General features: G+C 71.5%; 53 protein-coding genes and 1 pseudogene (1 of these 54 cut by a window edge). 23 read left to right on the plus strand and 31 right to left on the minus strand.

From position 1 onward, the window contains the following. Positions 1-8 precede the first annotated feature (8 nt). Both ICC28_RS28580 and ICC28_RS28585 read left to right on the plus strand, forming a co-directional pair. Complete coding sequence (locus tag ICC28_RS28580; protein WP_188291620.1) at positions 9-1,145, plus strand: acyl-CoA dehydrogenase family protein; 1,137 nt, start codon at positions 9-11, stop codon at positions 1,143-1,145. Beyond that, positions 1,145-2,086, plus strand: a complete 942-nt coding sequence (locus ICC28_RS28585; protein WP_188291621.1) for an acyl-CoA dehydrogenase family protein — start codon at positions 1,145-1,147, stop codon at positions 2,084-2,086. The genes ICC28_RS28580 and ICC28_RS28585 overlap by 1 nt, the downstream gene beginning before the upstream one ends. Before the next feature lie 12 nt (positions 2,087-2,098). Here ICC28_RS28585 and ICC28_RS28590 read toward each other — a convergent pair whose 3' ends face one another. After that, positions 2,099-2,824 (minus strand): vWA domain-containing protein, encoded by a 726-nt coding sequence (locus tag ICC28_RS28590; RefSeq protein WP_188291622.1) that lies wholly within the window; start codon positions 2,822-2,824, stop codon positions 2,099-2,101. A 143-nt stretch (positions 2,825-2,967) separates the two neighbouring features. Between ICC28_RS28590 and ICC28_RS28595 the strand changes: the two genes are divergently transcribed. Both ICC28_RS28595 and ICC28_RS28600 read left to right on the plus strand, forming a co-directional pair. Continuing rightward, on the plus strand, positions 2,968-3,213 hold the full coding sequence (locus ICC28_RS28595; protein WP_188291623.1) for a hypothetical protein: 246 nt from the start codon (positions 2,968-2,970) through the stop codon (positions 3,211-3,213). Then, complete coding sequence (locus ICC28_RS28600; protein WP_317454115.1) at positions 3,210-4,115, plus strand: chitosanase; 906 nt, start codon at positions 3,210-3,212, stop codon at positions 4,113-4,115. The genes ICC28_RS28595 and ICC28_RS28600 overlap by 4 nt, the downstream gene beginning before the upstream one ends. Before the next feature lie 23 nt (positions 4,116-4,138). Here the strand turns inward: ICC28_RS28600 and ICC28_RS28605 are convergent, their stop codons facing one another. After that, the gene (locus ICC28_RS28605) at positions 4,139-5,188 is read right to left on the minus strand and encodes a glycoside hydrolase family 113 (protein WP_188291624.1); all 1,050 of its coding nucleotides are present in this window, start codon (positions 5,186-5,188) and stop codon (positions 4,139-4,141) included. 7 nt (positions 5,189-5,195) lie between these two features. Further along, entirely contained in the window at positions 5,196-7,001 is a 1,806-nt protein-coding gene (locus ICC28_RS28610; protein ID WP_223189719.1) for a polysaccharide deacetylase family protein, read from the minus strand. Positions 7,002-7,509: 508 nt separating this feature from the next. On the opposite strand from ICC28_RS28610, the gene ICC28_RS28615 reads away from it, so the two are divergent. The 3 genes from ICC28_RS28615 to ICC28_RS28625 all read left to right on the plus strand — a co-directional run bounded on the left by ICC28_RS28615 (position 7,510) and on the right by ICC28_RS28625 (position 10,703). Further along, the gene (locus ICC28_RS28615) at positions 7,510-8,754 is read left to right on the plus strand and encodes a glycosyltransferase (RefSeq protein WP_188291626.1); all 1,245 of its coding nucleotides are present in this window, start codon (positions 7,510-7,512) and stop codon (positions 8,752-8,754) included. Between the two features lie 81 nt (positions 8,755-8,835). After that, a complete protein-coding gene (gene wecB / locus ICC28_RS28620; protein ID WP_188291627.1) occupies positions 8,836-9,999 on the plus strand; it encodes a non-hydrolyzing UDP-N-acetylglucosamine 2-epimerase in 1,164 nt (387 codons plus the stop codon). Next, entirely contained in the window at positions 9,996-10,703 is a 708-nt protein-coding gene (locus ICC28_RS28625) for a family 16 glycoside hydrolase (RefSeq protein ID WP_223189721.1), read from the plus strand. Before wecB ends, ICC28_RS28625 begins: the two co-directional genes overlap by 4 nt. A gap of 94 nt (positions 10,704-10,797) precedes the next feature. On the opposite strand, the gene ICC28_RS28630 is transcribed toward ICC28_RS28625, so the two are convergent. The 3 genes from ICC28_RS28630 to ICC28_RS28640 form a co-directional block, all read right to left on the minus strand. Beyond that, a complete protein-coding gene (locus ICC28_RS28630) occupies positions 10,798-12,261 on the minus strand; it encodes a glutamate synthase subunit beta (RefSeq protein WP_188291628.1) in 1,464 nt (487 codons plus the stop codon). After that, positions 12,254-16,855 carry a glutamate synthase large subunit gene (gltB, locus tag ICC28_RS28635; protein WP_188291629.1) on the minus strand — a complete coding sequence of 1,534 codons (4,602 nt, stop codon included), beginning with the start codon at positions 16,853-16,855 and terminating at the stop codon, positions 12,254-12,256. The genes ICC28_RS28630 and gltB overlap by 8 nt, the downstream gene beginning before the upstream one ends. Before the next feature lie 382 nt (positions 16,856-17,237). Then, on the minus strand, positions 17,238-17,969 hold the full coding sequence (locus tag ICC28_RS28640; RefSeq protein WP_188291630.1) for a VIT1/CCC1 transporter family protein: 732 nt from the start codon (positions 17,967-17,969) through the stop codon (positions 17,238-17,240). 269 nt (positions 17,970-18,238) lie between these two features. Between ICC28_RS28640 and ICC28_RS28645 the strand changes: the two genes are divergently transcribed. From ICC28_RS28645 to ICC28_RS28675, 7 genes are all read left to right on the plus strand, one after another. After that, complete coding sequence (locus tag ICC28_RS28645; RefSeq protein WP_188291631.1) at positions 18,239-19,279, plus strand: ADP-ribosylglycohydrolase family protein; 1,041 nt, start codon at positions 18,239-18,241, stop codon at positions 19,277-19,279. 200 nt (positions 19,280-19,479) lie between these two features. Continuing rightward, on the plus strand, positions 19,480-20,628 hold the full coding sequence (locus tag ICC28_RS28655; protein ID WP_188291632.1) for an ADP-ribosylglycohydrolase family protein: 1,149 nt from the start codon (positions 19,480-19,482) through the stop codon (positions 20,626-20,628). Between the two features lie 8 nt (positions 20,629-20,636). After that, complete coding sequence (locus tag ICC28_RS28660) at positions 20,637-21,812, plus strand: ADP-ribosylglycohydrolase family protein (RefSeq protein ID WP_188291633.1); 1,176 nt, start codon at positions 20,637-20,639, stop codon at positions 21,810-21,812. Next, on the plus strand, positions 21,800-23,239 hold the full coding sequence (locus ICC28_RS28665; RefSeq protein WP_188291634.1) for an ADP-ribosylglycohydrolase family protein: 1,440 nt from the start codon (positions 21,800-21,802) through the stop codon (positions 23,237-23,239). The genes ICC28_RS28660 and ICC28_RS28665 overlap by 13 nt, the downstream gene beginning before the upstream one ends. Next, positions 23,236-23,367 (plus strand): hypothetical protein, encoded by a 132-nt coding sequence (locus ICC28_RS41155; protein WP_262928504.1) that lies wholly within the window; start codon positions 23,236-23,238, stop codon positions 23,365-23,367. Before ICC28_RS28665 ends, ICC28_RS41155 begins: the two co-directional genes overlap by 4 nt. Next, positions 23,364-24,554: a CaiB/BaiF CoA transferase family protein gene (locus ICC28_RS28670; RefSeq protein ID WP_188291635.1), complete on the plus strand. Its 1,191-nt coding sequence runs from the start codon at positions 23,364-23,366 to the stop codon at positions 24,552-24,554. Before ICC28_RS41155 ends, ICC28_RS28670 begins: the two co-directional genes overlap by 4 nt. Beyond that, positions 24,551-25,432, plus strand: coding sequence for an HpcH/HpaI aldolase/citrate lyase family protein (locus tag ICC28_RS28675; RefSeq protein ID WP_188291636.1), 882 nt, complete (start codon positions 24,551-24,553; stop codon positions 25,430-25,432). The genes ICC28_RS28670 and ICC28_RS28675 overlap by 4 nt, the downstream gene beginning before the upstream one ends. 58 nt (positions 25,433-25,490) lie before the next feature. Here ICC28_RS28675 and lgt read toward each other — a convergent pair whose 3' ends face one another. The 11 genes from lgt to hisI form a co-directional block, all read right to left on the minus strand. Continuing rightward, the gene (gene lgt / locus ICC28_RS28680; protein ID WP_188291637.1) at positions 25,491-26,474 is read right to left on the minus strand and encodes a prolipoprotein diacylglyceryl transferase; all 984 of its coding nucleotides are present in this window, start codon (positions 26,472-26,474) and stop codon (positions 25,491-25,493) included. An 82-nt stretch (positions 26,475-26,556) separates the two neighbouring features. After that, positions 26,557-27,333: a DsbA family protein gene (locus ICC28_RS28685; RefSeq protein WP_188291638.1), complete on the minus strand. Its 777-nt coding sequence runs from the start codon at positions 27,331-27,333 to the stop codon at positions 26,557-26,559. 108 nt (positions 27,334-27,441) lie between these two features. After that, complete coding sequence (trpA, locus tag ICC28_RS28690; RefSeq protein ID WP_188291639.1) at positions 27,442-28,260, minus strand: tryptophan synthase subunit alpha; 819 nt, start codon at positions 28,258-28,260, stop codon at positions 27,442-27,444. After that, positions 28,257-29,540: a tryptophan synthase subunit beta gene (gene trpB, locus ICC28_RS28695; protein WP_188291640.1), complete on the minus strand. Its 1,284-nt coding sequence runs from the start codon at positions 29,538-29,540 to the stop codon at positions 28,257-28,259. The genes trpA and trpB overlap by 4 nt, the downstream gene beginning before the upstream one ends. 59 nt (positions 29,541-29,599) lie before the next feature. Continuing rightward, positions 29,600-29,818, minus strand: coding sequence for a tryptophan biosynthesis modulator TrpM (gene trpM, locus ICC28_RS41590; protein ID WP_188291641.1), 219 nt, complete (start codon positions 29,816-29,818; stop codon positions 29,600-29,602). A 22-nt stretch (positions 29,819-29,840) separates the two neighbouring features. Continuing rightward, the gene (gene trpC / locus ICC28_RS28705; RefSeq protein WP_188291642.1) at positions 29,841-30,650 is read right to left on the minus strand and encodes an indole-3-glycerol phosphate synthase TrpC; all 810 of its coding nucleotides are present in this window, start codon (positions 30,648-30,650) and stop codon (positions 29,841-29,843) included. 132 nt (positions 30,651-30,782) lie between these two features. Continuing rightward, positions 30,783-31,223: a DUF2752 domain-containing protein gene (locus ICC28_RS28710; RefSeq protein ID WP_188291643.1), complete on the minus strand. Its 441-nt coding sequence runs from the start codon at positions 31,221-31,223 to the stop codon at positions 30,783-30,785. Positions 31,224-31,294: 71 nt separating this feature from the next. Further along, entirely contained in the window at positions 31,295-31,543 is a 249-nt protein-coding gene (locus tag ICC28_RS28715) for an HGxxPAAW family protein (protein ID WP_188291644.1), read from the minus strand. A 104-nt stretch (positions 31,544-31,647) separates the two neighbouring features. Further along, positions 31,648-32,286: a TIGR02234 family membrane protein gene (locus ICC28_RS28720; protein ID WP_188291645.1), complete on the minus strand. Its 639-nt coding sequence runs from the start codon at positions 32,284-32,286 to the stop codon at positions 31,648-31,650. A gap of 52 nt (positions 32,287-32,338) precedes the next feature. Further along, a complete protein-coding gene (locus ICC28_RS28725; protein WP_188291646.1) occupies positions 32,339-33,841 on the minus strand; it encodes an anthranilate synthase component I in 1,503 nt (500 codons plus the stop codon). A gap of 11 nt (positions 33,842-33,852) precedes the next feature. Beyond that, positions 33,853-34,254 (minus strand): phosphoribosyl-AMP cyclohydrolase, encoded by a 402-nt coding sequence (hisI, locus tag ICC28_RS28730; protein ID WP_188291647.1) that lies wholly within the window; start codon positions 34,252-34,254, stop codon positions 33,853-33,855. Positions 34,255-34,328: 74 nt separating this feature from the next. Here hisI and ICC28_RS28735 point away from each other — a divergent pair, with 74 nt between their 5' ends. After that, the gene (locus ICC28_RS28735) at positions 34,329-34,964 is read left to right on the plus strand and encodes a TIGR03085 family metal-binding protein (RefSeq protein WP_188291648.1); all 636 of its coding nucleotides are present in this window, start codon (positions 34,329-34,331) and stop codon (positions 34,962-34,964) included. A 4-nt stretch (positions 34,965-34,968) separates the two neighbouring features. On the opposite strand, the pseudogene ICC28_RS40800 reads toward ICC28_RS28735, so the two are convergent. The 9 genes and pseudogenes from ICC28_RS40800 to hisD form a co-directional block, all read right to left on the minus strand. After that, a pseudogene (locus tag ICC28_RS40800) lies at positions 34,969-35,141 on the minus strand (MFS transporter); the annotation flags it as partial. Between the two features lie 44 nt (positions 35,142-35,185). Beyond that, positions 35,186-35,941, minus strand: a complete 756-nt coding sequence (gene hisF, locus ICC28_RS28740; RefSeq protein WP_188291649.1) for an imidazole glycerol phosphate synthase subunit HisF — start codon at positions 35,939-35,941, stop codon at positions 35,186-35,188. Next, the gene (locus ICC28_RS28745) at positions 35,938-36,408 is read right to left on the minus strand and encodes a RidA family protein (protein ID WP_188291650.1); all 471 of its coding nucleotides are present in this window, start codon (positions 36,406-36,408) and stop codon (positions 35,938-35,940) included. The genes hisF and ICC28_RS28745 overlap by 4 nt, the downstream gene beginning before the upstream one ends. Next, positions 36,405-37,133, minus strand: coding sequence for a bifunctional 1-(5-phosphoribosyl)-5-((5-phosphoribosylamino)methylideneamino)imidazole-4-carboxamide isomerase/phosphoribosylanthranilate isomerase PriA (gene priA, locus ICC28_RS28750; protein ID WP_188291651.1), 729 nt, complete (start codon positions 37,131-37,133; stop codon positions 36,405-36,407). The genes ICC28_RS28745 and priA overlap by 4 nt, the downstream gene beginning before the upstream one ends. After that, complete coding sequence (hisH, locus tag ICC28_RS28755; RefSeq protein ID WP_223189722.1) at positions 37,133-37,786, minus strand: imidazole glycerol phosphate synthase subunit HisH; 654 nt, start codon at positions 37,784-37,786, stop codon at positions 37,133-37,135. The genes priA and hisH overlap by 1 nt, the downstream gene beginning before the upstream one ends. Further along, positions 37,783-37,947: a hypothetical protein gene (locus ICC28_RS28760; protein ID WP_188291653.1), complete on the minus strand. Its 165-nt coding sequence runs from the start codon at positions 37,945-37,947 to the stop codon at positions 37,783-37,785. Before ICC28_RS28760 ends, hisH begins: the two co-directional genes overlap by 4 nt. Then, positions 37,944-38,537, minus strand: a complete 594-nt coding sequence (gene hisB, locus ICC28_RS28765) for an imidazoleglycerol-phosphate dehydratase HisB (RefSeq protein WP_188291654.1) — start codon at positions 38,535-38,537, stop codon at positions 37,944-37,946. Before hisB ends, ICC28_RS28760 begins: the two co-directional genes overlap by 4 nt. Next, a complete protein-coding gene (locus ICC28_RS28770; RefSeq protein ID WP_188291655.1) occupies positions 38,534-39,640 on the minus strand; it encodes a histidinol-phosphate transaminase in 1,107 nt (368 codons plus the stop codon). The genes hisB and ICC28_RS28770 overlap by 4 nt, the downstream gene beginning before the upstream one ends. Beyond that, positions 39,637-40,962 (minus strand): histidinol dehydrogenase, encoded by a 1,326-nt coding sequence (hisD, locus tag ICC28_RS28775; RefSeq protein WP_188291656.1) that lies wholly within the window; start codon positions 40,960-40,962, stop codon positions 39,637-39,639. The genes ICC28_RS28770 and hisD overlap by 4 nt, the downstream gene beginning before the upstream one ends. Positions 40,963-41,122: 160 nt before the next feature. On the opposite strand from hisD, the gene ICC28_RS28780 reads away from it, so the two are divergent. The 4 genes from ICC28_RS28780 (at position 41,123) to ybaK (ending at position 45,117) form a co-directional block, all read left to right on the plus strand. Further along, the gene (locus ICC28_RS28780) at positions 41,123-42,700 is read left to right on the plus strand and encodes an oxidoreductase (protein ID WP_188291657.1); all 1,578 of its coding nucleotides are present in this window, start codon (positions 41,123-41,125) and stop codon (positions 42,698-42,700) included. Between the two features lie 145 nt (positions 42,701-42,845). Continuing rightward, positions 42,846-43,850: a hypothetical protein gene (locus tag ICC28_RS28785; RefSeq protein ID WP_188291658.1), complete on the plus strand. Its 1,005-nt coding sequence runs from the start codon at positions 42,846-42,848 to the stop codon at positions 43,848-43,850. A gap of 11 nt (positions 43,851-43,861) precedes the next feature. Further along, positions 43,862-44,602, plus strand: coding sequence for an LON peptidase substrate-binding domain-containing protein (locus tag ICC28_RS28790; RefSeq protein ID WP_188291659.1), 741 nt, complete (start codon positions 43,862-43,864; stop codon positions 44,600-44,602). A 14-nt stretch (positions 44,603-44,616) separates the two neighbouring features. After that, complete coding sequence (gene ybaK / locus ICC28_RS28795; protein WP_188291660.1) at positions 44,617-45,117, plus strand: Cys-tRNA(Pro) deacylase; 501 nt, start codon at positions 44,617-44,619, stop codon at positions 45,115-45,117. Between the two features lie 632 nt (positions 45,118-45,749). On the opposite strand, the gene ICC28_RS28800 is transcribed toward ybaK, so the two are convergent. The 4 genes from ICC28_RS28800 to ICC28_RS28815 all read right to left on the minus strand — a co-directional run bounded on the left by ICC28_RS28800 (position 45,750) and on the right by ICC28_RS28815 (position 49,735). Further along, positions 45,750-46,496 carry an AAA family ATPase gene (locus ICC28_RS28800; protein ID WP_188291661.1) on the minus strand — a complete coding sequence of 249 codons (747 nt, stop codon included), beginning with the start codon at positions 46,494-46,496 and terminating at the stop codon, positions 45,750-45,752. 34 nt (positions 46,497-46,530) lie between these two features. Then, positions 46,531-47,355 (minus strand): ABC transporter permease, encoded by an 825-nt coding sequence (locus tag ICC28_RS28805; protein ID WP_188291662.1) that lies wholly within the window; start codon positions 47,353-47,355, stop codon positions 46,531-46,533. An 85-nt stretch (positions 47,356-47,440) separates the two neighbouring features. After that, positions 47,441-48,415 (minus strand): ABC transporter ATP-binding protein, encoded by a 975-nt coding sequence (locus ICC28_RS28810; protein WP_188291733.1) that lies wholly within the window; start codon positions 48,413-48,415, stop codon positions 47,441-47,443. Between the two features lie 105 nt (positions 48,416-48,520). Further along, positions 48,521-49,735, minus strand: coding sequence for an NYN domain-containing protein (locus ICC28_RS28815; RefSeq protein ID WP_188291663.1), 1,215 nt, complete (start codon positions 49,733-49,735; stop codon positions 48,521-48,523). A 224-nt stretch (positions 49,736-49,959) separates the two neighbouring features. Between ICC28_RS28815 and ICC28_RS28820 the strand changes: the two genes are divergently transcribed. Continuing rightward, positions 49,960-50,124 (plus strand): hypothetical protein, encoded by a 165-nt coding sequence (locus ICC28_RS28820; RefSeq protein WP_188291664.1) that lies wholly within the window; start codon positions 49,960-49,962, stop codon positions 50,122-50,124. Between the two features lie 87 nt (positions 50,125-50,211). On the opposite strand, the gene dnaE is transcribed toward ICC28_RS28820, so the two are convergent. After that, the gene (gene dnaE / locus ICC28_RS28825; RefSeq protein WP_188291665.1) at positions 50,212-53,751 is read right to left on the minus strand and encodes a DNA polymerase III subunit alpha; all 3,540 of its coding nucleotides are present in this window, start codon (positions 53,749-53,751) and stop codon (positions 50,212-50,214) included. Positions 53,752-53,923: 172 nt separating this feature from the next. Here dnaE and ICC28_RS28830 point away from each other — a divergent pair, with 172 nt between their 5' ends. The 3 genes from ICC28_RS28830 to ICC28_RS28840 form a co-directional block, all read left to right on the plus strand. After that, positions 53,924-55,273 (plus strand): DUF2252 domain-containing protein, encoded by a 1,350-nt coding sequence (locus tag ICC28_RS28830; protein WP_188291666.1) that lies wholly within the window; start codon positions 53,924-53,926, stop codon positions 55,271-55,273. Positions 55,274-55,341: 68 nt separating this feature from the next. Next, positions 55,342-56,046 (plus strand): hypothetical protein, encoded by a 705-nt coding sequence (locus ICC28_RS28835; protein WP_188291667.1) that lies wholly within the window; start codon positions 55,342-55,344, stop codon positions 56,044-56,046. A gap of 70 nt (positions 56,047-56,116) precedes the next feature. Next, a protein-coding gene (locus ICC28_RS28840) for a thioredoxin domain-containing protein (RefSeq protein WP_188291668.1) crosses the window boundary here: on the plus strand, positions 56,117-56,715 show its 5' portion. 241 nt of this gene lie beyond the right edge of the window; only the first 599 of its 840 coding nucleotides appear in the window; its start codon is at positions 56,117-56,119; its stop codon lies beyond the right edge, outside the window.

The following is a 56,715-nucleotide window of genomic DNA, read 5'->3' on the forward strand; positions in this document are numbered from 1 at the left end:
GGCGGTCGATGGATCTCACCCTCACGCCGGAGGAGACGGCGTTCCGCGCCGAGGCCCGCGCCTGGCTGCGCGCGCATGTGCCGTCCGCCGCGCTGCCTTCCCTGGAGACCGAGGAGGGCTTCGCGGCGCACCGCGCGTGGGAGGCCGAACTGGCCGCCGCGCGCTGGTCGGTGGTGAACTGGCCGGCGGCGTACGGCGGCCGGGACGCCACGCTCGTGCAGTGGCTGCTGTTCGAGGAGGAGTACTACGCGGCGGGGGCGCCGGGCCGGGTGGGGCAGAACGGCATCAGCCTGCTGGCGCCGACGCTGTTCGACTTCGGCACCGAGGAGCAGCGGGCCCGGGTGCTGCCGGCGATGGCCACCGGCGAGACGGTCTGGGCGCAGGCCTGGTCGGAGCCGGAGGCGGGTTCGGACCTGGCCGCCCTGCGCTCCAGGGCGGTGCGCACGCACGGCGGTTGGCTGCTGAGCGGCCAGAAGACCTGGTCGTCCCGGGCCGCCTTCGCCGACCGCGCGTTCGGCCTGTTCCGCAGCGATCCCGAGGCCGGGCGCCACCGGGGCCTGACGTACCTGATGTTCGATCTGCGCGCGCCGGGTGTCACGGTCCGCCCGATCCGCAGGCTGGACGGGAAACCGGCCTTCGCCGAGCTGTTCCTGGACGAGGTGTTCGTCCCGGACGAGGACGTGATCGGCGAGCCCGGCCAGGGCTGGCGGATCGCGATGTCGGCGGCCGGGAACGAACGGGGGCTGATGCTCCGCTCCCCCGGCCGCTACCTGGCCGCGGCGGACCGGCTGGCCGACCTGTGGCGGGCGCAGGGGAGCCCGGCGTCGGCGCGGGACCGGGTCGCCGACGCGCTGGTCGGGGCCCGCGCCTACCAGCTCTACGCCTACGCGGCCGCCTCCCGCCTCCTCGACGGCGAGACCGTCGGCCCCGAGTCCAGCCCGAACAAGGTGTTCTGGTCCGAGTACGACATCGCGCTGCACGAGACGGCGCTCGATCTCCTCGGGCCGGAGGGCGAACTGGCGGACACGGACTGGGCCGAGCGGTACGTGTTCGCCCTGGCGGGCCCCGTCTACGCCGGTACGAACGAGATCCAGCGGGACATCATCGCCGAGCGGCTGCTGGGGCTGCCGAAGGGACGCCGGTGATGCGGTTCCTCCTCGACCCCGAGCAGCGGGCGTTCACCGACTCGCTCGGCGCCATGCTCACGGCCGCGGACACCCCGTCGGTCGTACGGGACTGGAGCCGCGGCGACCATGCGAGCGGGCGCGCGCTGTGGGCCCGTATCGCCGAGGCGGGTGTGTTCGCCCTCGCCGTCCCGGAGGCGTACGACGGGGTCGGTCTGCGGCCCGTGGAACTCGCGCTCGCCTTCGTGGAGTTGGGGCGGCATGCGGTGCCCGGCCCGCTCGTCGAGAACGTCGCGGCCGCGGTCCTGCTCGGCGGGTGCGGGCTCGTCAAGCCGCTCGCCTCGGGAGAGACCCTGGCGACCGTGGCCCCCGACGGCCGGTACGCCCTCGACGGCGACGCGGCCGGTGTCCGCCTCGCCCTCACCCCCCAGGGCCTGTTCCTCTCCCCCGGCCACGGTCCCGTGCGCCCGTCCCTCGACCCCGCCCGCCGGCTCACGGCGCTGGAGCCGGGTGGTGAACTCCTCACCCGGGAACCGCCGGTCGACGACGCGCTCGCCCTCGCCCGCCTCACCACGGCCGCCCAGGCCCTCGGTGTCGGCCTCGCCCTGCTCGACCGGACCGTCGCCCATGTCCGCAGGCGCACCCAGTTCGGTGTCCCCGTCGGTTCGTTCCAGGCCGTCAAGCACCGGCTCGCCGACGCGCGCATCGCCCTGGACTTCGCCCGCCCCCTGGTCCTGGGCGCCGCGCTGACCATGGCGGCCCCCGACATCGCCGCCGCCAAGCTCACGGCCTGCGAGGCGGCCCACACCACCGCCCGCACGGCCCTCCAGCTCCACGGCGCGATCGGCTACACCGCCGAGTACGACCTCTCGCTCTGGCTGACCAAAGCCCGCGCACTGCGCACCGCCTGGGGCACCCCGGACGAGTGCCGCGCCACGGTCCTCGACGGCGACCGGCGCTGACGCGGGAGCGGTTCAGGCGCGCGGGACGATCCCCAGCGCCCGCGCCTCCACCAGCCACTTCGGGAACTCGCCGACGAGCCGGTCGTACAGCTCGGCGTCGGACACCTTCCGCGGATCCGAACCGGCGTGGAAGAACCCGGCGTTGTCGACGACCCGCTTGTCCGGCACGGAGAGCTCGTCGAGCTTGCGCAGATAGTCGAACTGCTTGCTGGAAGGGTCGCCGAACCCGATGAACTGCCAGAACAGCGGCAGCCGTGCCGCCTTGCACAGGTACCGCTCCGCGGCGAGCTTGTTGATCGGCCCGCCGTCGGTCTGGAAGACGACGAGGGCGGGTTCGCGGGAGCCGCTGTCGAGGTAGTGGTCGATGACGGCGTCCATGGCGAGGTGGTAGCTGGTCCTGCCCATGTGCCCGAGCCCGGCCACGATCCGCTCGATGCGCCCCTGGTGATCGGCGAGGGCGATGTCGGTCTCGGCGTCGATGTCGGTGGAGAAGAACACCACCGGCACCCGGCCGTCGTCGTCGAGGTGCGCGGAGAGCCCGAGCACCCGGTCCGCGAGGGCCTGCACACTGCCGTCCTTGTAGTACGGCTTCATCGACCCGGAGTAGTCGATCACCAGGTAGACCGCGGCCCGCAGTCCGTCCAGCCCGTTCTTCGCGAGCGAGACGCCCGCGCTCTTGTACAGACTGACCAGCGCGGGCGCGGTCTCCTCCACCTTGCTCAGACTGATGGCGGCCATCCGTTCTCCCCCTCGACTCCCCGGACCGAATGCCGAGATTACGCCACCCTGGACCCACGTCTCCCGGCATCCACAGGTCTCCGCTATTTTGTTCGCCGCCGTCCCCACCGGCTCACCGTCCGTCCCACGCCCGAGGAGCCGGCTTGGAATCCGAGTACGCGGTCCGTGCCGCAGGCCCGCGCGACCGCCGGCGGCCGGATCCCGGCGACGCCAGTGGCGACGTACGCGGGCTGCTGACCGGCGGGGCGGCCGCGCTGGTGTTCGCGTACGCTCCCCGGGGGCCGCGACGCGGTCCGGTCCAGGCGGCCGCGTACGCGGACGCGCTGGTGGTGCTGGTGGTGGCGGCCGTCGTGAAGGTCGGCGAGCTGACGAGTGGAGGGGTCCTGTGAGACGCGGCGGAGTACTGATGTTCGCGGCCGTGCCGGTCGCGATCACGGCGGGAGCCTTCTTCCTGATGCCGACCGACTCGGCCGAGAGCCCGGCCGGGCCGTCCGTGTCGGCCGCCCAGCAGGCCCGCGAGGAGGCCAAGGAACGGGCCGAGACGGAGCGGGCCGAGGACGAGAAGACGCTCGCGAGCCTTCCGCCGGGCCTGGCCGACCCCGCCAAGAAGGACCTCGCCCTCAAGATCACGGCCACGGCCGAGCTGTCCAGCCTGGACTGGCGCCTGGGCTACGCCAGCATCAAGGACAACGGCAACGGCTGCGGCTACACGGCCGGCACCGGCGGCTTCTGCACCGGCACCCACGACCTGCTGGCCCTGGTCGAGCGGTACACGAAGGCCCACCCGGACAACGGCCTGGCCCGCTATCTGCCCGCCCTGCGCGAGGTCGACGGCACCGACTCCCACGAGGGCCTGGACCCGGGCTTCACCGCCGCCTGGAAGGCGGAGGCGGAGAAACCGGCCTTCCGCAAGGCCCAGGACAAGGAGCGCGACCGGGTCTACTTCAACCCCGCGGTCCGCCTCGCCAAGCTGGACGGCCTGGGCACGCTGGGCCAGTTCGTCTACTACGACGCGATGGTCTTCCACGGTCCCGACCCGAGCCCGAACGGCTTCTACGGGCTGCGCGAACGCGTCCTGAACGAGGCGAAGCTGCCCTCCCGGGGCGGCTCGGAGAAGGCGTACCTCGACATCTTCCTCGACCTCCGCAAGAAGGCGATGAAGGCGAAGCAGCCGGACGCCGACACCAGCCGCATCGACACGGCCCAGCGGCCGTGGCTGTACAACGGCAACCTCGACCTGAGCACACCGCTGAGCTGGCGGATGTACGGGGAGCCGTACCACCTGCCGTAGCCCCGGCCCGGGCCCTGCCGGAACTAGGAAGCCCCCCACTTCTCGCGCAGCACCTCCTCCGCGGGCTTGCCGTGCGGGGTGTAGGCCAGGCGGGCCGGCGTCTCGCCGCTGTCCGGCCAGTCGTCCCACATCCACCAGCAGACGCCGGCCCACCAGTCCCGGCCCGTGAAGGTCTCCAGCAGCGCCCGGTAGGCGGCGGCCTGTTCGTCCTGGCCGGGCCGGGAGCTGACGGTCCAGGAGTACGGTGCTGTCGTCGCCCCGCGCTGGCTGACGTAGCCCGCCTCGGTGAACAGGATCGGCCGGTCCTTGCGGCGGGAGAAGTCGGCGAGCTCCTCGCCGATCGGCCGCCAGGCGCGGCGCAGCGCGTCGGCGTCCCGCGTGGGGCGGTCGGACAGCGGCCAGTAGGCGTCGATGCCGATGAGGTCGAGCTGGGGCCAGAAGCCGATGTTCCGGTACTCGTCGTAGTTGGCGGCGTAGGTGAGCGGGCCGTCGTAGCGGTCGCGGACGGCCTCGATGATCCCGGCCCACTCGGCGGTGCGGCGGGAGACGCCGGCCAGCTCGGTGCCCACGGCGAACTGCTCGGCGCCGGTGCGCGCGGCGAGGTCGGCGTAGTGGGTGATGAAGGTGCGGTAGGCGGTGAACCAGGCGGCGCGGTCGCGCGGGCGGATGTCGGCGCGGTCGCCGTCGCCGGGCAGGTCGACATGCGGTTTGATCATCACCTTCAGGCCCGTGGCGTGGGCCCGGTCCACGATCCGGCGCAGTCCGGCGTCGCTCGCGGTCTCCTCGGTGGGCCGCATGACCGAGTCGCCGGTCCGCTGTTGGTACCAGGTCGGGGTGAAGGTGACCCAGCGCGCCCCGGTGGCCCGGATGTCCCGCAGATAGCGGTCGGCGGCGGGGCTGTCGTAGTCGGTGCGGGACCACGCGGGCAGGGTGATGCCGCGCATCACGGGTGGCGGCTCGGTCGTCCGGGTGTTCTCGATCTTCTGGTTCCCCTTGTCCCGCTCGCTCGACGTCGTGCAGGCGCCGACGGCGAGGAGGACCGCCGCCAGGACGGCGGCGGTCCTCCCCCTCACTTCCTCCTCACAGGCTTGCGGGGCTGACGAAGGTGTAGCCCAGGGCCTTGATGCCCTCGACCGTCTCGCGCAGCGGCTGGACCGGGAAGTACGGGTGGTAGAAGAAGCTGGCGAAGCCGTCCCGTACCGCGAGGTTGGCCTTGGCCGAGGCGATCAGATCGGCCGGCAGCCGTGGCGGGTGGTTGTTGAATTCCTCCGGCTCGTAATTCCCGATGTTTTCCGGAATCACCTTCGTCCCGTACACATCACGCACCACGTAGGGGAAGAACTGTCCGATGAAACGGTTCGGGTCCGACGGGACTCCGCTGAGAGTTCCGGCGAAATACAACGACCGTTCGAGGCGGGCCGAGAAATTAGAACTGAAGACCCGGTAATCGGTGGCGGAACCCGCGTAGTGCGGGGTGGTCCACAGGTGCGGCCTCGGCAGCCCCGCCGCCGCGAACTCGGCGAGAGCGCTGTCGACCCGTCCCTGCGCCCAGGCGGTGGAGTCCTCCGCGACCGGACCGTCGTAGATCACGCTGTCGTTGGCGTCCACGTGCGCCCGGTAGAACTCGAAGTCGTCGCCGCTGACGCCGTTGTACGGGTTGGCCGCGTTGCCGTACTGGTGCGTGTAGCCGTGGTTCATCAGCACCGCGCCCCTGGCCAGCATGTACTTCAGGGTGTTGACCAGCTGAGGCCGCTGCGAGAGCCGGATCGTCTCCGGGACGCCGTTGTTGTAGGCGCCGTTGGGGTCGGTGTAGACCGGGATCACGTTGATGCCGTAGGGGATCCGCTGCGCGTACAGGTAGTCGGCGATGGCCCGCAGCTCGGCCGGTTCGGACTTGGGGCTGATGTCCTCCAGCCGGACGACCGCCCGGTGCCGCTCGGCCGTGTCCGGCGCGAGGGCGTCGAAGAGCAGGTCCTCGAAGACGATGACCCGGTCGCTCTCGGAGACGTAGGCGAAGGGGATCTCACCGATGTAGGTGAGGTTGGACGAGCGGACCGCCCATCCGAAGGTGTTCCCGTTGGAGGTGTCGAGCCCCTCCGCGAGCCGGGTGACCGGCGGATACCCGGTGCCCGTCAGGACGTTGGGGCGCAGCACGCCGCCGTCCTGCCCGGCCGGGATCTTCCGGGTGAGCGTCTGGCCCTTGTACGTCACCTGTGTGACGGTACCGATCGAACCGCCGTCCTCGTAGTACGACGACGTCGGGTCCCAGCCGTACTTCGTGGCGAACTGGGTCACCCCGACGGCGTTGGCCATGTTCCAGATGTTGGCGCCGATCCAGGTCACGGGCTTGGTGGTGGCCATCGCGTCCTGGTAGAAGGCGGCCGGGACCGCGTCCGGGATGTCGCAGCAGTAGTAGGTCGACCCGATGTAGATCGTGGCCGTGTACTGCTCGACGGCGCCCGCGGTGTACTGCGAGACGGGCTTCGCCGTCACCGTGCCGAAGTGCCCGGCGAGGTTGGCGGCGGCCATGGCGTACAGCTCGCCGAGGTGCCCGTAAGGGCCGGCGGTGTCGTAGAGGACGAGGGTGGCGGGCTCGGCCGCGGGGCCGACCGCGGCCGGGGCGAGCAGTTCCGCCTGGCGGGTGACGGCGGAGGCGAGCGAGGTCACCGTCGTGCTCGCCGGGGTGACGGCCGCGGACGTGCGGGCGCGTACCCGGTCGTGGCGTGCCCGGTCCGCCTTGAGCTGGGCCTTCGCCCAGGCCTTGAGGTCGACGCGGTTGAGTCCGGACCGGGTGCCGGTGGACTCGCCCCCGTGCCGGTCGGGTTTTCCGGCGGCCTGGGCGCCGGCGGCCAGGAAGGAGCCGCTGAGCAGCGCGGCTACGAGCAACAGCAGGACGGAAAGCCTGGAGATTCTGGTTCTGCGCGGTCGGATCACTGGTCTCACGATCATTCCCCCCACCCCGCCGTTTTTCGGCCGGGGCGTTTTCCGACAAGAAGGCACCGATTGTTCTCGGCGATCAAGAAGGGTGTCAATGGGCCGAAGGGTGAATTCCTGCGGGGCCGGTGGACCCCTGCGGCGATCGCCCATCCCCCTTTTTTCGAATCCTCTTCTTGCGCGGCCCGGCGGTCTGCTACGTTCACCTTCGCGCGATGGGGACGCGCTGCAAAATATGGGGGGACAATGTACGGACGACCCGCTCTGGGGGCACTGCTGCCCCTCGCCGGGGCCATGGCCGCACCGGAAGCGATACCGGGTCTACCTTTGGCCAAAGCGTTGCAGGCAACGGCGGGAGCGGGATTCCTGCTCTACTGCCTGATCGCCTGCCTGATACTCGCCGCCCGGACCAGACTGCGCAGACAAGCCAGAAAAGCGCAGGTCAGCGCCGGGAGCATCCATGATCACTGACCTTCTCCTGTGGGCGAGCGTCTGCCTGATCGTGCTGGCCGGCTGTTACAACACGAGCCTGTTTCTCCTCTCCCGGCGCAGAATTCGCCGTACCCGCACGGAGCGGAGAGAACGTTTCTATGTATTTCTCCTCGCGTGCCTCAACGAGGAGAAAGTGCTTTCCGAATCCCTGGCGCGCATCACCTCTCTGCCCGCCGGGAATTTCATGGCGCTGGTCATCGACGACGCCTCCGACGACCGCACCTCCGAGATCGCGCTGGCCGCGGACCCCGACCGGGTCCGGCTGCACCGGCGCACGCTGCCCGACGCACGCCGGGGCAAAGGGGCCGCGCTCAACGACGGAGTGCGCCACCTCAGACGGTCCGGGCTGCTCGCCGGTCACCACCCCGACGACGTGATCGTCTGCGTGGTGGACGCCGACGGCCGCCTCGACCCGCATGTCGTGCAGTCGGTCGACCCCTACTTCGACGATCCCCGTACGGGCGCCGTTCAGGTCTGCGTCCGTATGTACAACCGGGGTCAGGGGCTGCTGGCCCGGATGCAGGACATGGAGTTCGTCGTCTACGGCGACGTGTTCCAGAGCGCCCGCCGCTTCATCGGCAGCGTGGGCATGGGCGGCAACGGGCAGTTCATGCGGCTGTCCGCGCTCGACACCCTCGACGGGGAGGGGCCGTGGAGCGACAGCCTCACCGAGGACCTCGACCTCGGCGTGCGGCTGATCGCCAAGGGCTGGACCAACCAGCACTGCACCACCGCCTCCGTCTCCCAGCAGGCCGTGCTCAGTCTGCGCCGGCTGGTCCGGCAGCGGTCCCGCTGGTTCCAGGGGCATCTGCAGTCGGCCGGCCTCGTCCCGCTCATCCTGCGGGACGTGCCCACCCGTCCGGCGCTGGACCTCCTCTACCACCTGTCCAGCCCGGTGCTGATCCTGCTCACCTCCCTGCTGCCGATGTCCTTCCTGGTCGCCGTGGGCGCCACCACCGTGGCCTCGGTCCAGGGTGGCGAGGTGCTGGTGTCGCCCCTGTGGCTGCTCGGCCCGTATCTGCTCTCGTTCACCGCCGCCTACGCGTACGGCTTCGTGTACGCCAAGCGGGAGCGCGATCTCGGACTGGTGCGCTCGGTGCTGCTCGCCCATGTCTTCGTGTTCTACGGCTACATCTGGTTCGCCGCCGGCTGGTGGGGCTTCTGGCGGATGCTCACCGGCAAGCGGACCTGGCTGAAGACCGCGCGCACCTGATCTCTCCTCCCACCCCGCCACTGCCGTCTCTCACTCTGCGCGCGGCCTCACGCGACCGCGTGCGCCCAAGGGGGGCTTTCCATGTCCACATCTCCGTCAGCCGTGCCGGTACGCGCCATGCTGGTACTCGGTACCCGGCCGGAAGCGATCAAACTGGCCCCGGTGGCCCGCGCGATGGCCGCCGTCAGCCAGTTCGAACCGGTCGTCGTCACCACCGGGCAGCACCGCGAGATGCTCCACCAGATGCTCGGACTCCTCGGCGTCGACGCCCGGATCTCCCTGGACGTGATGCGCAGCCGCCAGCAGTTGTCCGACCTGACCGCCCGGCTGGTCGGCGAGCTGGGCGAGGTGATGCGGCTGGAGCGGCCGGACCTGGTGGTGGTGCAGGGGGACACCACGACCGCGCTGGCCGGCGCCCTGGCCGCCTTCTACGAGAAGATCCCGGTCGCCCATGTCGAGGCCGGACTGCGCACCGGTGTCATGGACAACCCGTTCCCGGAGGAGCTCAACCGCAGCCTGATCGGCCGGATGGCCCGCTGGCACTTCGCCCCGACCCCGCGCGCCGCACGCCATCTGACCGACGAGGGAGTGCCGAAGGAACAGGTCTTCGTCACCGGCAACACGGTGATCGACAACCTGCTGTGGGTGCTGGCCGAGGGCGCCGGCACCTCCGCCTTCCGCACCCCGGCCAAACGGATCCTGGTCACCCTGCACCGCCGGGAGAACCAGGGCGAACGGATGCGCGGCATGGGGCGGGCGCTGCGCCGGCTCGCCGGGCGCGGGGACGTGGAGATCCTGCTGCCGCTGCACAAGAGCCCGGCCGTACGGGAGGTGCTGCTGCCCGAACTCGACGGCCACGAGGGCATCGCGCTGGTGGAGCCGCTCGGCTACCTGGACTTCGCGGCCACGCTCGCCGAGTGCGACCTGGTGCTCACCGACTCCGGCGGCATCCAGGAGGAGGCCCCGAGCCTGAGCAAGCCCGCGCTGGTGCTGCGCACGACCACCGAGCGCCCGGAGGCGGTGGAGGCGGGTGCCGCCCGGCTGATCGGCACCGACCCGGAGGCCATCGTGGACGCCGCCGCGGAACTCCTGGACGACGCGGAGCGGTACCGGCGGATGGCGGGCGCGGGCAACCCGTTCGGCGACGGCCGGGCCGCGGGCCGCGTACTGGCCCAGCTGGCCGAGGACTTCGCGGCGGATGTTCCTGTCGGTGCGACCGCCGTGGGGCCATACTCGACCGCATGACGCCGTCACCCCTGCGCACGCGCCTCGCGTCGGTTCCGCGGGGGCGCAGGCGACGACTGCTCACCACCGCCGCACTGGCTCTGGCGTTGACGACCGTCCTGACCGTCACGCTGAACCAGTGCGGCGCGCAGGACGACCACTCCCCGCCCGCCACCGCCGCCTGGCGCGACGGCTCCACGCACGGCCGCTGGTACTCGGTGTTCAACGGCCACGGCCTCAACACGGGCGACGACGACACGCTCACCCTGTCCCCGAAGCCCGCGGAGGATCCGGGGACCACGCATGCCGGCCTGGTGGTGAGTACGGCGTCGTACGGGGACGTCCGCTTCGAGGCACGGATGCGGACGGTCGAGCAGTTGCGCGAGCCCGCCCCCAACCCCTGGGAGGTGCCGTGGCTGGTGTGGGCCTACACCGACCCCGAGCACTTCTACTACGTCACCCTCAAGCCCAACGGCTGGGAACTCGGCAAACGCGACCCGGCCTACCCGGGCGGCCAGCGCTTCCTCGCCACCGGCCACGAGACGTACGAGGTCGGCAACTGGCACAGCGTCCGGGTGGCCCAGCGCGGCGCCGAACTCACCGTCGAGGTCGACGGCAAGCAGCTGGTGAAGTTCACCGACACCGAGTACCCGTACCTCCAGGGCCGGGTGGGGGCGTACACGGAGGACGCGACGGTGGAGTTCGAGGGGCTGAAGGTCGAGTGAATGCGGCGGCGCCTGCCCATGTCCGGTCGGGGACGGGGCAGGCGCCGTCTGTGTTCCGTACGCCTTTGTACGGGACGTCTTTTCAGGTGTGCCGTCAGACCGTCAGCGCGCGGTCCGTCGGGCGGATCGGCGCCGGCAGGTCGCTGGCGCCGGTCAGGAAGCGGTCCACGCCGCGCGCGGCCGAGCGGCCCTCGGCGATCGCCCACACGATCAGCGACTGGCCACGACCGGCGTCACCGGCGACGAACACTCCGGGCACGTTGGTCTGGAAGTCGGCGTCGCGGGCGATGTTACCCCGCTCGTCGAGGTCCAGACCAAACTGCTCGACCAGGCCGTTCTCCCGGTCGGTACCGGTGAAGCCCATGGCGAGGGTGACCAGCTGGGCGGGGATCTTGCGTTCCGTGCCCGGCTTCTGGGTCAGCCTGCCCTCGACGAACTCGACCTCGACCAGGTGCAGCCACTGGACGTTGCCGTCCTCGTCGCCCTCGAAGTGGGTGGTGGAGACGGAGTAGATCCGCTCGCCGCCCTCCTCGTGGGCCGAGGTGACCTTGTAGAGCATCGGGAAGGTCGGCCACGGCTGGGAGACCGGGTTCCGCTCGTCGCCCGGGCGGGGCATGATCTCCAGCTGCGTCACCGAGGCCGCGCCCTGGCGGTGGGCGGTGCCCACGCAGTCCGCGCCGGTGTCGCCGCCGCCGATGACGACGACGTGCTTGCCCTCGGCGGTGATGGGGGGCGCCACGAAGTCGCCCTCCTGCACCTTGTTGGCCAGGGGCAGGTACTCCATCGCCTGGTGGATGCCCTTGAGCTCGCGCCCGGGAACGGGCAGATCACGGGCGGTCGTGGCACCGACGGCCAGGACCACGGCGTCGTACCGCTTCTTCAGGTCGGTCGACTTCAGGTCGCGGCCGATCTCGATCCCGGTACGGAAGCGGGTGCCCTCCGCGCGCATCTGCTCGATACGGCGGTTGATGTGCCGCTTCTCCATCTTGAACTCGGGGATGCCGTAGCGGAGGAGGCCGCCGATACGGTCCGCGCGCTCGTAGACGGCGACTGTGTGGCCCGCCCGGGTCAGCTGCTGGGCGGCGGCGAGGCCGGCCGGGCCGGAGCCGACGACCGCGACCGTCTTGCCGGACAGGCGCTCGGGGATCTGCGGCGCGACGTCACCGGTCTCCCACGCCTTGTCGATGATCGAGACCTCGACGTTCTTGATGGTGACGGCCGGCTGGTTGATGCCGAGCACACACGCCGACTCGCACGGAGCCGGGCACAGGCGGCCGGTGAACTCCGGGAAGTTGTTGGTGGCGTGCAGGCGCTCCTGCGCGGCCGACCAGTCCTCGCGGTAGGCGTAGTCGTTCCACTCGGGGATCAGGTTCCCCAGCGGGCAGCCGTTGTGGCAGAAGGGGATGCCGCAGTCCATGCACCGGCTGGCCTGCTTGCTGATGATCGGCAGCAGCGAGCCGGGGACGTAGACCTCGTTCCAGTCCTTCGTGCGCTCCTCGACGGGGCGGGACTTGGCGACCTCGCGGCCGTGGTTGAGAAAGCCCTTGGGATCAGCCATTGGTCGCCGCCTCCATCATCTTCTCGGTGATCTCGGTCTCGGAGAGACCGGCTCGCTCGGCGGCGTCCTTGGCGGCGAGCACTGCCTTGTAGGTGCTGGGGATGATCTTGCTGAAGCGTTCGACCGACGCGTCCCAGTCGACGAGCAGCTTCTCGGCGACCGTGGAGCCGGTCTCCTCAGCGTGGCGGCGCACCACGTCGTGCAGCCACTGCCTGTCGTCCTCGGACAGGGCCTCGATCGCGTCGAGGTTGCCGACGTTGACGTTGTCCCGGTCGAGGTCGATGACGTAGGCGACACCGCCGGACATGCCGGCCGCGAAGTTGCGGCCCGTCTCGCCGAGCACCACCGCGTGACCGCCGGTCATGTACTCGCAGCCGTGGTCGCCCACGCCCTCGGAGACGACCAGCGCGCCGGAGTTGCGGACGCAGAACCGCTCGCCGGTCCGGCCGCGCAGGAACAGCTCGCCGCCGGTCGCGCCGTAGGCGATGGTGTTGCCCGCGATGGTGGAGAACTCGGCGAGGTGGTCGGCGCCCCGGTCGGGACGGACGATCACCCGGCCGCCGGAGAGGCCCTTGCCGACGTAGTCGTTGGCGTCGCCCTCCAGGCGCAGCGTGACACCGCGCGGCAGGAAGGCGCCGAAGGACTGGCCGGCCGAACCCGTGAAGGTGATGTCGATGGTGTCGTCGGGCAGGCCCGCGCCACCGAACTTCTTCGTCACCTCGTGGCCGAGCATGGTGCCGACCGTGCGGTTGATGTTGCGGATGGCGACCTGGGCGCGCACCGGCTGGGCGTCGGTGGCGGAGTCCGCGGACAGGGCGTCGGCGGCGAGCTTGATGAGCTCGTTGTCGAGCGCCTTCTCCAGGCCGTGGTCCTGCGCGATCAGGTGGTGGCGGACCGCGCCCTCGGGCAGCTCGGGCACGTGGAACAGCGGCTCCAGGTCCAGGCCCTGCGCCTTCCAGTGGTCCACGGCACGCTCGACGTCCAGCGCCTCGGCGTGGCCGACGGCCTCCTCGATGGAGCGGAAGCCCAGCTCGGCGAGGATCTCGCGGACCTCTTCGGCGATGAACCGGAAGAAGTTCACGACGTACTCGGCCTTGCCGGTGAACCGGTCGCGCAGCGTCGGGTTCTGGGTGGCGATGCCGACCGGGCAGGTGTCCAGGTGGCAGACGCGCATCATGACGCAGCCGGAGACGACGAGCGGCGCGGTCGCGAAGCCGAACTCCTCGGCGCCGAGCAGCGCGGCGATGACGACGTCACGGCCGGTCTTGAGCTGGCCGTCGGTCTGCACGACGATGCGGTCGCGCAGGCCGTTGAGCAGCAGGGTCTGCTGGGTCTCGGCGAGACCGAGCTCCCAGGGACCGCCGGCGTGCTTCAGCGACGTCAGCGGCGAGGCGCCCGTACCGCCGTCGTGACCGGAGATCAGGACCACGTCCGCGTGCGCCTTCGACACACCCGCCGCGACCGTGCCGACGCCGACCTCGGAGACCAGCTTGACGTGAATCCGCGCCTGCGGGTTCGCGTTCTTCAGGTCGTGGATCAGCTGGGCCAGGTCCTCGATGGAGTAGATGTCGTGGTGCGGCGGCGGGGAGATGAGGCCCACGCCGGGCGTCGAGTGACGCGTCTTGGCGACCCACGGGTAGACCTTGTGGCCGGGCAGCTGGCCGCCCTCGCCGGGCTTGGCACCCTGGGCCATCTTGATCTGGATGTCGTCGGCGTTGACCAGGTACTCGGACGTGACACCGAAGCGGCCGGAGGCCACCTGCTTGATGCTGGACCGGCGCGCCGGGTCGTACAGGCGCTCCGGGTCCTCGCCGCCCTCACCGGTGTTGGACTTGCCGCCCAGCTGGTTCATGGCGATGGCGAGGGTCTCGTGCGCCTCCTTGGAGATGGAGCCGTACGACATGGCGCCGGTGGAGAAGCGCTTGACGATCTCGGAGACGGGCTCGACCTCGTCGATGGAGATCGGCTGCCGGTCGGACTTGAAGCCGAACAGGCCGCGCAGCGTCATCAGGCGCTCGGACTGCTCGTTCACGCGGTCCGTGTACTTCTTGAAGATGTCGTAGCGGCCCGCGCGCGTGGAGTGCTGGAGGCGGAAGACCGTCTCCGGGTCGAACAGGTGCGGCTCGCCCTCGCGGCGCCACTGGTACTCGCCGCCGATCTCCAGCGCGCGGTGGGCCGGCGCGATGCCGCTGGCCGGGTAGGCCTTGGCGTGGCGGGCGGCGACCTCCTTGGCGATGACGTCGATGCCGACGCCGCCGATCTTGGTGGCGGTGCCGTTGAAGTACTTCTCCACGAAGGCCTGGTCGAGACCGACGGCCTCGAAGACCTGGGCGCCGCGGTAGGAGGCGACGGTGGAGATGCCCATCTTGGACATGACCTTCAGTACGCCCTTGCCGAGGGCGTAGATCAGGTTGCGGATGGCCTGCTCGGGCTCCATGCCGTTGAGGAAGGTGCCCGCGCGCAGCAGGTCCTCGACGGACTCCATCGCCAGGTACGGGTTGACGGCGGCGGCGCCGTAGCCGATGAGGAGGGCGACGTGGTGGACCTCGCGGACGTCACCGGCCTCGACCAGCAGGCCCACCTGGGTGCGCTGCTTGGTGCGGATGAGGTGGTGGTGGACGGCCGCGGTGAGCAGCAGCGAGGGGATCGGCGCGTGCTCGGCGTCGGAGTGGCGGTCCGACAGGACGATCAGGCGGGCGCCGTTCTCGATGGCGGCGTCGGCCTCGGCGCAGATCTCCTCGATGCGCGCGGCGAGGGCGTCACCGCCGCCGTGCACCCGGTACAGGCCGGAGAGGGTGGCGGCCTTGAAGCCGGGCATGTCGCCGTCGGCGTTGATGTGGATGAGCTTGGCCAGCTCGTCGTTGTCGATCACCGGGAAGGGCAGCACGACGGTACGGCAGGAGGCGGCCGTCGGCTCCAGCAGGTTGCCCTGGGGGCCGAGCGAGGAGCGCAGGGAGGTGACCAGCTCCTCGCGGATCGCGTCCAGCGGCGGGTTGGTGACCTGCGCGAACAGTTGGGTGAAGTAGTCGAAGAGCAGGCGCGGACGCTCGCTCAGCGCGGCGATCGGCGAGTCGGTGCCCATCGAACCGATCGGCTCGGCCGCGGCCTTGGCCATCGGCGCCAGGATGACGCGCAGCTCCTCCTCGGTGTAACCGAAGGTCTGCTGGCGGCGGGTGACGGAGGCGTGGGTGTGCACGATGTGCTCGCGCTCGGGCAGGTCGCCGAGCTCGATCTCACCGGCCTCCAGCCACTCCGCGTACGGCTTCTCCGCGGCGAGCTCGGCCTTGATCTCGTCGTCCTCGATGATGCGGTGCTCGACGGTGTCGACGAGGAACATCCGGCCGGGCTGCAGGCGGCCCTTGCGGACGACCTTGGCGGGGTCGATGTCGAGGACGCCGACCTCGGAACCGAGGACGACCAGGCCGTCGTCGGTGACCCAGTAGCGGCCGGGGCGCAGGCCGTTGCGGTCGAGGACCGCGCCGACCTGCTTGCCGTCGGTGAAGGTGACGCAGGCCGGGCCGTCCCAGGGCTCCATCATCGTGGAGTGGAACTGGTAGAAGGCACGGCGGGCCGGCTCCATGGAGTCGTGGTTCTCCCACGCCTCCGGGATCATCATCAGCACGGAGTGCGGCAGCGAACGGCCGCCCAGGTGCAGGAGTTCGAGCACCTCGTCGAAGGAGGCCGAGTCGGAGGCGTCCGGCGTGCAGATGGGGAAGATCCGGTCGAGCTGCTGCTCTCCGAAGAGGTCGGAGACGAGCTGCGACTCGCGGGCGACCATCCAGTTGCGGTTGCCCTTGACGGTGTTGATCTCACCGTTGTGCGCGACGAACCGGTACGGGTGCGCGAGCGGCCACGACGGGAAGGTGTTGGTGGAGAACCGGGAGTGCACGAGCGCGATCGCGGAGGCGAAGCGGCGGTCGGACAGGTCCGGGAAGAAGGGCTCCAGCTGGCCGGTGGTCAGCATGCCCTTGTAGACGATCGTCCGCGCGGACAGCGACGGGAAGTAGACGCCGGCCTCGCGCTCGGCGCGCTTGCGCAGCACGAACGCCTTGCGGTCGAGGGCGATGTCCGTAGCAGGCACTGCCGCGCCGTCGCTGACGAAGATCTGCCGGAAGGCGGGCATGGTGGACCGGGCGGTGGCGCCGAGTAGTTCGGGCGCGACGGGAACCTCGCGCCAGCCCAGGACGGTCAGCCCTTCCTCACCGGCGATCGTCTCGATCTGTGAGACGGTCTCGGCGGCGGAGTCCTCGGGCAGGAAGGCCATGCCGACGGCGTAGGCACCGGCCTCGGGCAGCTCGAACCCGGCGACCTCACGGAAGAAGGCGTCCGGGACCTGGGACAGGATGCCCGCGCCGTCACCCGAGTCGGGCTCGGAGCCGGTGGCACCCCGGTGCTCCAGGTTGCGCAGAACCGTGAGCGCCTGCTCGACCAGCGCATGGCTCGCCTCGCCGGTGAGGGTGGCCACGAAGCCGACGCCACAGGCGTCGCGCTCGTTGCGGGGGTCGTACATACCCTGCGCAGCAGGGCGAGCATCCATGAAGGACCACTTCTGGCCATTCGTGGAGTGCTGGGACGGCTGGCGCGGCGTACGCATCGGCTCTCCCGTCGTCGTCAGTGGCATGTGGCAAGTGCCGAGGGACGACGTTGGCCCTCTGCGTGAGATCTGCGGTGAGATCAAAATTTCGTGCAGGTTACATGATGGAGCGGTTCTCGGGAACCGGATACTCCGTTCCAACATGTGGACGCCACGCCGGGGCGACAAGGGGTCTCGCGCACGTGGCTTGAAGTGTGCGGGACCGAACAGGACAGATCGATGCCCATCGGCCCGAGGGGCGGTGCGGGCGTCTTCGCCCACCCCGCGAGTGCGCCGCAGGCGTCATTGCCCACAGCGCTTACGGCTCATGCCCGGTGGTTAAGCATTCGAAACCAGCGAGTAACGGCTACTTATGCGGCCCAACGCATAAGTTCCAGTCGAGCTATCCTACGGCCGTTCCGAACAGGCTGCCCAGGGCGTACGTCACACCGGCCGCGGCACCACCCAGGGCGAGCTGCCGCAGGCCGCTGTACCACCAGGTGCGCGCGGTCACCTTGGCCACGACGGCACCGCAGCCGAACAGCCCGAGGAGGGCCAGCAGCACGGCCGGCCACAGCGAGGTCGCACCGAGCAGATACGGCAGTACGGGGAGCAGGGCGCCCAGCGCGAAGGAGCCGAAGGACGACACGGCGGCGACCGTCGGAGAGGGCAGGTCGCCCGGGTCGATCCCCAGCTCCTCGCGGGCGTGGATCTCCAGGGCCTGTTCGGGATCGCGGGACAACTGCCGGGCGACTTCCCGGGCCAGCTCCTCGTCAACACCACGCGCCCGGTAGAGGGCGGCCAGCTCCTCCTCCTCGTCCTGCGGGTGCTTGCGCAGCTCCCGCCGCTCCACGTCCAGCTCGGCCTCGACGAGCTCGCGCTGCGAGGCCACGGAGGTGTACTCGCCGGCGGCCATGGAGAAGGCGCCGGCGGCCAGTCCGGCGAGGCCGGTCAGCACGACGGTCTGATGGCTGACCGAACCGCCCGCGACACCGGTCATCAGGGCGAGGTTGGAGACCAGTCCGTCCATCGCCCCGAAGACCGCCGGGCGCAGCCAGCCACCGTTCACATCCCGGTGGGTGTGATTGTCACGGTGCGCCTCGTGCAGCGTCGCCTCGGTCTCGATGATGGCCACGACGATCCCCTTTACAACTTAGGAAAGGCTAAGTTTAGACAGATTCCATTCTTCGACAACCGGAAATCTACGCCACTCGTTCCGTGATCGCCAGCAAGGAAAGGCTGCGCTAACCTGCACCTTTACCCTCACGCGCTCATTCGAAGCAGGGTCCGCACAGATGTCGACCGGGTGACACTGTGTTCGCCGAGGCTCTCCCCTCCCCCTCCCGTGGGACACATCCGCAAAGGGTTCCGCGCCCTGGGAGCCCCCCACAGGAGAGGCCGCGTATGGCATCGATCGCCTGTATTCCCCCGGTCCCGGCGCCGGGGAACGCCGCCGAACTCCGCGACCGGGCGCGCGGCGCGCTGCTCGGCCTGGCCGTGGGAGACGCCCTCGGGGCCCCCGCCGAGAACATGAAGCCCTCGCAGATCCGGGCCCGCTGGGGCCGTATCACGGGCTACGTCAGCGACACCCCCGCCGGCACGGACGACACGGAGTACGCGATCTTCTCCGGCCTCCTCCTCGCCCGCCACGGCTCGGCCCTCACCCCGGCCCATGTGGAGGCGGCCTGGCACGAGTGGATCGCCGACCGCGACGAAGGCCCCTTCCGCGGCGCCGGCTTCAGCGAACGCGGCACGCTGGAGAACCTCCGCCGGGGCCTGGCCGCCCCCATCTCCGCCCAGCACCGCCACGCCTGGAGCGACGGCCTGGCCATGCGGGCGGCCCCCTTCGGCGTCTTCGCCACCGGCCGCCCCGCCGAGGCCGCCCGCCTGGTCGCCATCGACGGCTCGGTCAGCCACGACGGCGAGGGCATCTACGGCGGCCAGGCGGTGGCCGCGGGCGTGGCGGCGGCGATGGCGGGAGCGCCCACGCTCGCGGTGGTCGCCTCCGCCCTCGCCGTCATCCCCGACGACTCCTGGACGGCCCGCTCCCTGCGCCGGGCGGTCGCGGTCGCCCACCGGGGCGAACGCGCCGTCCGCTCCGCCGTCGTCATCGGCGGCTACCCCTGGACCGACCTCGCCCCCGAGGCCGTGGCCCTCGCCTTCGGCGCCTACGCGGCCGCCGACGGCGACTTCGTCCCGGCCGTACTGACAGCCGTCAACATGGGCCGCGACGCCGACACCACGGCAGCGGTGGCGGGTGCGCTGGCGGGAGCGACCCGGGGCGCGTCCACCATCCCGGCGGAATGGGCGCAGGCAATCGGCCCGGCACAGGGAAGTTGCCTGCCGGCGATGCGCGGCCACCACGTACTGGACGTGGCGGACCTGCTGACACCGGGGGACTACGTCCTGGCAGCGGACGGAGACGGCACGGAGGCCGGCCAGTGACCCTGGAGAACGCAGGCCCGCACCCCTCAGCCCGTCCGGCGCTTGAGGACGAGGCCGTCCAGGCCGAACGGGGGTCCAACCGCCCCATGCCCCTCAACCACTCAGCCCGTCCGGCGCTTGAGGACGAGGCCGTCCAGGCCGATGGGGGTCCAGGGGGCGGAGCCCCTTGGGCGGGGTCGAAGGGGCAGCGCCCCTTCAGGATGGGACGGGCAGGGGCGGCGGGGGCGAAGAACCACCCCCGCCGCACCGAAGGCCTCCTGCTCGGCCTGGCCGCAGGCGACGCCGCCGGCTGGCCCGCCGCCCGCCACAGAGCCGCCCGCATGCCGGACTGGACCCGCCGCCTCACCCGCGAACTCGACACCTTCGCCGAACAGAACGCCACCACCACCCTCCCCGTCCCCATCGCCCTCAACCAGCCCCCCGAACCCCTCCGCCTGGGCCCCTCCGACGACGCCGAATGGGCGGCCTTCACCGCCGAATCCCTCCTCCGCGCCGGCGACGACACCGCCCTCGCCGACCTCAGCCGCGAACGCCGCACCAGAGCCGCCCTCGACCTCACCTGGACCGCCCTCGCCGGCGAAATCGCCGCCGCCGCCGACCGCGCCCCGGAGGTCGAATCCGCCGTACTCCCCCTCCGCGCCCGCATCTCCGTCCGCGCGGGCCTCGGCAACCTCGCCACCGGCCTGCGCCCGCCCGCCACCGGCCACGACAACCCCCACTACTTCGACGACGCCGCCTGCGTACGGGCCTGCGTCCTCGCCGTCGCCCACCCCGGCCACCCCGAACTCGCCGCCGACCTCGCCGAGTTCGACGCCCGCTACACCCAGGACGGCGACGGAGTCCACGGCGCCCGTGCCATGGCCGCCGCCCTCGCCCTCGCCCTGACCGGCGCGGACGTCGACGCCTGCGTCACCGCCGCCCTCGCCGAACTCCCGCCCGGCACGGAGATCGGCCGCAACGCCCGCCACGCCCTCACCCTCGCCCAGGCCGCCGACAGCGCCTTCGCCCTCGTCCCCCACCTGGAACACCAGATCGTCGACCACGTCTACAGCTACGGCATCGCCGCCGCCGAGACCGTCCCCGTCGCCCTCGCCCTCGCCACCGCCGCCCGCGGCCGGATCGCCGAAGCCGTACCGGCCGCGGCCTGCCTCTCCCGCGTCGCCGACTCCGCCCCGGCCCTCGCTGGCGCCCTGACCGGCGCGCTGGGCGGCGGCGCGTCGATCCCGTCCTCCTGGCGCGACGCCTGCCGCGTCCTGTCCGGCTGCGCCCTGCCCCGGCTCACCGGCACGGACCTGGTCGAACTCGCCGGACTCCTCGAAGCCACGCAACCGGCGCGATCAGGAGGATGATTCGCCCCATGACGGCCAAAACCACCGAAAACCAAGGGACGAGCCTGGACGAACGGATCACCGGAGCCCTCGTCGGAGCCGCCGTCGGCGATGCGCTCGGCGGCCCGGTGGAGGGCTACTCCCCCGAGCAGATCCTCGAACGCCACGGCGGCCGCGTCCACGGCATCGTCGGCCCCTGGAACGGCGACGCCTGGCGCACCGCCCGCCCCATCGCGCCGTACCACAAGGGTGACGGCCACGTCACCGACGACACCCTGCTGACCCACGCCCTGGTCCGGGTCTACGCGACGGTCCGCGATCACCTGGACGCGTACGCGATCGCCGACCACCTGGTCCCGGACCTGATGACGAACCCGCGCTGGATCCCGGAACTGGAGGCGGAGGCCCTCCCCCTGCAACGGATCTTCCTCGCCGAGAAATGGCTCGTCACCCGCCTCCACTACGGCCATGTCGACCCCCGCGAGGCCGGCACCGGCAACATCGTCAACTGCGGTGCCGCGATGTACATGGCCCCGGTCGGCCTGGTCAACGCGGCCGACCCGCGCGGCGCCTACACCGAGGCCCTCGACATCGCGGGCGCCCACCAGTCGTCGTACGGCCGTGAGGCAGCGGGCGTCTTCGCGGCGGCGGTGGCGGCGGCGACCACCCCCGGCGCGACCCCGGACTCGATCGTCTCGACGTGCCTGGGCCTGGCGAAGGACGGCACCCGGGCGGCGATCGAGCGGGTCTGCGAAGTGGCGTCCCGGCACACGGAGTTCGAGTCGGCGCTGGCTCCCGTGCGGCAGGCGGTCGCCCCCTACGACACCGTGGGCCCGGACTACCGTTCCCCCTCCCTCGGCGCCCGCCGCCCCTCCCGCCTGCACGCGATCGAGGAACTCCCCGTCGCGCTCGGGATGCTGCTGGTCGCGTCCGGCGACTACCGCCACGCGGTGCTGGGCTCGGTCAACTACGGCCGTGACTGCGACTCCATCGCCACCATGGCCGGCGCCCTGGCAGGCGCCCTCGGCTCCCCCGTCCCCGAGGACTGGTCGAAACAGGTCGCCGAGGCCAGCCGCCTGGACCTCTGGGCACCACCCCGCACCCTCACCGAGGTCACCCACGAGATCTTCGAACGGGACGTCCAGCGCCGCCGCACCCGCGAACAGGCCTTCACCACCCTCGGAGGCCCGGCGTGCTCCGACTGACCTGGGTCCAGCCAGAGGACCTGATCGGCCACGAACTCCACCAGGCAGCCCAGGACGGCCGAGAACCCTCGGCCGTCGCAACCCGCTGGAAGGCGGCGGGCGGCCAGGACGCCCCCCTCCGAGCAGGCGCCTCCCCGAAACCGGCGTCGCGCTACCTGCGCCGGCTGGCAGCGGACCTCCTGGACGAACTCGCCGACCTGCCGAGCAAGTTGACGGATCAGGAACCGACCGACCTCACCACGATCAAGGCCTCCTGCCCATCCTGGCCCACACCGCTCAGCCCGCGGGCATGCGTGCCGCCCGGGGCGGCTCCCGTCCCGCCGAGAGGCGGCACCCCGCAAGCTCGGGCAAGCGCACCGGCCCCCACGCCACCCCCCACCCCCGCCCGCTACGAAGCCGCCTGGCTGGGCAGAGCCGTGGGCTGCCTCCTCGGCAAACCCGTCGAGAAGCTCCCCCTGGACGCCATCCGCGGCCTCGCCCGGTCAACCGGCAACTGGCCGCTCACCACGTACTTCACCGCACACGGCGTCCCCGAAGCCCTCCTCGCCGCCCACCCCTGGAACCGCCGCTCGGCCACCACCAGCCTCGCCGAGAACATCGACGGCATGCCCGAGGACGACGACCTCAACTACCCCCTCCTCAACCTGCTCCTCCTCCAACGCCACGGCCGCACCTTCACCACCCAGGACGTGGCGGCACTCTGGCTCGACGAACTCCCCGCCGGCCGCACCTTCACCGCCGAACGCATCGCCTACCGCAACCTCCTCCTCGGCCTGGACCCCCCGCACACGGCCCGCCACCGCAACCCCTTCCGCGAATGGATCGGCGCCCTGATCCGCGCGGACGTGCACGGCTGGACCAACCCCGGCGACCCGGCCGCCGCGGCGGAACAGGCCCACCGGGACGCCACCCTCACCCACACCGCCAACGGCGTCTACGCGGCCATGTTCACGGCCGCCACCATCGCGACCGCCGCGACCGGCACGTACGACATCCACGCCTGCCTGCGCACCGGCCTCACGGTGGTGCCCCCGGCCTCCCGCCTCGCCGCGGCGGTCACCCACGCCATCCAACTGGCCCGGGAACACGAGGACTTCGACACGGTCGTGGACCACCTGCACGCCACCCACCCCCACCACTGGGTCCACGCGATCCCCAACACCGCCCTGATCACCGCCGCCCTCACCCACGCGAACGGCGACTTCACCGGCTCCATCTGCCGTGCGGTGAGCGGCGGTTGGGACACCGACTCCAACGGCGCCACCGTCGGCAGCATCGCCGCCCTGCTCGCCGGCACCCCGTCCGCACTCCCCGACCGCTGGACGGCCCCCCTGAAGAACCGTCTGTCCACCTCCGTCGGCGACTTCGACGGCATCGGCTTCGACACCCTGGCCCACCTCACCCACCGGGAGGCAGTCCGCCCATGACCCACATCGCCGTACTCGGCAGCACGCACACGGACCTCGCCGCCTCCGCCGGAAGGGCCGCGCAGCGGACCGGGGCGCCGGACTCGCTGCCGTACCGCTCCGGGACCGTCGCACGGTACGCCTCATGACCGCCGCACCCCTCAGCGGCCTGCGGGTCCTCGACTGCGCCACCCTCTTCGCCGGTCCGCTCGCCGCAACCCTGCTCGGCGACTTCGGCGCGGAGGTCATCAAGATCGAGCATCCGACGCGGCCGGACCCGTCCCGCGGCCACGGCCCGTCGAAGGACGGGATCGGCCTGTGGTGGAAGCACCTCGGCCGCAACAAGCGCACGATCACCCTGGACCTCTCGACCCCGGGCGGCCGCGCCACGCTGCTGCGCCTCGCCGCCACCGCGGACGTGGTCATCGAGAACTTCCGCCCCGGCACCCTGGAGAAGTGGGACCTCGGCTGGCCGGAGCTGTCCGCCGTCAACCCCCGTCTGGTGCTGACCCGGGTCACCGGCTTCGGCCAGTTCGGTCCCAGCGCCCACCGCCCCGGCTTCGGCACCCTCGCCGAGGCGATGAGCGGCTTCGCCGCGCTCACCGGCGAGCCGGACGCCCCGCCGACGCTCCCGCCGTTCGGCCTCGCCGACTCCGTCGCGGGCCTGGCGACGGGGTACGCCGTGCTCACGGCCCTCGCCGCCCGCGAGCGCACCGGCCGGGGCCAGGTCGTCGACCTCTCCCTCATCGAGCCGATGCTGTCGCTCCTCGGCCCCCAGCCCACCTGGTACGACCAACTCGGCTACGTCCAGCGGCGCACCGGCAACCGCTCCGCGAACAACGCCCCGCGCAACCTCTACCGCACGGCCGACGGAAGCTGGGTCGCCGTCTCCACCTCGGCCCAGTCGGTGGCGGAACGCGTCATGCGCCTGGTGGGCAGGCCGGACCTGATCGACGAGCCGTGGTTCGCCACGGGCGCCGACCGGGCCCGCCACGCCGACGTGCTGGACGAGGCGGTCGGCGGCTGGATCGCCGAACGCCCCCGGGACGAGGTCCTCGCGGCCTTCGAGAAGGCGGAGGCCGCCATCGCGCCGGTCCAGGACGTACGGGAGGTGATGACGGACCCGCAGTACCGGGCCCTCGACACCATCACCACGGTCGACGACCCGGATCTGGGCCCGCTGCGCATGCAGAACGTCCTCTTCCGGCTCTCCGCCACCCCGGGCGCGATCCGCTGGGCGGGCCGCCCGCACGGCGCCGACACGGACGAGGTCCTCACCGAGCTGGGCCTGACCCCGGCCGAACTGACCGCCCTGCGCGCCGAGGGAGCCGTATGACGACCCCCCTGACCTGGCTCTACGTCCCCGGCGACCGCCCGCATGTGGTGACCAGGGCGCTGGCGGCCGGCGCCGACGTCGTGGTGATCGACCTGGAGGACGCGGTCGCCGCCGACCGCAAGGAGTACGCCCGCGCCGCCACCGCCGAACGCCTCGCCGAGCCGCAGCCCCTCCCGGTGCACGTGCGCGTGAACGCCCTGGACGGTCCCCTGGCGGCGGCGGACCTCCGGGCGCTCGCCGCCCTCCCCGGCGTCGCGGGCCTGCGCCTGCCGAAGGTAACGTCCGCCGACCAGATCCGCCGGGTCGCCGCCGCCACCTCCCACCCGCTGTACGCCCTGCTGGAAACCGCCCTCGGCATCGAGCACGCCCACGCGATCGCCCGCGCCCACCCCGCCCTGCACGGCATCGCCCTCGGCGAGGCGGACCTACGGGCCGATCTGGGCGTACGGGAGGACGCGGGCCTGGACTGGTGCCGCTCGCGCGTGGTCGTCGCCGCGCGGGCGGCCGGTCTGCCCTCCCCACCCCAGTCGGTCCACCCCGACACCCGCGACCTCGACGGCCTCGCCGCGTCCTGCGCCCACGGCCGCGCCCTGGGCTTCGTCGGCCGGGCCGCCATCCACCCCCGCCAGCTCCCGGTCATCGAACGCGCCTACCTCCCCACGCGGGAGGAACTGGAACAGGCGGAGACGATCGTCAAGGCGGCCTCGACCGACGAGTCCGCCCAGGCCCTCCCGGACGGCACCTTCATCGACGCGGCGGTGGTGGCGGCGGCCCACAGAACCCTGTCCCTGGCCCGCCGCCCCTCTCTTTCCTCCGCCACGGCGAGCACCCGCGCGGCGTGTCCCGGCGGTGCCGAACTCGACGACACCCTTCGCTGACACACGAGGGGGGCGCCCCGGAATCCCGGGGCGCCCCCCTCGTCGTACGTCCGACCGGTCAGCTCTTCTTGGCCGACCCGGCCTCGTCGTTGGCCTCGTCCTTCACTTCGGCGGATTCGGCCTCGTCACCGACGGCCTCGGCCTTGTCCTTGCCCTCGGCCTTGTCATCGCCTTCGGCCTTGTCGTCGCCGTCCGCCTTCTCGTCCTCTTCGGCCGAGCCGTCGGAGACACCCGGCTCGACCACGGCCTCCCGCCCCGGACGCTTCTTCGCCGACAGCGCGATGTAGAGCACCGCGAGCAGGAACACGAACAGCGAGGTCCAGTTGTTCAGCCGCAGACCGAGGATGTGGTGGGCCTCGTCGACCCGCATGTACTCGATCCAGAAGCGACCGGCGCAGTAGGCCGCGACGTACAGCGCGAACGCCCGCCCGTGGCCGAGCTTGAACCTGCGGTCGGCCCAGATGACGAGCACCGCGACGCCGATGCACCACAGCGACTCGTACAGGAACGTCGGGTGGTAGGTGCTCGGGACCCGGCCGTCCGAGGAGGACGTGATCTCCACGGCCCACGGCAGGTCCGTGGCCTTGCCGTACAGCTCCTGGTTGAACCAGTTGCCCCAGCGGCCGATGCCCTGCGCGAGGGCGATGCCGGGGGCGACGGCGTCGGCGTACGCGGGCATCGGGATGCCGCGGCGCCGGCAGCCGATCCAGGCGCCCAGCGCACCGAGCGCGATGGCGCCCCAGATGCCGAGGCCGCCCTCCCAGATCTTGAAGGCGTCCACCCAGTCACGGCCCTCGCTGAAGTACAGCTCGTAGTCCGTGATCACGTGGTAGAGCCGGCCGCCGACGAGGCCGAAGGGAACGGCCCAGACCGCGATGTCGGCCACCGTGCCGGCCCGCCCGCCCCGGGCGATCCAGCGCTTGTTGCCGAGCCAGACGGCAACGAAGACGCCGATGATGATGCAGAACGCGTAGCCGCGCAGCGGGACGGGGCCGAGGTACAGCACTCCGCGCGACGGGCTGGGAATGTAGGCAAGTTCCATGGCAGGGTCGACGCTACCGTGCCGCGCCGGGCGCGCGGCGGGCGCCCCGGCTACGGCTCCATAACGGGCCGGTGAGAATCTCTCACCCCTTGGCCGCCTCCTGCACCTGCTGCTTCAGCTTCGCGGGGGTCATCGACTGGTCCTGGTAGATGTTCTCGCCGTTGAGCAGGACGGTCGGCGTGCCGGTGAAACCGCCGTTGCGGAAGGCGTCGTTGGACTTGGCGACCCAGCTGTTGTGCGTGCCCTCCTCGACGCAGGTGCGGAACGCGGGCGTGTCCAGGCCGTCGACCTTGGCCGCCAGCTCGAACAGCTTGGCGTTCTTGGCGAAGGCGTCGTCGGTCTCCGGCGGCTGGTTCTGGTACAGCACGTCGTGGTAGTCGGCGAACTTCCCGGCGTCCTGGGCGCAGGCCGCGGCGTTGGCGGCGTTGCGGGAGCCGGTGCTGCCCATGTTGCCGTCGATGATCGTGGCCAGGTGGTACTCCACTCTCAGCTGACCGGCGTCCGTCAGCTCGTGGATCGTCGAGCGATAGGCGTCCTCGAAGGACTTGCAGGCGGGGCAGCGGAAGTCCTCCCAGACGACGAGCGTGGACTTGGCGTTCTCCTCGCCGACGGGCAGCGCGAGGCCGTCCTCGCCCTGCGCCCCCGAGGGGGCCACGACCGGGCCCGCGGAGTCGCTGCCGTCGTCCTTGCCGGCGTTGGCGGCGACGACCCCGATCACCGCCGCGAGCCCCAGCACGCAGACGACGCTCGCGCCCACGATCAGCGCGCGCCGGCGCTTCTCCGCGGCCTTCTGCTTCTCGCGCTCTTCCGCCAGCCGCTCCCGGGCGGTGCGCTTTCCCTCACGGTTCTTCTCGCTCACACCCCGGAAACGAACCGGGGAGGCGCCCGGCGCCTCCCCGATCCCAGGTCCACCCGTTCGAGTGACCGCTTCCGTGGCGTCGTCCCGATTACGGCGGGACGGGCGCCGTCATGCCGTGCCGCGTACGCCCTTCGCGAGGTCCCCGGCGAGCGCGCGGACGGCCTCGACACCGGCGGCGTCGTCCGGCGCGTCCAGCATCCGCTTGACGAAGGCCGAGCCGACGATCACCCCGTCGGCGAAGCCCGCGACCTCGGCGGCCTGTTCGGCGTTGGAGACGCCGAGGCCGACGCAGACCGGCAGCTCGGTGCCGGTGGCCCGGGTGCGCTCGACCAGGTCCTGCGCCTGCGCGCCCACCGAGGCGCGGGTGCCGGTGACGCCCATCAGCGAGGCGGCGTAGACGAAGCCGCTGCCCGCCGCGGTGATCTGCGCGAGGCGTGCGTCCTTGCTGCTGGGCGCGACGACGAAGACCGTGGCGAGCCCGTGCTTGTCCGCGTGCTCCCGCCACAGCGCCGACTCCTGCACGGGCAGGTCGGGCAGGATGCAGCCGGCGCCACCGGCTTCGGCCAGCTCGGCGGTGAAGCGCTCGACGCCGTAGCGGTCGATGGGGTTCCAGTACGTCATCACGAGCACCGGCTTGCCGGTGGCCTCGTGGGCCTCCCGGACCGTCCGCATGACGTCCGCGATCCTGACTCCGCCGCGCAGGGCGATGTCGTCGGCGGTCTGGATGACGGGGCCGTCGAGGACCGGGTCGCTGTGCGGCAGCCCGACCTCGACGATGTCGGCTCCGCCGTCGAACGCGGCCTTGATCGCCTCGATGCCGCCGTCCACGGTCGGGAATCCGGCCGGGAGGTAGGCGATGAGGGCCGAGCGGCCTTCCGCCTTGGCGGCGGCGAGGGTCTCGGACAGCAGCTGGATGTTCCCGCTCACTTGGCGTCCCCCTCGATCTCGGCGGTGCCGGAGGCGTTCTCGGCGACCTCGGCGTCGGTGTCGTACAGGCCGAAGTAGCGGGCGGCCGTGTCCATGTCCTTGTCGCCGCGGCCGGACAGGTTGACGACGATCAGTCCGTCCTTGCCCAGTTCCTTGCCGACCTCCAGGGCGCCGGCCAGCGCGTGCGCGCTCTCGATGGCCGGGATGATCCCCTCGGTGCGCGACAGCAGGCGCAGGGCCTGCATGGCGGCGTCGTCGGTGACCGCGCGGTACTCGCCGCGGCCGCTGTCCTTGAGGTAGGAGTGCTCCGGGCCGATGCCCGGGTAGTCCAGACCGGCCGAGATCGAGTACGGCTCGGTGATCTGGCCCTCGTCGTCCTGGAGGACGTAGGAGCGGGAGCCGTGCAGGATGCCGGGCTCGCCCGCGGTCAGGGTCGCCGCGTGCTCGCCGGTCTCGACGCCGTGGCCCGCGGGCTCGCAGCCGATGAGGCGTACGTCGGTGTCCGGGATGAAGGCGTGGAAGAGGCCGATGGCGTTGGAGCCGCCGCCGACGCAGGCGACGGCGGCGTCGGGGAGGCGGCCGGCGCGTTCCAGGATCTGGCGGCGCGCCTCGACGCCGATGACGCGGTGGAAGTCGCGGACCATCGCGGGGAACGGGTGCGGTCCGGCGACCGTGCCGAAGAGGTAGTGCGTGTGGTCGACGTTGGCGACCCAGTCGCGGAAGGCCTCGTTGATCGCGTCCTTCAGCGTGCGGCTGCCGGACTTCACGGCGATGACCTCGGCGCCGAGCATGCGCATCCGGGCCACGTTGAGGGCCTGGCGCCGGGTGTCGATCTCGCCCATGTAGATCGTGCAGTCGAGGCCGAACAGGGCGCAGGCGGTCGCCGTGGCCACGCCGTGCTGGCCGGCGCCGGTCTCGGCGATGACGCGGGTCTTGCCCATGCGCTTGGTGAGCAGGGCCTGGCCGAGCACGTTGTTGATCTTGTGTGAGCCGGTGTGGTTGAGGTCCTCGCGCTTGAGGAACACCCGGGCGCCGCCGGCGTGTTCGGCGAACCTCGGTACCTCGGTGAGGGAACTGGGCCGGCCGGTGTAGTTGACCAGCAGGTCGTCGAGTTCGCGGGCGAACTCGGGGTCGTGCTTGGCCTTGTCGTACTCGACGGCGACCTCGTCCACGGCGGCGACGAGGGCCTCCGGGATGAACTTGCCGCCGAAGGCCCCGAAGTAGCCTTCGGGGCTGGGGACTTGACCCTCCGGGTCGGGGATGAAGAACTCGCTGGGCATGCGGATACCTCACGGTGAGTGTGTGTTGGACGCACTAATCGCCGTGGGGGCGGGGATGGTCAGGCGGCTGCGGGCCCGATGTGGCTGGTCGCGCAGTTCCCCGCGCCCCTCACGGGGCGCTCAAGCCATCGCATGCCATTTACCTGGCCCGGCTCGTCACCGATGACGTACCGCACCCGGCGGCCGTGCACCCTGCGCGCGGGCGCACGGCAGCCGCGGGGGCGGCAGCCGCGCGCGAGGCGGGCGTGCCGGTCCACGGTCGTCGCAGTGAGAGTCATCGGGGCCAACCCTACCGGGTGATCATCCGCGGCCGTGTCGCAAGGCCGGGTGCTCGCCCGCCGCCACCAGGTCGGCGACGGCCGACTTGGGGTCGCGGCCGGTGACCAGGGACTCGCCGACCAGGACCGCGTCGGCGCCGGCGTTGGCGTAGGCGATGAGGTCGTGCGGGCCGCGGACGCCGGACTCGGCGACCTTGACGATCCCGGCGGGGATCTCGGGTGCGACGCGCTCGAACGTCCCGCGGTCGACCTCCAGCGTCTTGAGGTTGCGCGCGTTGACGCCGATGACCTTGGCGCCCGCGTCCACGGCGCGCTCCACCTCGTCCTCGTCGTGCACCTCGACGAGGGGCGTGAGGCCGATGGACACCGCGCGCTCGATCAGCGACTCCAGGGCCGGCTGGTCGAGGGCCGCCACGATGAGCAGCGCGAGGTCGGCGCCGTACGCCCGGGCCTCCCACAGCTGGTACGAGGTGACGATGAAGTCCTTGCGGAGCACGGGGATGTCCACGCGTGCGCGGACCGCCTCCAGGTCGGCCAGCGAGCCGCCGAAGCGGCGCTGCTCGGTCAGTACGGAGATGACGGCCGCGCCGCCCGCCTCGTAGTCCGCGGCGAGGCCCGCCGGGTCGGCGATCGCGGCCAGGGCGCCCTTGGAGGGGCTGGACCGCTTGACCTCGCAGATGACCTTGACGCCGTCGCCCTTCAGCGCGGCGACCCCGTCCTTGGCCGCGGGAGCCTTGGCCGCGCGCTCCTTGAGCTCGTCGAGGCTGACGCGCGCCTGCCGCTCCGCGAGGTCGGCACGGACTCCGTCGATGATCTCGTCGAGCACACTCACGCGAGCGGCCCCCTTCCAGACGGTTGACTTCTTGCGGACAAAACCGATGGTCACTGCGATGGTATCCGCAGGAGGGCGTAGGCCTCACATCCGGTTGACGCCAGTCTCTCTACCTGGACGTTCGCCCGTTGATCAAGGATGCAGCCAGTCACCGAACGGCAGGTTCCGGACAACGGTGAAGACCAGCAGCAATGTGCCGGCCGCCCACAGGTGCACGGGCCCGAGGTCGAGCCGCAGTGGCCGGCCGCGCGCCGCCCGGACCACCCAGACGGTCCACAGCACGGCGAACCCCGCATAGCCCAGTACGGCCATCGCGTTGTCCTGGAGCGCCCCCGCGAAGTCCCCGTGCACGACGGCGTGCGCGCTGCGCAGCCCGCCGCAGCCGGGGCAGAAGACGCCGGTGTACTGCAGGAGCGGGCAGGCCGGGTAGTGACCCGGTTCGTTGGGGTCCACGGTGCCCACGTAGGCGAAGGCCCCCGCGACGGCCGCGAGCACCCCCGCGGGCACGGCCAGTCGCCGCAGCGGGGCGACGCGGGGCAGGACGCGCTGACGGTCGGCGTTCACATCTCGCATTGTGCCCCGGGGCGGCCCCGAACGCGCCCGAGGGGCGGCACCGGGCCGCCCCTCGGGAAGTCGTACGGAGATCAGCTCTCCGCGCCCGCCGCCTCGCGCTGCGCGGTGACCGGCGCCTTGTGGGCGTCCTTGGGCTGGCCCATCCCCATGGCGCTCATGATCCAGCCGACGAGACCGCCGACGACCACGATGCCCATGCCGGCCCAGAAGCCCGCCGGCTGGGCCATCACCATGAAGGCGCCCGCGACGCAGAAACCGATGAAGGCGATTGTGACACCGGTCCAGGCGGCCGGGGTGTGACCGTGGCTGCTGCCCGCCATGACTTGCTCCTCGTTGCTGTGTGTACGTCTCCGAGCCGGACGCTCGCCATCATTGTCCCGCACGCGCGCGGGGGAGGGACTCGGGGGTCGCTCTCGCGCGTCGCTCAGGCCCCGGTCGGATCCTCGCCCCGGTCCAGCGCCTTCCAGAGGTCCTCGGGCCGGTCGGGGTCGACCGCGGGGGCCTTGCGCGCGCGGGGGGCGCCGTTGCGCTCGTACCGGCCGGACATCGCCGGCCAGGCGGGCGCGTACCGCAGCGCCAGCAGCCCGGCGAGGAGCAGCAGCAGGCCGCCGACGGCCGCCACGTACGGCCAGGCGGTGTGGCTGAGCGTGCCGACGGTCGCCGCGGTGTCCCCGGTGGCGCGGGCCGCCTTCTCGTCGAGCGCGGAACTGTCGTCCGCGCCGATCAGCGACGCCGCGACGATCCCCGCGCCGGACAGCGCGAGCAGCCCGGCGACGAACACCCGTCCGAATCGGTGGACGGCGAAGACGGCGACGAGCGCGGCGAGGCCCACTATCGCCAGCGAGGCGGGCACGCCCGTGACGTCGCTGCCCCGGGCGGTCAGGGGGAAGTCTCCGCCGGCCACGGTCGCGGTGCCCTCCGACCACCGCTGACGCGTGGCCAGCAGCGCCACGGCCGCGCCGAGCGCACCGGACAGGAGGGCTACGGCGAGGCTGACGCGGCCGGCCCGGGCGGGGCCTGCGGCTTGGGCGTGGGGGTGAGGTACAGCAGTCACGTACTCCACTATCGCCTGAACCCCGGGCGAACCGTCACCCGGGGTTCATATGAGAAGCGCCCTATTTCTTCAGACGGTTCGCCGTGTGCACCGCGCGCAGGACCGCCGCCGCCTTGTTGCGGCACTCGTTGTCCTCGGCGACCGGGTCGGAGTCGGCGACGATGCCGGCGCCCGCCTGGACGTAGGCGGTGCCGTCGCGCAGCAGGGCGGTGCGGATGGCGATGGCGGTGTCGGAGTCGCCGGCGAAGTCGAGGTAGCCGACGCAGCCGCCGTACAGGCCGCGGCGGGAGGGCTCCAGTTCGTCGATGATCTGCATCGCGCGCGGCTTGGGGGCGCCGGAGAGGGTGCCGGCCGGGAAGCAGGCGGTGAGGACGTCGAAGGCGGTGCGGTCCCGGGCGACCCGTCCGGTGACCGTCGAGACGATGTGCATCACGTGCGAGTAGCGCTCGATGGACATGAAGTCGACGACCTCGACGGAGCCGGGCTCGCAGACGCGGCCGAGGTCGTTGCGGCCGAGGTCGACGAGCATGAGGTGCTCGGCGCGCTCCTTGGGGTCGGCGAGGAGTTCGTCGGCCAGGGCCTGGTCCTCCTGCGGGGTGGCGCCGCGGTGCCGGGTGCCGGCGATGGGGTGGACCATGGCGCGTCCGTCCTCGACCTTGACCAGGGCCTCGGGGGAGGAGCCGACGACGTCGAAGGCATCTCCGTCCCCGTGGGGGAATCGGAACAGGTACATGTACGGGGAGGGGTTGGTGGCCCGCAGCACCCGGTACACGTCCAGGGCGCTGGCCGTGCAGGGCGTTTCGAAGCGCTGGGAGGGGACGACCTGGAAGGCCTCGCCGGCCCGGATGCGCTCCTTGATGTCCTCGACGGCCGCCTGGAAGTCCGCGCCGCCCCACAGCGCGGTGTACTCGGGGAGTTCGGAGGGCGGGAGCACGGCGGGCGGCTGCGCGACCGGCCGTGACAGGTCGGCCTCCATGGCGTCGAGGCGGGCCACGGCGTCGGCGTACGCCTCGTCCACGCCCGTGTCGAGGTCGTTGTGGTTGATCGCGTTGGCGATCAGCAGGACCGAGCCCTCCCAGTGGTCCATGACGGCGAGGTCGCTGGTCAGCAGCATGGTCAGCTCGGGGAGGCGCAGGTCGTCGTGGTCGCCGGGGCCGATCTTCTCCAGGCGGCGCACGATGTCGTAGCCGAGGTAGCCGACCATGCCGCCGGTGAAGGGCGGCAGGCCTTCCTGGTGGGGGGTGTGCAGGGCCTCGATGGTGGCGCGCAGGGCGGCGAGCGGGTCGCCGTCGACGGGGACGCCGACGGGCGGGGCGCCGAGCCAGTGCGCCTGGCCGTCGCGCGCCGTCAGCGTCGCGGCCGAGCGCACACCCACGAAGGAGTACCGAGACCATTGAAAGGCTGTGCGGCCGTTCTCCGCGGACTCCAGCAGGAAGGTGCCGGGGCGCTCGGCGGCGAGCTTGCGGTAGAGCGCGACCGGGGTGTCGCCGTCGGCGAGGAGCTTGCGCGTGACCGGGATGACGCGCCGGTCGGTGGCGAGCTTGCGGAAGGTCTCGAGGTCCATGGCCGGTGACCTTACTGATCTCCGGCCGGTGTGCCGGAGTCCTTGAGGAGTACGTCCGCGTCGAAGCAGGTGCGCGCGCCGGTGTGGCAGGCGGCGCCGACCTGGTCGACCTTGACCAGCACGGTGTCGGCGTCGCAGTCGAGGGCGACGGACTTGACGTGCTGGAAGTGCCCGGAGGTGTCGCCCTTCACCCAGTACTCCCGGCGGCTGCGCGACCAGTAGGTGCAGCGGCCGGTGGTCAGGGTGCGGTGCAGCGCCTCGTCGTCCATCCAGCCCAGCATGAGCACCTCTCCGGTGTCGTACTGCTGGGCGATGGCGGGAAGGAGCCCGTCGGCGCTGCGCTTGAGCCGCGCGGCGATCTCGGGGTCCAGCTGGCTGGGCCGGCGGGGCGTGCTGGTGGTCATGGGTGCCATTGTGCCGCGCCCCACTGACAGTCCTGGCGCCGCGTCCACTGTGCGGACCGGTTCGACGGTCGTAGGCTGACGGCATGTCGACTTTCGCCAAGCGTGAACGACTTCTGCTGGCCGACCTCCTGGAGGCCGAGGGCCCCGAGGCCCCGACGCTCTGCGAGGGCTGGACGACCCGTGATCTCGCCGCACACGTCGTGGTGCGCGAGCGCCGCCCCGACGCCGCCGTGGGCATCCTGATCAAGCCGCTCGCCTCCCGCCTGGAGGGGGTGATGGCGGAGTTCGCGGACAAACCCTACGAGGAGCTGATCCAGCTCATCCGGACCGGTCCGCCGCGTTTCTCGCCGTTCTCGCTCAAGCAGGTCGAGGAGATGTCGAACACGGTGGAGTTCTACGTCCACACCGAGGACGTCCGCCGTGCCCGCCCCGACTGGACGCCCCGCGAGCTGGACCCGGTCTTCCAGGACGCCCTGTGGTCCCGGCTGGAGCGCTCCGCGCGGCTGATGGGCCGGGGCGCCCCGACCGGCCTGGTGCTGCGCCGCCCGGACGGCCAGACGGCGGTCGCACACCGCGGCACCCCGGTGGTGACGGTCACCGGCGAGCCGTCGGAGCTGCTGCTGTTCCTGTACGGCCGGCAGAACGCGGCCGAGGTGGAGCTGGACGGCGACAAGGAGGCCGTGGCCAGACTGCACGAGGCCAAGCAGCTCGGGATCTGAGCGCTCACCTGGGGAGCTCGGCGCGGCGCAGGTCGCGTACGCCCAGCGCGATCACCCCGCCGAGCCCACACACCACCGCACTGACCACGAAAACCGGACCGGTCCCCCAGCCCCCGATGGCCGCGGCGAAGAGCGGCAGCTCAGCGGGGCGACGCCGAGCACCATGGATACCGCGGTACGCCAGCCGCTACCACAACCACTACCACGAGCGATAGCCCGAACTACCGCACGGGGTGTCCCGCCTCCCGCAGCGCCTGCTTCACCTCGCCGATGCGCAGGTCGCCGAAGTGGAAGACCGAGGCGGCCAGGACCGCGTCCGCGCCCGCTTCGATGGCCGGGGCGAAGTCGGTGAGCTTGCCGGCGCCGCCGGAGGCGATGACGGGGACGGTGACGTGCTTGCGGACCGCCTGGATCATCTCCAGGTCGTAGCCGTCCTTCGTGCCGTCCGCGTCCATCGAGTTGAGCAGGATCTCGCCCGCGCCCAGCTCGGCGGCCCGGTGCGCCCACTCCACCGCGTCGATGCCGGTGCCCTTGCGGCCGCCGTGGGTGGTCACCTCGAAGCCGCCGGACGGGGTGCGCCGCGCGTCCACCGACAGGACCAGCACCTGGCGGCCGAAGCGCTCGGCGATCTCCCGGATCAGGTCAGGGCGGGCAATCGCGGCCGTGTTGACGCCCACCTTGTCCGCGCCCGCCCGCAGCAGCCTGTCCACGTCCTCGGCCGTGCGGACGCCGCCGCCGACGGTCAGCGGGATGAACACCTGCTCGGCGGTGCGGCGCACCACGTCGTAGGTGGTCTCCCGGTTGCCCGAGGACGCGGTGATGTCCAGGAACGTCAGCTCGTCGGCGCCCTCGGCGTCGTACACCTTCGCCATCTCGACGGGGTCGCCCGCGTCGCGCAGGTTCTGGAAGTTCACGCCCTTGACGACCCGGCCGTTGTCCACGTCCAGGCAGGGGATGACTCGTACTGCCAGGGTCATGACTGTTCAGGCTCCTCGGTACCGTCCAGGGCGGCCGTTGCCGCCGCCCAGATTGCTGCTTCGTCCTCTTCGGGGCGCGTGTCGAAGGCTTCCAGCTCCACTTCGACCAGAAGGCGGGGGTCGACGAAGCCGGACACGACCACCATGGTCGTCACCGGGCGTACGGACTCGAAGAACTCGCGGTGCGCCCGGCCCACTTCGTCCACATCGCGCGCGTGGGTCAGATACATCCGGGTGCGGATGACGGACTCGGGCCCGAGCCCGAACTCCCCGAGTGCCTCCAGGGCGTTGGAGAACGCGACCCGCGCCTGCTCGTACGGGTCGCCCTCGCCGTACAGCACCGGGCCCTTGAAGGACGTGGTGCCCGCCACCAGCACACGGTCTCCCGCCGCGACGGCGCGCGCGAAACCGAAGGACTCTTCCCAGGAACTTCCGCTCTGCACACGCCGTACGGCTTCGGACGTCATGACGACACAGCCTCCAAGGCCTCTTCCAGGGTGAACGCCTTCGCGTACAGGGCCTTCCCGACGATCGCGCCCTCGACACCGAGAGGTACCAGTTCGGAGATCGCGCGCAGGTCGTCCAGCGAGGACACACCGCCGGAGGCCACCACCGGGCGGTCCGTCGCCGCGCAGACGTTCCTCAGCAGCTCCAGGTTCGGGCCCTGGAGCGTGCCGTCCTTGGCGATGTCGGTCACGACGTAGCGCGCGCAGCCCTCGCCGTTGAGGCGCTCCAGCGTCTCGTACAGGTCGCCGCCGTCACGCGTCCAGCCGCGCCCGCGCAGGGTCGTGCCGCGTACGTCGAGGCCGACGGCGATCCTGTCGCCGTGCTCGGCGATGACCTTGGCGACCCACTCGGGGGTCTCCAGGGCGGCGGTGCCGAGGTTCACCCGGGTGCAGCCGGTGGCGAGGGCGGCGGCGAGGGTGTCGTCGTCGCGGATGCCGCCGGACAGCTCCACCTTGATGTCCATGGCCTTGGTGACCTCGGCGATCAGCGCCCGGTTGTCGCCGGTGCCGAACGCGGCGTCCAGGTCGACCAGGTGCAGCCACTCGGCGCCGGAGCGCTGCCAGGCGAGGGCGGCCTCCAGGGGGGAGCCGTACGAGGTCTCCGTGCCGGACTCGCCGTGCACCAGGCGGACCGCCTGGCCGTCACGGACGTCAACGGCCGGGAGGAGTTCGAGCTTCGAAGCCATCAGAGGGTTCCGATCCAGTTGTTCAGCAGCTGCGCTCCGGCGTCGCCGGACTTCTCGGGGTGGAACTGCGTGGCCCACAGGGCGCCGTTCTCCACGGCGGCCACGAAGGGCTTGCCGTGCGTCGACCAGGTGACCTTCGGGGCGTGCATCGCCGCGTTGTGCGTCTGAAGGGTCCAGTCGTGGACGGCGTAGGAGTGCACGAAGTAGAAGCGCGCGTCCCCGTCCAGGCCGGCGAACAGCTCGGAGTCGGCCGGGGCCTCGACGGTGTTCCAGCCCATGTGGGGCACGACGTCGGCCTGGAGCGGCTCGACCGAGCCGGGCCACTCGTCCAGGCCCTCGGTCTCGACGCCGTGCTCGATGCCGCGCGCGAACAGGATCTGCATGCCGACGCAGATCCCCATCACCGGACGCCCGCCGGACAGCCGGCGGTCGACGATCCAGTCACCGCGCGCCTCCCGCAGGCCCTGCATGCAGGCGGCGAAGGCGCCGACGCCCGGCACCAGCAGGCCGTCGGCGTTCATGGCCTTGTCGAAGTCACGCGTTATCTCGACGTCGGCGCCCGTGCGGGCGAGGGCACGCTCGGCGGAGCGGACGTTTCCGAAGCCGTAGTCGAAGACGACGACCTTCTTCCGGCTCTTCGGTGAAGCGCTCAATTCCACACCTCCAGCCTCAGCACACCGGCGACGAGACACATCGCGGCACCGATGGAGAGCAGCACGATCAGGCTCGCGGGCATCTTCTGCTTGACGAAGGAGATGATCCCGCCGACCAGGAACAGGCCGACGACGATCAGGACGGTCGACAGGCCGTTCACAGCGCGCCCTTCGTGGAGGGCAGGATGCCCGCCGCGCGCGGGTCGCGCTCGGAGGCGTACCGCAGGGCCCGGGCCAGCGCCTTGAACTGGCACTCCACGATGTGGTGGGCGTTGCGCCCGTAGGGCACGTGCACGTGCAGCGCGATCTGCGCCTGGGCCACGAAGGACTCCAGGATGTGCCGGGTCATCGTGGTGTCGTACTCGCCGATCATCGGCGCCATGTTCTCGGGCTCGGTGTGCACCAGGTACGGGCGGCCGGAGAGGTCGACGGTGACCTGGGCGAGGGACTCGTCCAGCGGGACCGTGCAGTTGCCGAAGCGGTAGATGCCGACCTTGTCGCCGAGGGCCTGCTTGAAGGCGGCGCCCAGCGCGAGGGCGGTGTCCTCGATGGTGTGGTGCGAGTCGATGTGCAGGTCGCCCTCGGTCTTCACGGTCAGGTCGAACAGACCGTGCCGGCCGAGCTGGTCGAGCATGTGGTCGTAGAAGCCGACTCCGGTGGTCACATCGACCTGGCCGGTGCCGTCGAGGTTGATCTCGACGAGGACCGAGGTCTCCTTCGTCACCCGCTCCACGCGTCCTACGCGGTTCATGCGTTCATCTCCTTCTTCAAGTCACGGACCGCGTCGAGGAACGCGTCGTTCTCCTCCGGCGTCCCGGCGCTGACCCGCAGCCACCCCGGAATGCCGTTGTCCCGGACGAGGACGCCCCGGTCGAGGATCTTCTGCCAGGCCGTGTGCGCGTCCTCGAACCGGCCGAACTGCACGAAGTTCGCGTCCGACTCGACGACCTCGTAGCCGGTCGCGCGCAGTTCGTCCACCAGCCGGTCCCGCTCGGCCTTCAGCTGCTCGACATAGCCGAGCAGCGTGTCGGTGTGCTCCAGGGCGGCCAGCGCGGTCGCCTGGGTGACGGCCGACAGGTGGTAGGGCAGCCGTACGAGCTGGACGGCGTCGACGACGGCCGGGTGCGCGGCGAGGTAGCCGAGGCGCAGGCCCGCCGCGCCGAACGCCTTGGACATCGTGCGGGAGATGACGAGGTTCGGGCGGCCCTCCAGCAGGGGCAGCAGCGAGTCGCCGTGGCTGAACTCGATGTACGCCTCGTCGACCACCACCATCGACGGCTTCGCCGCCTGCGCGGCCTCGTACAGCGCGAGGACCGTCTCGGGCGGGACGGCGTTGCCGGTGGGGTTGTTGGGGGTGGTGACGAAGACGACGTCGGGCCGGTGCTCGGCTACGGCGCGCTCCGCCGCCGCGAGGTCGATGCCGAAGTCGTCGCGGCGCGGCCCGGAGATCCAGCCGGTGCCGGTCCCGCGCGCGATGAGGCCGTGCATCGAGTACGACGGTTCGAAGCCGATCGCCGTGCGGCCGGGTCCGCCGAAGGTCTGCAGCAGCTGCTGGATGACCTCGTTGGAGCCGTTGGCGGCCCACACGTTGGCGAGGCCGACCTCGTACCCGGACGTGTTCGTCAGGTACTCGGCGAGCTTCGTGCGCAGCTCCACCGCGTCCCGGTCGGGGTAGCGGTTGAGGTTCCGGGCCGCGTCGCGCACCCGCTCGGCGATGCGCTCGACCAGCGCCTCGGGCAGCGGGTAGGGGTTCTCGTTGGTGTTCAGCCGTACGGGGACGTCCAGCTGGGGCGCGCCGTAGGGGGACTTGCCGCGCAGCTCGTCCCGTACGGGGAGATCGTCAATGCCTGTCACTTGCTCTCGGGTACCTTCCAGCCGAACCTCGCCTTGATCGCCGCACCGTGCGCCGGAAGGTCCTCCGCCTCCGCCAGCGTCACCACGTGATGCGCCACGTCCGCCAGCGCGTCCTTCGTGTAGTCGACGATGTGGATGCCGCGCAGGAAGGACTGGACGGACAGGCCGGAGGAGTGGCAGGCGCAGCCGCCGGTGGGCAGGACGTGGTTGGACCCGGCCGCGTAGTCGCCGAGCGAGACCGGGGCCCAGGGGCCGATGAAGATCGCGCCGGCGTTGCGCACCCGGTCGGCCACGGCGGCCGCGTCGGCCGTCTGGATCTCCAGGTGCTCGGCGCCGTAGGCGTCGACGACCCGCAGGCCCTCCTCGACGCCGTCGACGAGGACGATCGCGGACTGCTTGCCCGCCAGGGCCGGGCGGATCCGGTCCTCGATGTGCTTGCTGGCCGCGACCTGCGGCTGAAGCTCCTTCTCGACCGCGTCGGCGAGCTCGACGGAGTCGGTGACCAGCACGGCGGCGGCCAGCGGGTCGTGCTCGGCCTGGCTGATCAGATCGGAGGCGACGTGCACCGGGTCGGCCGTGGAGTCCGCGAGGATCGCGATCTCGGTCGGGCCGGCCTCGGCGTCGATGCCGATCCTGCCGGTGAAGTAGCGCTTGGCGGCGGCGACCCAGATGTTGCCGGGGCCGGTGACCATGGTGGCGGGCGGGCAGGACTCGGTGCCGTAGGCGAACATCGCGACCGCGGTCGCGCCGCCGGCCGCGTACACCTCGTCGACGCCCAGCAGCGCGCACGCGGCGAGGATCGTCGGGTGCGGCAGGCCGTCGAACTCGGCCTGGGCCGGGGAGGCGAGCGCGATCGACTCGACGCCGGCCTCCTGGGCGGGCACGACGTTCATGACCACGGAGGACGGGTAGACGGAGCGGCCGCCCGGGGCGTACAGCCCCACCCGGTCGACCGGAACCCACTTCTCGGTGACCGAGCCGCCGGCCACGACCTGGGTGGTGTGGGTCGTACGGCGCTGTGCGCGGTGGACGAGACGGGCGCGGCGGATGGACTCCTCCAGGGCCGCGCGCACGGCGGGGTCGAGTTCCGCGAGCGCCTTGTCGAGCGCCGCCGCCGGGACCCGTACGGAGTCCAGCCGCACCCCGTCGAACTTCTCGGCGAAGTCGATCAGCGCCGCGTCGCCACGATGATGCACGGCCTCGCAGATCGGACGCACCTTCTCCAGGGCGGCCTGAACGTCGAAGTCGGCTCGGGGCAGCAGGTCGCGCAGGGCGGGGCCCTCGGGAAGGGCGTCGCCGCGCAGATCGATTCGGGAGATCACGTGGTCAATTCTCTCAGACCGGGATCGGGCCCTGTTCGCGCGTATCAATGGCTGATACAGACCCCGGAGGATCACCTTCACCGACAGCTTTCGGCGCGTCACGGAACGGGCATGAACAGTTGTACGAAACCACTGAGTAGCCGAGGGGGAAGAGAGCACCGTGACCGAGGGTGCCGGCGTGCACGACGGAAACCTTCCGGACGATCTGACCGCCGCCGAGGCCGGCATGTGGCAGGCCTTCCGCAACGGCACCATGTACGACCTGAGCAGCGGCGACATGCTCGTGGACGATCCGCACGGCGGGCATCCGTGGGGCCCCGAGCGGACCGTGCGGGCCCGCATCGTGTGCTGGCTGCTGCTGGACGGGCCGCCCGCACTGGCCGGCCGGGTGTCCTCGCTGAAGCTCGCCGGGGTGCAGATCAGCGGCAGCCTGGACCTGGCGGGCGGCATCGTCGTGCCGTACGTCGAGATGCGCGGCTGCCGTTTCGAGCGGGAGGTCCTGCTGCCGGAGGCGCGCTTCACGACCGTTCGGCTGGTGGACTGCTCGGTGCCGCGGCTGGAGGCGGCCCGGGTGCACACCGAGGGCGACCTGCATCTGCCGCGCTGCCGCTTCCTGGGCGGCATCCGGCTCACCGACGCGCAGATCGGCACCGACCTGCTGCTCAGCCAGGCCGTCGTGTACCGCGACCGCACCGGCAAGTCGATCGCCGGGGACGGCATGACCGTCGGGCAGGACGTGCAGGCCGAGCTGCTGGAGTCGCACGGCGAGTTCAGCCTGCGCAGCGCCAAGATCGGCGTGTCGCTGAGTCTGAGGGGCGCGCGGCTGGTCAACCCGTACACCCGTCACGCGCTGAACGCCCCCCAGCTGACCGTCGAGCGCTCCCTGTACCTGACCCCGGCAGGCCTCGGGAATCCGCTGCTCAGCGGTGTCACCCCGGCGCGCGGGACCCGGGTCCAGCGGTTCGAGTGCCAGGGCGGGGTGCGGCTGGACGACGGGCGGTTCGGGGACGCCGTCGACCTGGAACAGGCCCGGTTCACCTTCACCGACGACCAGGAGCTGTCGCTGCGCCGGATCCAGACGCCGGAGCTGCGCTTCCTCGGGGAGCGGCCCGCCCGGGGCAAAGTCGTGCTGTCGGGGGCGCGGATCGTCAACCTGATGGACCGCGCGGACGCCTGGCCGGGCCCCGGCCGGCTGCACATGGGCGGCTTCGTCTACGAGAACCTGGTGCCCCGCGGCCCGTTCCCGCTGACCGAACGGCTGGAGTGGGTGGCCGCGGCGACCGCCGAGTACAGCCCGGAGCCGTACGAGCGGCTGGCGGGCGTCCTGCGGGAGGGCGGCGAGGACGAGGACGCGCGCGAGGTGCTGCTCGCCAAGCAGCGCCGCCGCCGCGAGAGCCTGCCGATCGCCGCCAAGCTGTGGGGGTACGTACAGGACTGGACGGTCGCCTACGGGTACCGCCCCGGCCGGGCCGCGATCTGGATGGCGGTGCTGTGGGCGGCGGGCTCGGTGAGCTTCGCGCAGGCCGGTCATCCACCCATCAAGCACGGCGAACATCCCGAGTGGGACCCGACCCTCTTCGCCCTGGACCTCCTCCTGCCGGTCATCGACCTCGGCCAGGTCGGCTTCTGGCAGCTCAAGGGCGCCTGGCAGTGGCTGGCGGCGGTGCTGATCCTGCTCGGCTGGACCCTGGCCACGACGGTGGCGGCGGGGGCGACCCGGATGCTGCGCAGAAACTGAGCCGACCGGCCCTACAACCTTCACCTACCGACACGGGTCTCAGACCACAACCATCGATCAGTTCGCTGGCCATTGAGCAATGACGACGGCGAGTACCCGCTCCGCGAGAGCGGCGCCGGTTCAGGCGCAAGGAGGCATGTGTCCTATGGCCCTGCTGCTGCCGTTCGTCCGCGCGCCCCGGCTGACCAGGACCGCGCCCCGCCCCGCCGCCGGCCCCTCGGCCGACGACGAGGTGCTGCTCGACGTGCCCGACCGGCGCCTGGGCCCGGCGCTGGTGGCCGCCGCCCAGGACGATCACGGCCCCGCCGCCGGACTGCTGGCCGCCACCCGCACGGCCGCCGAGTGGGACCACCGCGACCGGTACGCCGCCCGGCTCGCCGCCTTCGCCCACGCCCGCCCCGACTGGTTCGAGGCCTGGCGTGCCGCCGCGCCCGACGACCCCGACGGCCTCCTGGTCGAGGCCCAGCTGCGGGTGGACCGCGCCTGGCTGTCACCGGCCCGGGCGGAGCTGCTGCGCGAGGTGAGCCCCCTGGTCACCGCGGCGGCACACGGCGACGAGCGCGACCCGGTGCCCTGGCGGATCGCGCTGGACCACGCGCGCGGGGCGCAGGCCGGGGCCCGTTACGTCGAGGAGCTGTGGGAGGCGGCGGTGCGCCGCGCCCCGCACCACTACGGCTGCCATGTGGCGGCCCTGCGCTATCTGGCCGCGTCCTGGCACGGCTCGCACCGCGAGTGCCTGGACTTCGCCGACCGGGCCGCGCAGGACGCGCCGGCCGACTCGCTCGTCCAGGCCCTTCCGGTGCGAGCGGTGTTCTCCTACCTCACCGACGGCTGCGGCCCGGAGCTGCCGCGGGCTCGGCTGGACGCGGCGGCGGACCGGGCGGTCGCCCTGTCGGCCCGCCTTCCGCTCGCGGATCCCTGGCCGGCGGAGATCCGCAACCTGCTCACGTTCGTCCTGGTACGCCTGGGCCGCCGCGCCGACGCCCTGGAGCAGCTGCGGCTGACCGGCCCGTACGTGACGTCCTTCCCCTGGGACCGGTTCTCGGACGATCCGCTGGGCCACTGTCTGCGGGTGCGGGAGGAGATCCGGGACCCGTCCGTGCATCCACGGAGCGGGCACACCGGACGCACACACTCCGGCGACCATTAGGCTTCTGCGTCGTGACCACCGTCCGGCTCCCGCTCTTCCCCCTGAACTCGGTTCTCTTCCCGGGCCTTGTGCTGCCTCTGAACGTCTTCGAGGAGCGCTACCGCGCGATGATGCGCACCCTGGCGAAGACCCCCGAGGACGAACCGCGCCGCTTCGCCGTCGTGGCGATCCGCGACGGCCACGAGGTGGCGGCGACCGCGCCCGGCATGCCCGACCCGACGGCGCTGCCGGAACGCGGGCCCGCGGCCGGCTTCGGCGCGGAACCGGTCAAGTCGTTCCACTCGACGGGCTGTGTGGCCGACGCGGCGACGATCCGCGAACGCGCGGACGGCACCTTCGAGGTGCTGGCGACGGGCACCACGCGGGTGCGGTTGCTGTCGGTGGACGCCTCGGGCCCGTTCCTGACGGCGGAGCTCGAAGAGCTGCCGGAGGAGCCGGGCGACGAGGCGGGCGCGCTGGCGGAGGGCGTGCTGCGGGCGTTCCGCCAGTACCAGAAGCGTCTGGCGGGGGCGAGGGAGCGGTCGCTGACGACGGGAGCGGACCTCCCGGACGAACCCTCCGTGGTCTCCTACCTGGTGGCGGCGGCGATGATGCTGGACGTCCCCACCAAGCAGCGCCTCCTCCAGGCCCCCGACACCGCCTCCCGTCTCCGCGACGAACTGAAACTCCTTCGCGCCGAGACGTCGATCATCCGTAGCCTGCCCTCACTGCCGGCGTCGGACCTGACGCGCGGCCCGACGAGTCCGAACTGAGGCCGGGATCCTCGATGGCGAAGAAACCGAAGAAGCAGCAGCCGGGAGGCACCCCGGCAACGGTGGCCCTCACGGCCGCGGGGGTGTCCTTCACCACCCACTCCTACGACCACGATCCCTCCCACCCCTCCTACGGCGAGGAAGCCGCGGAGGCGATGGGCGTCTCGCCCGACCGCGTCTTCAAGACCCTGGTCGCCGACGTCGACGGCAGGCTCACGGTGGCCGTGGTCCCGGTCGCGGGCCAGCTCGACCTCAAGGCCCTGGCGACGGCGGTGGGCGGCAAGCGCGCGGCCATGGCGGACCCGGCCCTGGCCGAACGCACCACCGGCTACGTCCGGGGAGGCATCTCCCCCCTCGGCCAGCGCAAGAAACTCCCCACGGTCGTGGACGCCTCCGCCTCCGCCCACCCCACGATCTGCGTCTCGGCCGGCCGCCGCGGCCTGGAGGTCGAACTCTCCCCCACCGACCTCACCCACCTCACAGAGGCGGTACTGGCCCCCATCGGCCGTGCATGACCCCTCGACGGACGCCCCTTCCTCCGTTAAGCACAGGGGACATGTCGAAGAAGACCCGCAAACGCAAATGGCGCACCAAAAAGGGCCGAGCCAACCACGGAAGGCGCCCGGCATAGCGACTGTCAGCCCGCCCGGCGTCCGAAGCCGAGTCCGCAACCATCCCAGAGGGCGCAGCCCTTGGGCCCCTTATCGGCGCCAGTCGCTAAATCCAGCCCGTCCGGCGTTTGAGGACGAGGCCGTCCAGGCCGATGGGGGTGCAGGGGCGAAGCCCCGGTCGGGTGCAGGGGCGGAGCCCCGGTCGGGTGCAGGGGCGGAGCCCCGGTCGGGTGCAGGGGCGGAGCCCCGGTCGGGTGCAGGGGCGGAGCCCCGGTCGGGTGCAGGGGCGGAGCCCCGCGGGGATCCAGGGACGAAGCCCCGGTCGGGTGCAGAGGCGAAGCCCCGCGGGGATCCAGGGACGAAGCCCCGGCCGGATGCAGAGGCGAAGCCCCGCGGGGGATCCAGGGGGCGAAGCCCCGGTCGGGTGCAGAGGCGAAGCCCCGCGGGGGTCCAGGGGGCGGAGCCCCCTGGCGGGGTCGAAGGGGCGGAGCCCCTGGGGATGGGACGGGTAGGGGCGGCGGGGGCGAGAAAACGAACTACGCCGGCGGCGCCCCGTACCCGCCCCGCTCCCACTGCTGCTGCTCGTACGGATCCGGATCCCGCGGCCCGAACAGGCCCGTCAGCCCGAGATGAACGACCAGCGCCGCCACCGACCACACCAGCAACGCCCCCTTCGCCGCCAACTCCAACGGCGCGGAGAACGTCACCCCCTGCCCCACCTCCTTGGCATGGGCGAGCACATCCTCGGCAGGCCCCAGCCACACCCCGATCCGCCACGCCAGCAGCGACCCGAGCAGGCCGCCCACGGCAAGCCCCACCACCAGCGGCACACCCCCACGCCGCCGCACCAGAAAGACAATCACCGCGCTCACGAGCCCGAACGCCAGCGCCAGCAGCGCGAACGTCCCGTCCACGCCCACCGCCTGCTCCCCCTCGGTGTCCTTGAGATAGACGACCCAGCTGTCGTCGACGACATCGCCCACCAGCGGCACCCGCGGCGCGAGCCACCACCACAACACCCCGAGCAGCACCCCACCGAGCGCCACCGCCACCGTGACCACGGCGGCCTCGCGCACCTCGGTCTTCATGCCAGGACCGTCCTGTCCGTACAAATCCTGCGGGCCCGGAAAGCCGTACGCGCCGGGAATCCCGTGCGAGCCGAGAGAACCATGCGAGCCGGGAGAACCGTGCGAGCCGGGAACGCCGTACCCGCCCCCCGCAGCAGACGACTGCTGAGAGGACTGGTCACGCGGCGGCGGTGGAGGAGTCAGCGGTGCGGTCACCCTGACATCGTGCCAGGCCCGCCTGTGCGACGCGTCACCGGACGGCCGCCCGCCGATACGCCCACGTCGCGGCGGCCAGCGACACGACCCCCACGCCCGCGCACACGGCCAGATCCCCGAGCACGAACGCCCAGTCCGGCCGCGCCCCAAAGGTCCGCGCGAAGGCCTCGACGCCGTACGTCGACGGCAGCAGGTCCCGCGCGAACCGCACCGCCTCCGGCATCCGCTCGGCCGGCAGCACCCCCAGCAGCAGCGCCGCCGACATACCCAACTGCCCGAGCACCGTCGCCAGTTCCGGCCGCGGCGCGAGCAGTCCGAGCGCGGCCCCCAGCCCGGCGAGCGCGGCCCCGGCAAGCGGGATCACCGCGGCCAGCACCCACAGATGCGCCAGCGGCAGCCCGAACAGCACGCACCCGAACACGGCCGTCACCACGGTCCCGGGCACGGTGAAGGACGCGTACGCGCCCGCCGCCCCCAGCACCACCGCCGCGGGCGGCACCGGCAACGTGGCGTAGTGGTCGAGCCCGCCGCTGGCCCGTAGCTGCCCGAAGTACTGGGCGAGCAGGTTCAGCGCGACGAAGGCGACGACGAGCACCGAAGACCCGGCCACGACGGCCCGCGCCTCCTCCCCGCCGTCCACGACCCCGCGCATCAGGACCATGATCCCGACCGACTGGAAGGTCGCCACGAACAGCAGCGGGATGCGCGCGACCCGGGCGCGGGACAGCTGCGCCCGGTACACGGCGCACAGCGACGGCCACAGCCGCGCCCGCGGCCCGAGCTCGGCCGCGTCCGTGGCGGCCGTCTCGTCCGCGGCCAGGGCGCCGCCCGGCAGAACCTCGGCGGGTACGACACTCACGTGGCGCTGCTCCTCTTCGCTCCTGCGGTGGTCCCGTTCCGTACGGATGCGACGGCCTGTGTACTCAAGCCCTCACCGGTCGTGCTCAAGCCTTCACCAGCCCCTGCTGCGCGGCCCCGCCCAGCGCCAGATAGACGTCCTCCAGGCTGGGCGTGGCGAGAGTGAAGTCGTCGAGGGCGGCGAACGCGGCCCCGCCGGTGACGGTGGCGACGACCGCGCGCGCCTCCTCGGGGGCGAGCCGCAGGGTCCACTTGCGCCCGGATTCCAGCACCCGGTCCTGGAGCGCGGCGACCTCGGGAACGTGCAACGGCGCCGCCTCGCGCCACACCAGCTCGACCCGGACCTCCCCGGCCACCTGCTCCTTCAGCCCGACGGGCGTGTCGCAGGCGATCACCCGGCCGCGGTCGAGCACGGCGACCCGGTCGAGGACGGTCTCGGCCTCGATGACGTTGTGGGTGACGAGCAGCACGGTCGCGCCCTGTTCGGCCCGCCGGCGGTCGACGGCGGACCAGACGGCCCGCCGCGCCACGGGGTCCATCCCGGTGGTCGGCTCGTCGAGGACGAGCAGCGGCCGCTCCCCCACCAGGCTGGTGGCGAAGCAGGCGAGCCGCCGCTGACCGCCGGACAGCTTCTTCAGGGGCCGCCCGGCGAGCTGGGTCAGCGCCAGCTCCTCCAGGACGGCGTCCCGCTCGGCCCGTGCCCGCCGTACGTCGAGACCGCGCAGCCGCCCGGTGGTCTCGGCGGCGAGGGAGACGGTGAGCTCGTCGAGGGCGGTCGACTCCTGGCCGAGGTAGGCGAGGATCCGTGCGGCCCGTTCCGGGTGGCGCACGATGTCGTGCCCGAGGATCTCCACGCTGCCGCGGTCGGGCCGCATCAGCCCGGTGAGCTGCCGGACGAGGGTGGTCTTCCCGGCGCCGTTGGGTCCGAGCAGCCCGAAGATCTCACCGCGCCGGATGTCCAGCCGTACGTCGTCGGTGGCCCGCACCTCGGGGGTGGCGGGGGTGCCGCGCCGTCCGCGTACCGCCGGATAGGTCTTGGTCAGTCCGCGCACCGCGCACACGACATCACCACTGGGCCGAAGTGCCTGTGCCGCGCGCGTACTCACAAGGGACGAGGGTACGGGGTCGGGCGGCTCGGCTCGTCCTTGGGGCGGCTTTGTGCCGTTTCAGTCCCCGGCCGGAGCGTGCTCCGCGGCCGTCCGCACATCGATCTCCCGCCAGAACCCGGCGCGGATCGCGTACCGGTCGTGCTCGTCGATCTGGTCATCCTTGTGCGCGAGCAGCCCGAACCGGGCGGCGTACCGCAGCAGCTCGCCGTCGATGCGGTGCGGGATCCGTGGGTACATCCCGGACAGCTTCTGCAGGTGGCTCTGGTCGCCCAGCCGCTCCATCCACCGCCGCGCGAAGACCTGCCCCACCTCGTAGGGGTCTCCGCCGACGGTGGTGATGTCCTCCTCCCGGTCGGCCCAGCGCTGCTCGGCGGTGGTCAGCTGGGCGAGGGTCGGCATGGAGGCGACCTCGGGCGGCTCGGCCGCGGTGCCGGGGCGGTCGACCCAGCCTTTGTCGGAGGACCAGCGCAGGGTCGCGTTGGCCGGCTGCGGTGCGGGGTGGGCGCTGGCGGCGCGCAGGGCCGCGAGGTCCTTGGGGGTGGGCACGCCCTTGGGCGCGGGCACGCGCTCCTGTGTGTTCTCCGCGGCGGCCGGCGCCCGATGCTCGCGCTCCTCGGCGGGCCGTTCGGCGGAGGGGGCGAGCGCGGAGTCGGGCAGCGGCGCGGAGAGGATCGCGGCGATCTCGGGCCGCGGCGCGGGCGGCGGCGCGCAGATCCCGCCGAGTTCCTTGGCGCGTACGGCCTTGGTGATCCACGTACGGTCGAGCACGCGCCGCTCGTCGGCCTCGGCGACGAGGTCCTCGGACTGGTTGTAGTCGCCGTCGGCGGCCTGTACGGCCCACAGGTGTACGGCGACTCCGTGCTCCTTGGCGGCCATCATGCCGGGCAGCAGGTCGCCGTCGCCGGTGACGAGGACGACGTCGGAGCAGGCGCGGTTGCGGGCCAGCTCGGTGAGTTCGGCGTGCATGGCGGCGTCCACGCCCTTCTGCGCCCAGCGTCCGTCGCTGCGGGTCAGGGCGCCCAGGCGGACCGTGACCCGGGGCATCACGCGCAGCCTGCGGTGCTCGGGCTGGGGGACGCGGTCGGGGGCGCCGTCGAACCAGTAGATGCGCAGCAGGGGCCGCTCCGTGTCCGACTCGGCGCGTTCGCGCAGGCCCTGGATGAGGGCGGTGTGATCGACGGTGATCCGGGAGCGGGAGGGCTCTCCGGCGAGGAGCGAGGCGGCGGCCCCCAGCAGATACCCGGCATCCACCAGGACGATGCAGCGGTCCACGCGATCCACCCTCTTTCCGGGAGGTTTGCTTCGGGCTTCCTTCGAGTCTGCCCGACCGCGCGAAGGTTAACGGCCGGAACTCGATCTTCGGCGTGGCGTTTCGGTGCATCGCCGTCCGGCGAGCGCCGCTACAGACGGTAATCATCCGAAATGCGCTCTTTGTCAGCCTATGTGAGTCTGGTCGCGTCTCTGGCCCCCAGATCCCCCACAGGAGGCAGATCACCATGGCCAAGAACAAGAACCGTGAGCGAAAGCAGCCGCAGTCGGAGCGCGGGCAGCAGCAGGCCCAGCAGTCCTCGATGGAGGCGCAGGCCGAGCAGCGGCTGTCCCAGGTGACGCCGGCGGATGTGGCGCGCAAGGGCAAGCAGAAGCGCTTCGGTCACAACTGACATCTTCATAACGGGCCGTTGAAGCCCAGGCACATGCCGAGGGGCGCACCCAGCACAGGGTGCGCCCCTCGCACGTGCGTCGGCGGCTCAGCCGGCCAGGCAGGACGGCCCGAGCAGCACCTTCAGGTCGCCGAAGAGCGCCGGGTCCGGCTTCACCCGGTGCCGGTCCAGTCGCAGCACGGTCGTCTTGGTCGGCCCCTGGAGCCTGATCCGGACCTCGCTCTCGCCCTTGTGGTGGCTGAGGATCTCGCCGAGCCGGCTCACCATCGGCGGAGTGACCCGGGTGGCCGGGATGGTGAGGACCACGGGCGCGTTGGTGCCCGCGTTGGACAGGTCCGGGACCTGGAGCTCCATCGCGACCAGCCGGGGGACGTCCTCGCGCTTGTCCAGGCGGCCCTTGACGAACACGACGGCGTCCTCGACGAGCTGGGTCGACACCAGCTGGTACGTCGCCGGGAAGAACATGCACTCGATGGAGCCGGCGAGGTCCTCGACGGTGGCGATGGCCCAGGCGTTGCCCTGCTTGGTCATCTTGCGCTGGAGGCCGGAGATGATGCCGCCGATGGTGACGACCGCGCCGTCGGCGTGCTCGCCGCCGGTGAGCTGGGCGATGCCCGCGTCGGCCTTGTCGGAGAGCACGTGCTCCAGGCCGAAGAGGGGGTGGTCGGAGACGTAGAGACCGAGCATCTCCCGCTCCTGGGCGAGCAGGTAGGTCTTGTCCCACTCGTCGGTGGTGAACTCCACGTCGAGTCCGAAGCCGGGCTCGCTGCTCTCCTCCTCGCCCATGCCGCCGAAGAGGTCGAACTGGCCCTCGGCCTCCTTGCGCTTGACCGCGACCACATTGTCGATCATCGGCTCGAAGTGGGCGGTCAGACCCTTGCGGGTGTGCCCGAGCGAGTCGAAGGCGCCCGCCTTGATCAGCGACTCCGTGGTGCGCTTGTTGCAGGCGACCGCCTCGACCTTGTCCAGGTAGTCGGGGAAGGAGGCGTACTTGCCCTTGGCCTTGCGGCTCTTGATGATCGACTCGACCACGTTGGTGCCGACGTTGCGCACGGCCTCCAGGCCGAAGAGGATCACGTCGTCGCCCTGGGCGGCGAAGTTGTGCACGGACTCGTTGACGTTCGGCGGGAGCACCTTGATGCCCATGCGGCGGCACTCGTTGAGGTAGACGGCCGACTTGTCCTTGTCGTCCTTGACCGAGGTGAGCAGCGCCGCCATGTACTCGGCGGGGTGGTTGGCCTTGAGGTAGGCCGTCCAGTACGAGACCAGGCCGTACGCGGCCGAGTGCGCCTTGTTGAACGCGTATCCGGCGAACGGGACCAGCACGTCCCACAGGGCCTGGATGGCCTCGTCGCTGTAGCCGTTCTTCTGGGCGCCGGCCTGGAAGATGGTGAAGTTCTTCGCCAGTTCGTCGGGCTTCTTCTTGCCCATGACGCGGCGGAGGATGTCGGCCTCGCCGAGCGAGTAGCCGGCGATGATCTGGGCGGCCTTCTGCACCTGCTCCTGGTAGACGATCAGGCCGTAGGTGACGTCCAGGACCTCCTTGAGGGGCTCTTCGAGCTCCTTGTGGATCGGGGTGATCTCCTGGAGGCCGTTCTTGCGCAGGGCGTAGTTGGTGTGCGAGTCCATGCCCATCGGGCCCGGACGGTAGAGCGCGGAGACGGCGGAGATGTCTTCGAAGTTGTCGGGCTTCATCAGGCGCAGCAGCGAGCGCATCGGGCCGCCGTCGAACTGGAAGACGCCGAGGGTGTCGCCGCGCTGGAGGAGTTCGAAGGTCGTCGGATCGTCGAGCGGGAGGCTCAGCAGATCGATGTCGATGCCCTTGTTGGACTTCACCATCTTGACGGCGTCGTCCATGATCGTCAGGTTGCGCAGGCCGAGGAAGTCCATCTTCAGCAGGCCGAGCGACTCACAGCTCGGGTAGTCCCACTGCGTGATGGTCACGCCGTCGGTGTGCCGGACCCAGACGGGCACGTGCTCGGTGATGGTCTCGCTGGACATGATCACGCCGGCGGCGTGCACGCCCATCTGCCGGACCAGGCCCTCGACGCCCTTGGCGGTGTCGATGACCTTCTTCACATCCGGTTCGTTCTCGTACATCGACCGGACCTCGCCCGCCTCCGAGTAGCGCGGGTGCGAGGGGTCGGTGATGCCGTTGAGGTCGATGCCCTTGCCGAGGACGTCAGCGGGCATGGCCTTGGTGATGCGGTCGCCCATCGCGTACGGGTAGCCCAGCACGCGCGCGGAGTCCTTGATCGCGTTCTTGGCCTTGATCTTGCCGTAGGTGCCGATCATGGCGACCTTGTCGGCGCCGTATTTCTCGGTGACGTACCTGATGACCTCGACGCGCCTGCGCTCGTCGAAGTCGATGTCGACGTCGGGCATGGAGACGCGCTCGGGGTTGAGGAACCGCTCGAAGATCAGGCCGTGCGGGATCGGGTCGAGGTCGGTGATGCCCATGGCGTAGGCGACGATCGAGCCGGCCGCGGAGCCTCGGCCGGGGCCGACCGCGATGCCGTTGTTCTTGGCCCACATGATGAAGTCGGCGACGACGAGGAAGTACCCCGGGAACCCCATCTGGATGATGACGTCCATCTCGTACTCGACCTGCTTCTGCCGGTCCTCGGGGATGCCGCCCGGGAAGCGGCGCTCCATGCCGCGGCGGACCTCCTCCTTGAACCAGGTGACCTCGGTGTAGCCCTCGGGGATGTCGAACTTCGGCATGAGGTTCTTGGCCTCGAACATGCCGGTGGTGTCGACCATCTCGGCGACCAGGAGCGTGTTGGCGCAGCCCTCCTGCCAGGCGTCCGAGGAGTCGATGGCGTACATCTCCTCGGTGGACTTCAGGTAGTAGCCGGTGCCGTCGAACTTGAAGCGGTCGGGGTCGGAGAGGTTCTTGCCGGTCTGGATGCACAGCAGGGCGTCGTGGGCGGTCGCCTCGTGCGCGTAGGTGTAGTGCGAGTCGTTGGTGACCAGCGGCGGGATGCCGAGCTTCTTGCCGATCTCCAGGAGGCCGTCGCGGACCCGGTGCTCGATCTCGATGCCGTGGTCCATCAGCTCCAGGAAGTAGCGGTCCTTGCCGAAGATGTCCTGGTAGTCGGCGGCGGCCTTCAGGGCCTCGTCGAACTGGCCGAGGCGCAGCCGGGTCTGGAGTTCGCCGGAGGGGCAGCCGGTGGAGGCCACGATCCCCTCGGACCACTGGGCGATGGTCTCCTTGTCCATCCGGGGCCACTTCTGCAGCCAGCCCTCGGCGTAGGCGTCGGAGGAGAGCCGGAAGAGGTTGTGCAGGCCCGTCTGGTTCACGGCCCACATCGTCTTGTGGGTGTAACCACCGGAACCGGAGACGTCGTCGCGCTTCTGGTGCGGCTGGCCCCACTGGATCTTGCGCTTGTTGCGCCGGGACTCGGGGGCGACATAGGCCTCGATGCCGATGATCGGGGTGACCCCGGCCTTCTTCGCGGAGTGGAAGAAGTCGTACGCGCCGTGGAGGTTGCCGTGGTCGGACATGGCGATGTGGGTCATGCCCATCTCGTTGCACGCGTTGAACATGTCCTTCAGCCGCGCGGCACCGTCCAGCAGCGAGTACTGGGTGTGGACGTGCAGGTGCGTGAACGGCGGCTTTGACACGGTGGGGCCCTCCAGGGGAAACACTCGGCGACGGGCTGGCGGACAGTTCTGGGGTCAGCGTCGAAGTCTAAGCCTCGCCACTGACAAGCACCGGGCACTCCCGCGTACGGTCGTGCGTTGGAAGGGTGAGAAACGCTGTCGTACACGTTCAGGCACCAGGAGGCACCCAGCGATGTCGGTCCACCGGCTCAATGACGAGCAGCGCGGCGAGGAGATCCTCACCGTCTTCGGCACCGCCTTCGGCGAGCTCCTGGCCGCCGACCCGGCCGCGTTCCGGGTGAAGTTCCGCAAGATGGCGGCCTCCGCCTTCGCGTTCTACCGGGGCACGGCGTGCCTCTTCTACCACGACCTGGACGCCGAGAACGCCGGGCGGGGCGGCGGGAGAATAATCACCGGCCCGTACCTGGACGAGCGCACCTCGCGCGTGTGGATCCACGGCGACCTGCACGCGGAGAACTTCGGCACGTACATGGACTCCACCGGCCGCCTGATCTTCAACGTCAACGACTTCGACGAGGCCTACGTCGGCCCGTTCACCTGGGACCTGAAGCGCTTCGCCGCCTCCGTGGCGCTCATCGGGTACGCCAAGGCGCTCAGCGACGAGCAGATCACCGATCTGGTGGAGGTGTACGCGGGCGCGTACCGCGAGCGGATCCACGCCCTGGCCACCGGCGCCAAGAGCGACGAGGTGCCGCCCTTCACCCTGGACACCGCCGAGGGCCCGCTGCTGGACGCGCTGCGCGACGCCCGCTCGCTGACCCGGTTCGGGCTGCTGGACTCGATGACCGAGATCCGTGACTTCGAGCGCCGCTTCGCGCCGGGCGGCGGCTCCGTCGAGCTGGACGCGGCCACCCGCTACAAGGTGCTGGCCGCCTTCGACGGCTATCTGGAGACGCTGCCGGAGTCGTCCCTGGCCCGCCCGGACTCCTACCGCGTGAAGGACGTCGTGGGCCGTCGCGGCATCGGTATCGGCTCGGCCGGCCTGCCCTCGTACAACATCCTCCTGGAGGGCAACAGCGACGCCCTGGAGAACGACGTCGTGATCTACATCAAGCAGGCCCAGACCCCGGCCGTCTCCCGGCACATCACCGACCCGGCGATCGCCGGCTACTTCCAGCACGAGGGGCACCGCACGGTGATCTCCCAGCGCGCGCTGCAGGCGCACGCCGACCCGTGGCTGGGCTGGACCGAACTGGACGGGGCGGGCCAGCTGGTCGCGGAGGTCTCGCCGTACGCGGTGGACCTCGACTGGGGCGACATCGACGACCCGGAGGAGATCGCGGCGGTCGTCGCGGACCTCGGCCGGGCCACGGCCGCCATGCACGCGGCGGCGGACGACACCTCCGGGGAGTCCCTGGTGCCGTTCTCCACCGAGCGCGCCATCGACGCGGCCATCGCCGCCGACGAGGACGGCTTCGCCGGGCTCCTGGTGAGCTTCGCGCACGACTACGGCGCACGCGCGCGTGCCGACCACCAGATCTTCGTGGACCTGTTCCGCAACGGACGGATCCCGGGTCTGTGACGGAACGGCCGCTCACAGGGAACCTTTAGGGTTCCCTTACAGGCCTCCGTGCCAGACTCTTCACCGCTATGGACATATCCGGAACCCCGCTACGAGCCCTGCGCGCGGCGCTGTTCACGGCATTGGTCGTGACGCTCAGCACCGCGTCGCACGTGCTGCTGTCCGGGGTCCCGCTGCCGCTCAACACGGTGGCGCTGGTCGCCGCCGCCGTGTTCGCCGTCGCCTACGCACTGGCCGGCCGCGAGCGGAGCTTCGGGCGGATCGCCGCCCTGCTGATCCCGCTGGAGCTGGCCGCCGACACCGTCTTCACCACCGGTCAGCACGCCTGTTACGGCGCCGCGGGCGGGCCTGTCGCGGGCCCGTTGCGCTCGGTGGGCCTGAATGTGCTGTGCGGCGACGGCACCCATGTCGGCGGCGCGCTGACCGCGGTGTCGGCGGTGTCCGAGCAGACCGGCACCGCCCGGCTCGCCGCCCTGCTCGCCCACGCCGACCCGGAGACCGCCTGGCTGCTGCTCGCCGCGCACCTCGGTATCGGTCTCCTCGCGGCCGTCTGGCTGCGCCGCGGCGAGCGGGCGCTGGCCCAGCTGCTGCGGGCGGTGGCGGCCACCACCTTCCGTCCGCTGCTGCTGGCGGTCGCCGCGGTGACGGTACGGCCGGCCCGCACCTCGCGCCGGCTGCCGCGCCCGCACAACCCTGTGTTCGCCGCGCGCGAGCGGATCCTCGTGCACTCCCTGGGACGGCGTGGACCGCCGTGCTCGGCCTCCTTCGCCTGAGCACGGCCCGTTCACCCCTACGCATTTCCGCACACCAGGTGTGTGCGCGTCCCCATGGAGAGAAACCGAGATGAGCAAGCGAAACAGCCAGGCGGCGAAGTCGGCGGCCCGCGAGCGGCTGCGTGCCGAGCGCGAGCGTGAGGCCAAGAGGGCCAAGGTCAAGCGGCAGGTCGTCGTGGCCGGCACGGTCGTCGGCGTGCTCGCCGCGGCCGGCGGCATCGGCTACGCCGTCGTCCAGTCCAACAAGCCCGGCCACTGGGAGGCCGTGCGGGACGAGAAGGTCGTCGCCCCGGCCAACACCACGGGCACGAACGGCACGACCGTGGTCATCGGCAAGGACAGCGCGAAGAAGACCCTGAAGCTCTACGAGGACCCGCGCTGCCCGGTCTGCGCCTCGTTCGAGCAGGTGGTCGGCCCGACCGTCGAGAAGGACGTCGAGGACGGCAAGTACAAGATCCAGTTCGTCGGCGGCACCTTCCTCGACGGCGACTCCCTCGCCGACAACCGGATCGGCAGCAACGGCGAGGGCTCGAAGAACGCGATGAGCGCCCTCGGTGCCGCGCTGAACGTCAGCGGCGAGGCCTTCCTCCAGTACAAGGCGGCGCTGTACTCGGCGGAGTGGCACCCGCAGGAGTCGGAGGACAAGTTCAAGAGCGACGACTACCTGAT

It is taken from the genome of Streptomyces sp. TRM68416 (assembly GCF_014596915.1).
Taxonomy (GTDB): domain Bacteria; phylum Actinomycetota; class Actinomycetes; order Streptomycetales; family Streptomycetaceae; genus Streptomyces.

Coding starts and splice junctions, on each gene's coding strand:
- ICC28_RS28735 (WP_188291648.1), top strand. CDS start 34,329: ATGTCGACTTTCGCCAAGCGTGAACGACTTCTGCTGGCCGACCTCCTG.
- hisB (WP_188291654.1), bottom strand. CDS start 38,537: ATGAACCGCGTAGGACGCGTGGAGCGGGTGACGAAGGAGACCTCGGTC.
- trpB (WP_188291640.1), bottom strand. CDS start 29,540: ATGCCCAGCGAGTTCTTCATCCCCGACCCGGAGGGTCAAGTCCCCAGC.
- ICC28_RS28660 (WP_188291633.1), top strand. CDS start 20,637: ATGACGGCCAAAACCACCGAAAACCAAGGGACGAGCCTGGACGAACGG.
- ICC28_RS28785 (WP_188291658.1), top strand. CDS start 42,846: ATGGCCCTGCTGCTGCCGTTCGTCCGCGCGCCCCGGCTGACCAGGACC.
- priA (WP_188291651.1), bottom strand. CDS start 37,133: ATGGCTTCGAAGCTCGAACTCCTCCCGGCCGTTGACGTCCGTGACGGC.
- gltB (WP_188291629.1), bottom strand. CDS start 16,855: ATGCGTACGCCGCGCCAGCCGTCCCAGCACTCCACGAATGGCCAGAAG.
- ICC28_RS28625 (WP_223189721.1), top strand. CDS start 9,996: ATGACGCCGTCACCCCTGCGCACGCGCCTCGCGTCGGTTCCGCGGGGG.
- ICC28_RS28670 (WP_188291635.1), top strand. CDS start 23,364: ATGACCGCCGCACCCCTCAGCGGCCTGCGGGTCCTCGACTGCGCCACC.
- ICC28_RS28725 (WP_188291646.1), bottom strand. CDS start 33,841: ATGGACCTCGAGACCTTCCGCAAGCTCGCCACCGACCGGCGCGTCATC.
- hisI (WP_188291647.1), bottom strand. CDS start 34,254: ATGGCACCCATGACCACCAGCACGCCCCGCCGGCCCAGCCAGCTGGAC.
- hisF (WP_188291649.1), bottom strand. CDS start 35,941: ATGACCCTGGCAGTACGAGTCATCCCCTGCCTGGACGTGGACAACGGC.
- ICC28_RS28835 (WP_188291667.1), top strand. CDS start 55,342: ATGGACATATCCGGAACCCCGCTACGAGCCCTGCGCGCGGCGCTGTTC.
- ICC28_RS28645 (WP_188291631.1), top strand. CDS start 18,239: ATGGCATCGATCGCCTGTATTCCCCCGGTCCCGGCGCCGGGGAACGCC.
- ICC28_RS28675 (WP_188291636.1), top strand. CDS start 24,551: ATGACGACCCCCCTGACCTGGCTCTACGTCCCCGGCGACCGCCCGCAT.
- ICC28_RS28615 (WP_188291626.1), top strand. CDS start 7,510: ATGATCACTGACCTTCTCCTGTGGGCGAGCGTCTGCCTGATCGTGCTG.
- wecB (WP_188291627.1), top strand. CDS start 8,836: ATGTCCACATCTCCGTCAGCCGTGCCGGTACGCGCCATGCTGGTACTC.
- ICC28_RS28710 (WP_188291643.1), bottom strand. CDS start 31,223: ATGCGAGATGTGAACGCCGACCGTCAGCGCGTCCTGCCCCGCGTCGCC.
- ICC28_RS28630 (WP_188291628.1), bottom strand. CDS start 12,261: ATGGCTGATCCCAAGGGCTTTCTCAACCACGGCCGCGAGGTCGCCAAG.
- ICC28_RS28585 (WP_188291621.1), top strand. CDS start 1,145: ATGCGGTTCCTCCTCGACCCCGAGCAGCGGGCGTTCACCGACTCGCTC.
- ICC28_RS28830 (WP_188291666.1), top strand. CDS start 53,924: ATGTCGGTCCACCGGCTCAATGACGAGCAGCGCGGCGAGGAGATCCTC.
- trpM (WP_188291641.1), bottom strand. CDS start 29,818: ATGACTCTCACTGCGACGACCGTGGACCGGCACGCCCGCCTCGCGCGC.
- ICC28_RS28655 (WP_188291632.1), top strand. CDS start 19,480: ATGGGACGGGCAGGGGCGGCGGGGGCGAAGAACCACCCCCGCCGCACC.
- ICC28_RS41155 (WP_262928504.1), top strand. CDS start 23,236: ATGACCCACATCGCCGTACTCGGCAGCACGCACACGGACCTCGCCGCC.
- ICC28_RS28715 (WP_188291644.1), bottom strand. CDS start 31,543: ATGGCGGGCAGCAGCCACGGTCACACCCCGGCCGCCTGGACCGGTGTC.
- ICC28_RS28580 (WP_188291620.1), top strand. CDS start 9: ATGGATCTCACCCTCACGCCGGAGGAGACGGCGTTCCGCGCCGAGGCC.
- ICC28_RS28745 (WP_188291650.1), bottom strand. CDS start 36,408: ATGACGTCCGAAGCCGTACGGCGTGTGCAGAGCGGAAGTTCCTGGGAA.
- ICC28_RS28820 (WP_188291664.1), top strand. CDS start 49,960: ATGGCCAAGAACAAGAACCGTGAGCGAAAGCAGCCGCAGTCGGAGCGC.
- ICC28_RS28590 (WP_188291622.1), bottom strand. CDS start 2,824: ATGGCCGCCATCAGTCTGAGCAAGGTGGAGGAGACCGCGCCCGCGCTG.
- lgt (WP_188291637.1), bottom strand. CDS start 26,474: ATGGAACTTGCCTACATTCCCAGCCCGTCGCGCGGAGTGCTGTACCTC.
- ybaK (WP_188291660.1), top strand. CDS start 44,617: ATGGCGAAGAAACCGAAGAAGCAGCAGCCGGGAGGCACCCCGGCAACG.